Consider the following 57,671-nt stretch of genomic DNA (forward strand, 5'->3'; position numbering starts at 1 on the left):
GCCTTTTTAGATTCCTCTGTAATTTCAATTGATGTATTAAAGTGAGTATTCAACCAAACTGGGTGGTACTTTTTTAAGATATTACACAAATTTTCTGTGATTCGCTGTGGAAATACAACTGGTGCTCTAGTACCTATTCTTATGATTTCAACATGATCTATCTCTCTTAAGTTCTTTAAGATATATTCAAGTACATTATCATTGATCAAAAGTCCATCTCCACCAGAAATGAGAACATCTCTTATTTGTGGCGTATTTCTAATATAACTGATTGCCCCGTCCAATTGCTTTTTCGGAACTCCCATTCCGATTTGACCGGAAAAGCGGCGTCTCGTACAGTAGCGACAATACATCGAGCATTGGTTTGTCACGAGGAATAACACTCGATCTGGATAACGATGTGTCAAACCAGGTGTTGGGGAATCTTCATCTTCGTGGAGAGGATCCTCCAGATCGTATCTTGTTTTAACAATCTCTTTCGAAATAGGAACAGACTGCATTCTAATCGGACATCTTGGATCATCTGGATTCATTAACGATGCATAATATGGAGTTATATTAAGCGGAATGGTTTTTGTTGAGATTTTAACTCCTTCTTCTTCGTCAGGGGTTAGGTTAATAACTTTTCGTAAATCATCCAATGTTCGAATCGTATTGGTCAGTTGCCAAATCCAATCATTCCACTGCTCCTCCGTAACATCCTTCCAAAGCTCTATCGAAGACCAATGACGATCTGGTTTATATAATGAATGTTTCATTTTTCATTCCTCCCTAACATGCTTTACATAAACCATGCAAGTTTTGTGCCAAAACTTAATAACCGGGGGCGCTGTTTTGAAGGAGCCTCAGTTACCGTAAAGCTCAATTTTTCTCTCCTACGGGCATTGAAACTCCTGTTCAGTTACCGTAAAGCTCCATTTCTCTCTTCTACAGGCACTGAAACTCCTGTTCAGTTACCGCAAAGCTTTATTTTTCTCTTCTATGGGCACTGAAACTCCTATTCAGTTACCATTCAACCTCTTTTTTCTCTCTCCATGGGGATCTACATCTTAATTTCCATACAAAAAGGTGCCGATTATTCGGCACCTTGCAATTCGTACTTTTGAATTTTGTATTGAAGGGTTTGTCTTGGGATTTTCAGTACTTTTGCGGCTTGCTTTATATTTCCACTTGTTTGCTCAAGGGCAGCGCAAATCATATTCTTTTCAAACTCCTCTATTTGTTCCTTTAGAGAGTAACTTTGGATGACTTTCCTAGAAACAGAGGCATTTCCTTTCAGCATCGCAGGTAGATGTTCCATACCCAAACTTGTATCTTCACAAACATTCATCATATACTCGATCGTATGCTTGAGCTCCCGTACATTCCCTGGCCAATCGTAGGAGTGAAATATGGTCATAACTTCAGTAGACACACCTTGTATATTTTTTTGAAGAACTCCATTATAGTGATCGAGAAATTTATTCGATAAAAATTTAATGTCTTCTGGTCTTTTCCGGAGCGGCATTAGCTCAAATGTTAATACATTTAACCGGTAAAAGATATCCGTTCTTATCAGCTTTTCTTCCAGTGCTTTTCTCGGATGGACATTCATTGCAGCGATCACCCGAACGTCTACCTGTACACTTTTCGAGGAACCAATACGCCGAATCATTCCGTCTTCAAGAACACGTAATAGCTTTGCTTGCAAATCAATTGGCATGGCATGAAGCTCATCCAAAAACAGCGTCCCTCCATCCGCAAGCTCAAACAATCCAGGTCGGTCAACTGCTCCCGTATAACTCCCTTTTGCTGTACCAAAAAGAATACTCTCGAGTAATGTTTCTGGAATGGCAGCGCAATTTTGAACAATAAAAGGGGCATTTCTTCGAACAGAGGCATCGTGTATCCCTTGAACAAATAATTCTTTCCCTGTACCACTTTCTCCATAAACTAATATCGATGATTGCGATTTTGCTAGCTTATAAGCTTCTTTTTTTAATTGAAGAAACTCATTGTTTTCTGTTAGTAAATCATCAAAGGTATACTTAACGGTGCTTTTGCTTTTTTTCTTTGGATTCATCACTTGTTTTTCTTTTTGTAAATCCAATAATTGTTCAGACAGTCTTTTTATGCTGGAATAATCCTTTGCTATTTCCATCGCACCAAAAAAATCGCCGTGTACACAAATAGGAATTGTTGAGTTGATCGTTTCAATCTTTTTTCCATGAATATTGGAATAAGATTGAGCCACATTCACAATTTCTTTTCTAGACTTCAGTACTCTTAATAACGTGCTCGTCTTTTCAGTTAACGATGGAAACACTTCCAATAACGGCTTCCCTATTACTTCACCCACCGTTAATCCATCGTGTTGGGCGGCCACCTCGTTATAAAAAATCGTCTTGCCGTTTAGATCCACAACGTGAATTCCCTCATCAACGCCCTTTAAGATTTCCGTCACTACTTCGATGGAAATACTGCTTGTTTCAAACATCGTCATCACCCACCTAAAGCATATATATGCCTATGTGCCGAAAAACTGTCACTTTATATTAATTTTCGGCAGCTTGGTAGGTGGATAAATTTTTCACCCAAACATTCATGTCTTCCAGCTTATCAAAAATGTAACAATTGTTCACTAACCGTCCTCGGTATTGATAGCCTAATTGGTGGAGAACGGCATTCATGCCAAAGGAAAGCGACCTTGCTATAGAGTAGGAACAATAGATTTGTTGTTCAAATAAGTCTTCTTCAAGCTTTTTCAAAAGGATCTTCATTAATCCAAATTTTCGGTGTTCCTTCTTAGTCGCGCAATCCGTTAATTCTGCGTTACGAAACAAGGAATTCACTTCAGCAGATGCGGCACTAATCATTTCATGATGATACATAAATGCATAGTAGATGGTACCTTCTTTCATTGTCTTTTTCACATATTCCGGATCATGCAGGGGAGTGGGATAAATTTGAAATACCTCTCGATACAAATCCGAAAGCATTTCCGCTTCCTTCTCACCCACTTTCATAATCTTGTAATCTGCTGGTGGCATAATCACTTGTGACGACCTCTTTAGATGCTGGACAGAAGCAATGATATCTTCTTCCACTTGAAGATGAGCGGTAAAAGCTCTGTCCGGCTCAAGGTATTTACAAAAAAAATATCCATCCGATCCTAAAAAATACCCATCTATGATCGCTTCATTCCTATATCCCTTTTCTAAAAATATTTTGTAGTCCTCAAATTTTCCTTTCATAATTATTTTTTCACTATTCGCCTGTTTTGCAAGCTCTTCAGTAGTTTGGATGACGAGGTAGGGGTCCCCCACATAATGATCCACTCGTACACGTTTATTAAAAACATCCATGTAAACTTCGAATCGAATCCCACTTTCCTCAACTGTACGATAAGCTGGCAACTGATTCATCGTATCTCCTCCTAAAGGGAAAGCCCGACCAAATACTTGGTCAGACTTTCTTCATTATTTCTATACAATCTATGAATCACTTCCACTTACTTCACACCAATTCAGGATGGTAGTAGCAATGATATCAGCACTGGTAAATAAATCTTCTAAAACAATATATTCGTTCGCATCATGAGCGACCTCTGTTACGCCTGGACCGAAAATTACCACTGGAATATCTCCAATTTTTGATAGTACTCCTCCATCTGTACCCCATGGGGAAGCTTCAATAACAGGGGAAGATCCCATAACTTCTCTATAGGATGACTCAAGAGTAGTAAGTAACGGATGTTCTATTTCTAAATCGCCGGGGATCCACCTTCCACCAAACCACTCAACCTTGGTTGGATAGTCTTTAAACCAAATGTCCTTCTTTTCGAGCTCCTGCAATGAATGTTCTAGTTCAGCCTGGACGGCAGACATTTTTTCGTCTGGTGCTACACCAATTCTTCCCTCTATTATACAAATATCTGGAACGGAGGATGGCCAATCCCCGCTATGAATCTTCCCGATATTTATCGGGATGGGAATGGGTATATTTTTATATAATGGATCTACAATTCTACTATTCCGAACCTTTTCTAGCTCATTCAACTGATTGATCACCAATATTCCCTTTTCAATTGCATTTACCCCTTCATACCTAGTACCCCCATGTGCTGAGCGTCCTTTAACAGTCACACGAAACCACATAGAGCCTTGCTGCTTTGGAAAGATTTTCAGATTTGTAGGCTCAGGAATAATCGCTCCATCCGCCAGATATCCCCTTAGCACGGCGGCCAAGGTTCCCGCACCCCCACTTTCTTCTTCTATCACACTCTGGAAAATGATATCACCTTTCAGCTGTATCTCTGCAGCAATAATCGCTTCCATCGCAAGAAGAAGGGCCACCGTTCCTCCCTTCATGTCTGTGGACCCACGACCATATAATCTTCCCTCTTCGATTAAGCCACTAAAAGGGTCATCCTTCCACTCAGCCAAGTTATTTTCTGGCACCACATCAATATGACCGTTTAGAATTAATGATTTACCGTTTCCAGTACCCTTCAAAACACCAACAACATTCGGATTCCCAGTATAATCCTTTCGATCCGAGCAGTAAGCAGGATGGTTCATAAGGGTCTTATCACCAATCTCCCAAATATCGAGCTGAAGACCTAGTTCTCTGCACTTTTCAATAATTATTGCTTGAGCAGCAGCTTCCTTCCCCCTTACACTTCCCTCTTGTACAAGCTTTTGAAGAAGTCTAGTTGCATGTACGCGATTCCTTTTAATCCACTTTCTAACTTTGCGAAGCTCCTCTTCCATCCCTCTTCGCCCCTTTATCTATTGTGTTACTTACAAAAAAATGAACAATTGGTACACTCTCGAACTTGATCCAATGTATATGGTTGAAAAACCTCACTTAAAACTAAACCTTTATCAGTCACATGAAAGACGGCCATATCCGTGATAATCATATCCACACATGCCCGAGAGGTTAATGGAAAAGAGCATTCTTTTACAATTTTGCTATTTCCCGCTTTATCCGTATGGTTCATTAATACGATCACCTTCTGCGCTTTCTGTGCAAGTTCCATCGCACCGCCCATACCAGGTATTTTTTTACCCGGAACAATCCAGTTCGCTAAATCTCCTTTTTCACTTACCTGCAATGCTCCTAAAATGGTGATATCCACGATTCCCCTACGTATCATTCCAAATGCAATGACACTATCACAATAAGAACCACCACTAACTAAACTAACCGGGTATCCTCCAGCATTACAAAGGTTTTCATCCTCTTCCCCATGTTCTGGTGAAGGCCCCATCCCAACGATTCCATTCTCCGCATGAAACATGACATTTATTTCTGATGGAAGATGATTCGGAACAAGCGAGGGAATGCCTATCCCTAAATTGACCACCATGCCTTCTTTGATTTCTGCCGCAGCTCTTTTGGCCATTTGATCACGGATACCTATTCCCATACCCATTTCCAGTTCACCCCTTCCGTCGGTACAATATAATTGACAAACACTCCAGGTGTGACGATTTCATCCGGATGAAGTTCACCCACTTCAACGATTTCCTCCACCTCTGCGATCGTAATATCTCCAGCCATTGCTACCAATGGATTGGTATTTCTTGCACTTTTATCATAAATAAGGTTGCCATATTCATCTGCCTTCTTCGCATAGACAATCGATATAGGCGCACTTAATGCTGTCTCTAGTAAATAACTTTTTCCCTCTAACACCACTTTCTCTTTATTGGTTGACACAAAGTCACTGTCCATTCCAATATCAGTTAGAAAAGCTGGAATTCCTACGCCACCCGCTCTAATTCTCTCTACTAACGTTCCTTGAGGTGAAAATTCGACTTCAAGAGTTCCCTCTGTCATTAGTTGCCCTGCAACAGGATTGGAACCAATATGAGAAGCAATGACTTTTTTTACTCGCCCGTTTGCTACAAGCCTCCCAATCCCTATATGTGGAAATCCGGTATCATTTCCAATAAGTGTTAAATCCTTAATCCCTTTATTGAGCATTCCTTCAATAATAGATGGCGGAGAACCAACCCCACCAAAACCACCAAACATAATTGTTCCACCGTCATGAAATAAATCTAATACTTTTTCTACAGTGGTAATCTTATTGAAGCGATTTTTCATGATTTACCTCCCCCCTCTAAATATTCATTGGAAAAGTCTAGGAAGGTTTTACGCAGAAGAATTAGTAATTCATCGATCTCGTCCTTAGAAATCGTCAGGGGCGGAGCAAGGATAATAGCATCTCCATGAATTCCGTCAAGCCCAGCAGCTGAAGGGTAAAGCAGTAAGCCATTGTTAGCCCCGAGCTGAATCATTTTATTTGTTACTTGATCTCCTCTTGGAAAAGGCTCTTTATTTTCTACCGATTGAACAAATTCAATCCCGATTAACAATCCTTTACCCCGAATATCTCCAATAAATGAAAATTCTTCTTTTATTTCTTGTAAATGATGAAATAAATAAAAGCCCTTCAATTCAACTTGCTCTATAATTCTATTATTTTGTAAATATTCCATGACTGCTAGTGAAACCGCGCATGATTGTGGGTTCGCACTTAGGGTGTGACCACTCATTACACTTTTTGTTCCAGCCAAGATTGGTTCCATCACTTTGTCACTCACTAAAGCAGCAGCAATAGGTGCATAACCTGCTCCCATTCCTTTGCCAAGCGCGACTATATCTGGCTCCACTCCCCAGTGCTCACAAGCTAGCATTTTGCCTGTCCGGCCAAATCCAGTCATTACTTCATCTGCGATAAAAAGAATATGATGTCGATCACATATTTCTTTTATTACTTTATAATAACCAACTGGCGGTGATATTGCCCCACCCGCGGCCCCAATCACCGGCTCTGCGATAAAAGCAGCAATTTGGTCTGCTCCTATTTTTTCAATCACATTTTCTAGTTCAGTTGCACAGGCAAACTTACAGGAGGTGGGCTCTAAGTTATATGGACAACGGTAACAATAAGGAGGTTGTATGGCGGGAAAATCCTCAAGTAGAGGGACAAATCTTGCTCTCCTCAACGTATGACCTGACATCGATAATGCACCAAGCGTGATACCATGATAACTAACCCATCGAGAAAGGACTTTATTTTTCGTTTTAACCCCTTTTTCCTGCCAATGCTGAATTGCTATTTTCATAGCCGTCTCTGTTGCTTCTGAGCCACTATTTACAAAAAAACTCCAGTTCAAAGCCCCAACACATTGTTCAGCAATTTTTCTAGCAAGTGCTTCCGCTACTTCACTAGTAAATTGCGATCGGTAGACAAAGGACACCCGTGTAGCTTGTTGAACCATCGCATCGATAATTTCCGGTACACCATGACCAATATTGGCTGTTACCGCACCAGATGAAGCATCGACATACCTCTTCCCTTCCTTGTCATATAAATAAATGCCCTTCCCATAATCTATTGTTGGATATACCGCATCAAGCAGCGGTTTAATTAAATATGAATGCTCCATTTGACTCCCCCGTTCATACAAGCGTAAGCGATGCCTTATAAGATTGTATGAGTAAGAAGTGGAAATCTTTCTTTGCAAACTGGTTTTTAGTGCCTAATTCATGTTTTCTAGAAACAAAAAGGAACCAAACAAATTAATATGGCTCCTTCTAACTCCTATTATTGATCTATTTGTATGAAGCAGCTGCCTTCCTTCGCTTCAATGGTTGCTTTACCACCAATTGGAATGGTGGCTATGGGACTGACATGTCCAAAGTTTACATTTGCGATAACCGGTATGTGAGAAATCTCCCTCTTTGAGGAAATTATTTTACGTAATGCTTCCTCTGTCACCTGTGAATCCTTTTGAAATCTTCCAATTAGTATGGCTTGGATGTCTTCGGCACCAGATAAATGTAAAACCGATTGTAAATCTCGGTCAAAGGTAAGAGCATGCGACTCGTAGTCATCTTCAATAAACAAGATACTTCCTTTGAGGGAAGGCATAAATTCGGTGCCCTGAAGCAGATTCAAGGTACACAGATTACCTCCAATAAGTGTACCTTCTGCGTTTCCTTCTTGTAGAACTAGGTACTCCTTTTGCTCATGAAAATGGCGATCCTCTTGGTCTAAATACCAAGGATCATCACTCCAAAACTCTGATGGAAATACCTCATAAGGCGCATCATTTGTAACCGCTTGGATAAAGGAATCCATTGTATATTCAAAACCATGCTTCATTCCAAAGGAAGAAAAATGTGGACCGGAGTAGGTAACCAACCCCGTCTTTTGATAGATAGATAAATTTAAAGCGGTAATATCACTATAACCGATAAGCACCTTAGGATTATTTTTTATGATGTTAAAATCTATATATTTAAGCAGTTGATTCGCGTTATAACCGCCTATTGCTGTAAAAATCCCTTTTACGTTCTGATCAAGAAATGCGTTATGCAAATCTTCTATCCGCTCCTCGATGCTGGTACTAAAAAACTCATCGTGTGTATGTACATGTTTTCCAAACGTTACATGAAAGCCTAATGCTTCTAATCGACTTTTTGATATATCCACCTGTTTTTCCTTTAATATGGCCATACTTCTTGAAGGTGATATGACTCTAACCTCATCACCTGGTTGTAACCGCCGTGGAATCATCCCCACCACAATCCATCCCCCTTTATAAATAATCGATAAAAAGGACCTGCCATCTTTTGACAGGTCCATCTTATTATACCAAAACTGGTTCCGTGTTTGTTCTTTTAGTTGATTTCTCAATGATATCCCTAGCAATCCAAACGCCACACGCACTAGCTTGAGCCAACCCACGAGTGATCCCTGCTCCATCTCCACCAACATAAAGTCCACTAATTTCCGTTTCAAAACGATCATTTAACTTTGGTCGTGCGGAGTAAAACTTCGCTTCCACACCGTAGAATAATGTGTGCTCAGAAGCAAGACCTGGCGATACATGATTTAGCGCTTCTGTCATTTCAATTAAACTCTTCAGTGTATTATATGGAAGCACTAACCCTAGATCTCCCGGTACTGCTTCTTTAAGTGTCGGCTCTAAAAAGCCCTCTTTAATACGCTTTTCAGTGGAACGGCGTCCATTTAAAATATCTCCGTACTTTTGAACAATTAGTCCACCGTTAGATAAACTATTGGCTAGCCTAGAAATTTCATGTGCGTACTCATTTGGCTTATCAAAAGGATCTGAGAAGGTGTGAGATACAAGTAAAGCAAAGTTCGTATTTGGGCTACCTAATTTAGGGTCCTTGTAAGCATGACCGTTCGCTAACATGATTCCAGAGTGATTCTCAACAACGACATGGCCTGAAGGATTGCTACAGAAGGTTCTTACGCGGGTACCAACCGAAGTATTAAACGTAAATTTCCCTTCATACAAGTGCTCATTAATTTCTTCCATGACAATATTTGATGTTTCTACACGAACACCAATATCGACTTGATTATTAATCATTTTTAGACGTCTTGATTTTAATAGCTTAGCCAGCCATACCGAACCGTCGCGTCCTGGTGCAACCACCACTTTTTCAGCAGATAAGCTTTCCCCAGCTTTTAATTTAATTCCAGTTACCTTATGACCATCTGGCGTTTTTTCTGTGATTAAGTCCTCAACTTCTGCCTTGTAAACCATATCAATCTTTATTTTTAAGTATTCGTAAATACTTTGAAGGATTTGTAGGTTTTGTTCTGTTCCTAAGTGTCTTACTTGAGCACGAAGAAGCTTTAAGCCAGCAGCATATCCACGTCTCTCGATATCTCTAACTTTATCAGTTAAAGGATCAGTGATGCTTTCTGTCGCTCCGTGGTCAAGGTTGATCCGGTCCACGTAATTTATTAAATCAACAACCTGTGAATCTGGTAAATAATCCGTCATCCAGCCACCAAACTCACTTGTTATATTAAACTTTCCATCTGAGTATGCACCAGCTCCCCCAAATCCATTGGTAATAGAACACGCAGGTAGACACCCAGCAAATTCCTTCCTACCAGCTGCTGGTGGGCATTTATCGATTTTTTTTTGTAAAATGGGACAATTTCTTTTATATATGTCGTGACCTTTATCAATTAATAATATGGATGCTTCTGGCATTTTTAATGTAAGTTCATAACATGTAAAAATCCCAGCTGGACCTGCTCCAACAACGATAACATCATAATTTGTTTTCAAGGTATTCCCTCCGAGGCTACTATCTATATTCGCATTTCCATTAACCATGTGTAAATATACCAAATATAGATTATTCAGTCAACAATAAATACGAACAATTTTTAAAAACATAAAAATAATGTTCGTATTTTTACTATATAAACAAAAGCTCGAGCAACTATCACTCGAGCTTTTGTTTATATTAGCATCCTTTTCCGTAGAAACTAGCCCCGATGATGATGAGTAGAATGAAAAGGACAACGATTAATGCAAAACCGCCACCATATCCACATCCAACTGGCGAAACTGCTGTAGGGTACCCGTAACCAGGGTAACAAGGGTCACATCCATGTCCGTAATGCATATGTTTATACCTCCTAATTAAGCTTTCCTTTTACAATATTTACAATATGTAGTAGGTTCTTGTCCCGCATGTGTATATGCCCATTTTTCTCGAAAAAGTTTAGGCGGACAGTGTATCTCTTGTCAAAAGCGAATAAACATTGTAATGTTTTTATATTAAGAGGTTAGGAGTTATATAAAATGAAAAGTATATTAAAGAGCTTTGTGAATGGTATTTTAACGATTGTACCAATCATACTCGTGGTTTACGTAACATATAAAACCTTCATGTTTTTAGATGGACTATTAGGTGGGTTCCTGAAGCAGTACTTTAAAGAGTCGTACGTTCCAGGTATCGGAATTTTGGCAACGTTAGTGTTAATTACCATTTTAGGTTTTTTATCTACGAAGTTTGTAACGGGTACCATCTTCCGAATCATTGACAGGTTATTAGAGAAAATTCCTTTCGTGAAAACCGTATATTCGGTTATAAAAGATACTGTCCATTCCTTCTTAGGTGAGAAAAAATCCTTCTCAAAGGTGGCACTTGTAACCGTTCCTGGCACAAATATGAAAAGCCTTGGGTTTGTTACAGCAGAGGATCTTGATGTTTTTTACGAACCGTTAAGTGATTATATCGCTGTGTACGTCCCTCAAACCTTTCAAGTGGCTGGATTCACCTTTTTAATCAAAAAAGAGGATGTTGAATTTATCGATGTTAAGCCAGAAGATGCGATGAAATTTATCCTTTCTGGGGGCATGACCTCGAAGAAAACAACATTGATGGAAGCTCAAAAAGAAAGGTAAAAGCCGCATATGGCTTTTACCTTTTGTATTATGAAAATAAAACTTTATACTTACCGTATCCTTTTTCATCCAGTTCCTTAACGGGAATAAATTGAAGTGCTGCAGAGTTGATACAGTACCTTAGCTTCGTCGGACCTGGTCCATCATCAAACACATGACCAAGATGAGAATCTGCAGATTTACTTCGGACTTCTGTACGAACCATAAAATGACTGCGATCCATTTGTTCTATAATTTCTTCCTCGTCAATAGGCTTTGTAAAACTTGGCCATCCACATCCCGCATCATATTTATCCTTCGAGCTAAAAAGCGGCTTTCCTGAAACAATATCTACATAAATACCATCACCAAACTGATCCCAATATTCATTTCGAAACGGCGGCTCCGTCCCATTTCTTTGGGTCACCTCATATTGCATAGGAGTTAATCTCTCTTTTAAATCTCCTTCTTTTGTCATTGGTCATCCCCCCAAGCTTTCTTAATAAAGGCAGCACGCCCAGACCCCTCAGAATATCTTCCATATCGTACTGGGTTCTTTTTATAAAATTGTTGATGATAATCTTCAGCGGTATAAAATTCTTTTGCCGGTAAAATTTTTGTCGCGATAGGCTTTGAAAAACGACCACTTTGCGCTAATTCTAGCTTAGATTGTTCAGCTAACACCCTTTGTTCTTCGTCATGATAAAAGATTGCCGTTTCATACGATTGCCCTCGATCATAAAACTGGCCACCCGGATCGGTTGGATCAATTTGTTGCCAGTATACGCTTAAAAGCTTTTCATAAGAAAATATTTCAGGATCATACGTAATTTGTACAGCCTCGTAATGCCCAGTTGTTTCTCGGCATACCTCTTCATACGTAGGGTTTTCCTTATGTCCCCCTGTATAGCCACTGATGACAGAAATAATTCCAGGCTGTTCATCAAACGGCTTTACCATACACCAAAAGCATCCACCAGCAAATGTCGCAAGTTTCTCCATAAGGCACCTCTTTTCAAATGACTCACACATATATAGAGTATTTCATTAAGACTTTCAATGCAAACAAGGAGCTTACATACAGTAAAAAAACCCCTTTTAAAAAGAGGTTTTTGTAAGAATCACCGTTTTTGTTTCATTTGTTTATTAATCTTTTTCCACTTTTTCTTTTCATCTGATTGAGCTCTTTTATCAAGCTTACGATCCAGATAGGCCAGTTCTTTTTCCAACTTCTTGAAGCTTTGTAAGCGGCCTAGATCCATTACCCCTTCTTCAATTGCAGCGGTAACTGCACAACCAGGCTCATCCTCATGCTTACAGTCTCTATATCTACAATGACTACTAAGCTCTTGAATATCAGAGAAGCTCTCAGCCATACCAGTTCCGCCTTCCCAAAGCTGGATTTCTCTCATACCTGGCGTATCAATTAATAAAGATCCGTTCGGTAAAACAACAAGTTCTCTGTGGGTTGTTGTATGACGTCCCTTATCATCAGCATCTCTTATACTTTGAATTTTTTGCTTTTCGGCCCCAAGTAAATAATTGGTGAGTGTGGACTTACCGACTCCTGACGAACCTAAGAGAGCCACCGTTTTACCGGGCAGCAAATGGATCTCCAGGTCTTCAAAACCGGTACCTGCCACCGCACTTATCACAACAATTGGTACACCTAGCGCAACACTTTCCACTAGTTGTACATTCTTCTGAACATCCGAGCATAAATCTGCTTTTGTTAGAACAATTACCGGATTAGCACCACTTTCCCAAGCTAATAGCAAGTATCTTTCCATACGGCGTAAGTTCAAATCGTCGTTTAGAGAGTTAACCAAGAAAACGGTATCCACATTCGTAGCGACAATTTGTTCTTCCGTTGCATTTCCTGCTGTCTTTCGAGAAAATTTGCTTTGTCTAGGAAGAATGGCTTGGATAATCCCCTTTCCTTCATCTACACTAGGCTTAATTACCACCCAGTCACCGACTGCAGGATAATCCTCTCTTTTTTCAGCTTGAAAGACAAATTTACCTGAAATCTCACAAAGCAATTCTCCATGCTCTGTTAACACACGATACATATGCTTATGTTCTAATGCAATTCTTCCTACAATCACTTGATTATTATCAAAAGTAGAAAATTCCTGTTCAAAAAAAAGATTATATCCGATTGTTTGTAAATTCAACTTTTATCCTCCTAAAGTACATACTAAAAAACCATAGGCATACACAGCCCATGGTTTTTACCGTACGAAAAGGAATGGATAAACGACCATTATCTAGTAACTGATTGGGCTGTGTGAAATTGACAAGAAACACTATATACAATGCTTGATTTCATCATCACACAACACCACCTTTTATATAATATTTGTATTATAACCCATATTCAGGAATCTGTAAACAAAAAAACAAACATAGGCACCTCTCCCACCTTCAAAGCATATGTTACACTGAATATCCTTTAAGGAGTGAGGGGTTTGTCTGATTATAGAAACCAGGATGACTATTTGCATAAAGCTGCTATGTATGATTTATTAGCACAATATTATAAATACTTAGATCCATCCATGCATATTCACTATTACCAAAAACACATTAGGTATATGACCAAAGCAATGAGTTCCCTTAGAGCCCAATCAGTCGCAAACTACTATCAAAGCAATTCACCCGCTAGAATTCGTGTACTACATGCTTCACCTGATGCACCAAAAGTTGATGTATATATTAATGGAAATCGAATTTTACGCGATTTTTCATTTAAAGAAACTAGCAATTACTTATCATTACCTGCTGGAAAATATCAAGTAGACATATATCCTGCAGGAGACATGGTATCAACCGTTCTAAGTAGAAAGGTAACGGTTGAGGCTGGGAAGCAATATACACTTGCCGCTTCTGATATGGTTGAAAAGTTAAAGCTTGTAGTGCTTGACGATAATCCGAGTATTCCGTCCGGTGAAACGAAAGTTCGATTTGTACATCTCTCACCTGATACTCAACCAGTTGATATAGCCGTAAAGAATGGTGATGTTATTTTCCGTAATATTGAGTTCAGACGCTCAAGCGATTATTTAGCCCTGTCTCCATTAACTGTCGATCTTGAGGTAAGAGCTACTGGAACAAAGGATGTCCTACTTCCGTTGCCAGCTCTTTCATTCCAAAGAAATCAAGTATACACACTTGTAGCCGTAGGGCTAAGTAATGGTGAACCATCCATTGAACCTATCATTTTAACGGAGAGAGAATAAAATAGGTGGCCGTTAAGCCACCTATTTTATTGGAACAAGAAGAGTAAACAGTATATTATCTCGTTTTAAATCAAAAGTATTTACTCTTACCTTTGTATCGCTCTTCAGTTTTAGATCATGAAGGTTTACGTACACCTCTTCATCATTCGGTCGAATCGTAATCCAAGAAGGTATATCATAACTATCCCGAATGAATTTCAATACGACTGGAACGGGCAATTGTAGATGCCCGATCGAGATGGTCTTGTGTCTGAGTATCAAATCACCATTATCTAAAGACTCTGGTTCAAAGGTAAGTTTTAATTCCACGTCTTGAGTAAATACCTTCATCGTTCCGTACAATTCCACCTGGTCAGTCAGTGTGACGTTGTATTTGATTCTCTCATTGAGCCCTTGCTCTTCGATATAATGATTGATCAATCTGTTTAAATCGGCTTTGTTTGATTGAACATGAAATTGTACATAATCATCCTGATTGATATCCTTTAAAGCAATTTCTTCATCCTTTGTAGGTAGGAAAATCAAAAAAATCACCCCAACTACAACGATGATATTAAGCATGACTAAAGCTATAAAAAGTTTTTTCCAACTATTCATCAGTGTTTGCCTCATTTCTGGCAGTCGATCTCAACTCATACCGTTCCGTCAATATTCCTAATGCAAGATTTTCGTAAATTCTCACAGCAATTTTTTCGTAACCTAGATCATTAGGATGAAAGTAATCTGTATATAAAAGATTCTCTTCACTTTCCCGAAAAATATCAGCTATATCGACAAAATAAGCCCGTTCATAGTCGGTTAATATCGTCCGACTCGTTATATTCCAATCCTGCATTATCATATCCATCTCTTCTACATCGGGAAACCACTCGTAGAAAGGATTGTACAATCCGATCAAGACAACCGTACCTGAAGGATTTACTTCACGAATCGATTCAATAATGGTTCGAAGATTTTTTTCGAATTGCTTTTTTTCCGTTTCAAATAACTCCAGATCTAAGGTAGAAAAATTTTCTCTTACTACTTTCATCACATCATTTCCGCCAATGGTGATAAGGACCATATCAGCGGTTTTTAATGAATCTTTCACTTCATCTGTCTTTAGTTTACTAATAAGCTGGGATGTTCGATTGCCTCTTACACCGTAGTTAACGATTTCTGCTGTGGTTATCCCTTTCTCTTTTTCTAAATATTCCTTAAGATAAGGCACATAGCCTCCACGGTTTGTACTGTCACCCACACCCTGAGTTAAAGAATCTCCTACGGAAACAATTTGAAAAGGTTGGGAAATAAAATCGATAGGAATAGGTGCTTTGTTTTCTACCGTAGTTTCTCTAAGCTGTATTTGATCTGACTTTTGATTTTGTATATGACTGCAAGAAGAAAGTACAAAGGTAATAACAAGAATAAAGGCCCACCTCACGAAAAACACCCGCCTTTATAGGTTTTTGTATAGTCTATGGTGAAACTGCTTGTCAAATAAACTAAAATAGACCTTATAAAAGGTCTATTGAAGGGCTTTCATATCATTAATAATTTCCTCATAAGGAATTTCATTAAGACCAGTATAATATTTCATAATTTTCCCATCTTGATTAACCAGATAAAAGTCAGTTCCGTGAATAACTTGGTCCTGATTTGTCGGTTTTTTAACTATTGTCTTAAATGAATCCATCGCAAACTCTTCTATATGCGTTTGCTCATATCCAGTAAGGAAATTCCAGTTAGAAAAATCGACCTTGAAATACTCGCCAAATTCTTTTAACACATCTGGTGTATCTACATTAGGATCTACGGAAAAGGAAACAAATTCTACATTTTCAATCCCTTCATCTTTGACCATCTGCTGAAGCTTTTCCATATTATACGTCATTGGAAGACACACGTCCTCACAGTTAGTAAAAATAAAATCCGCCACCCAAATTTTCCCTTCTAGATCCTTTAAACTAAAGGGCTTGCCTTCCTGATTTGTATACGTAAAATCAGCAACCGGCCAATTTTTCGCATCAGGTATCCCATTATTCCCACATGCTGCAAGAATAAATACCATCAGCATACTTACCCATCTAAACATCTTGACCTTCATTTATCCACCTGCATTCATCATTCTTTTCAAGTTTATTCTAGCAAACGAGATAATAAGATGAAAGGGAAAAGAACTAAAATTCCTCTATTCCCTAAATAACGGAAGAATAATTCGAAAAGTGGTTCCCACACCTTTTTGACTTTCAACTTCAATAGTACCCCTCATTCTTTCAATGATTTGATAACAAACCATTAGTCCCATGCCAGTGCCCTTTTCCTTCAAGGAATAAAAAGCCGTTCCTAATCTTTGAAGTTCATCCTCACTCATCCCAATTCCTGTGTCAAAGATTTCAAATATACCAAAGTGACCTTCTTCCCGTACAGACAAACTGAGAGTGCCCCCGTCCTTCATCGCTTCTATCCCATTTTTTAATATATTTATAAGTACCTGCTTTAACTCACTAACATTCCCTTTAATAAAAACATCGCCTGACACGTTCGTTTTCATCCCAATGCTTTTTGACATGAGTGCATACGAATTCATTAAATCCATCACTTTGTGTGCAAGTTCACCGGCATGAACTTTTTCTGAAAATTCCAGGTCTGGCTTCGCTAAAGATAAATATTCATTAATAATTTTCTCGGCACGATTCATTTCTTCAAGCATTAATTTTACGTACATATGCTCTTCTTCACTCAATCCATCTTTTGCTAAAAAGATTTGTAAAAACCCTTTTACTACCGTCATTGGATTACGAATTTCGTGAGCAACGGAAGCAGCTAATTGACCTATGGCATTCATTTTCTCGGCTCGTTGAAGCTCTTTAAGTAATTTTGTTTCTTTAATGATTGTATCCATTTTTCCAATTGCCACTTCAAATGTATGTAATTGTTCTTCCGATACGGCTTGCTTGCTATTTAATGGACTTGAAATGGATAATCTATCAAACAATATGGCTAACTGTTGGGTCATAAAGTTAAACCGTTCATATAATGGGTCAAGATTTGAATTTTTTTTACCACTTAGATGTATATTGAAGTTTCCGACACTTACCTCGTGTAATCCATACAAGATCTCATCAACGGGTTCCATCACATTGTTTAACACATACTTCAGGGTAAAGAATACGATGACTATCGTTATAACAAAGACAACCGTTAAATATAACATCGTTTCTAACTGCGAATTCTTGATAAAAGATGCTTCTGCATCAATGACTAATACCCCGACTACTTTACCTTCTTCATTCTGTATCGGAGCAAACGCAGATAACCACGTGCCAAGATCATCTGTATACACCTTTGTACTAACTACTTTTTTTTCTTCAATAGCTTCCTTCAGAGCGTTGATATGAATGTCCACCGACTTATAAAAAGAAAAAGGTTTTAGTCCCTCGTAACTATTCGATACAACCGTGGCATATATTCCTTTATCTTCATTTATTGAAGTAGCTACAATTCCACTATGAAAATAGGAAGAGTTCCTCTCGTTAATTAAGTTAACCTGTTGTTGCAGTCTCTTTACCGCAGGATCATTCGGGTCCTTTAACATAATGGTTTTCTCTACATCATCAGGAGACACAACCGCTGTCCACAACGTTGATAGTCCCTCAACACGCTCCGTCAATTGCTCTATTTCCTTTTTTGTCTGTAGAGCATAACTAAAACTTGAGATCATAAAAATCACAACAAACGTAATAAAAAATGAAAAAAATAAAACTTGCTTGTATAAAGAAAGATGCCTGATCCATTTTTTCATACATACACCGTTCCCTTTTTATTGGGTCTCACTCCCTTTTTATTCGACATCACTATCCAAAATCCTTGTCTTTCCTCCATATTTTTATAAATTCTTTACATAGCGTTTAAAATTTGTCGAACAAATAAAAAAACCTGAACAGATAATGTTCAGGCAATTTACTCAAAATAGTACATAAAACCAATGGCACCTGGCCCAGTATGGGTACTAACGATTGGAGTGGTATATTCAATATCTATTAAATCAAAATCAGCTATTGTTTTTAAGGCTGAGATCAGCTTTTGATTTAACTCTGGAGCCTCTGCATGGACGAGTCCAACACCTTTGATATTATGACCAGCTGTGTCTTCAGCAAATTGCTTTGCAAGGTAGTTAGCTACTTGACTGTAGCTTCGAGCTTTCGAAACAGGTGTATATACTCCACCTTCTAGAGAGGCAATTGGTTTGATATTAAGAAGTGAACCAATCATTGCCTTTCCCTTTCCGATTCTCCCACCCTTCACGAGATTCTCAAGAGTATCGACAACTACAAACAATCTTGTATTTGAACGAATATGCTCGAGTCTAGTCAATATTTCATCCATACTTTTTCCTTCTTTAGCCATCTGAGAAGCTTCTATCACTTGGAATGAAAGGGCTTTCGATATAAAGCGAGAATCAACAACCTTTACATTTGCCTTTGACATAGATGCTGCCGTCTCGGCTGACTGAACCGTACCACTCATTCCTCCAGTCATATGTATTGAAAGAACATCATACCCTTCCGAACCTAATCGATCATACAGTTCAGCAAATACGCCAACAGGTGGTTGTGAACTTTTAGGTAGTTCCTCTGCTGCCTTCATCTTATTCAAAAAGTCCTTTGGGGTTAAATCAACCCGATCCAAGTAAGTCTCTCCTTCAATTTGGATAGATAATGGGACAACCTCAATATCATACTTCCTTATTAATTCATCGGACATATCCACCGTTGAATCAGTCACTATTTTAATTTTACTCAAATTCCTTCACATCCTAATGCTAAAATCTCACTACCTATTATACAGAATTCTAGGTTAATGTCGAAAAAAGAAAGAGTATCGGCATGTACCGATACTCTTCATGTAAAGACAATCATGTCAAAGAAAAACAAACACATTAATTACGCGTTATTCTTTAGCTCTGGTACTTGGAATACATTCTGGTACACTGGCCACTTCAACGCTTTTTTCAAATAGTCTCTAAAAGAATAGCATTTCTTCGGCTGTTTGTCCCGGTATAGAGACGAAATAAATGATTGCAAACGGACTTGGATTAAAAAATAATAAGGGCTATCTTCCTCCAATACTGGAATTTCAATGACTTTTACCTTCTGTCCAACAACATTTTTGAACTCTAGGCTTTTGAATAGCAAAATATCAATCCTCTTTTTCACCCGTTTGTATATATTATACAATATTTATTTGTCGAAGTGTGTCTGAATATACACTAGTTGTGAAAAAATTTAAATTTATTTCATTATGAAAAGTAGTACTGGGTCATCCAATAAATATGCGTAAAACAAACCGGTGTATAAATGATAGAGGATAGAATAATCAGAGACAATATGAGTCTTTTTTTTCGAATCTTACTCCCCCAAGTAACTCCCATCCAAATGAGAAGTACTGATAAGGATATTTTTACCGTTAAAAACAAAAGTGGATGGATGTGATAAATACCATTCATATAAGGGTTCATTTCTCTTATCTTATTGAGTGATAATCCATGTGCGGTAGCAAAAGCGTCAAATACGTTCAGAAGAGCGAGATAAATAAACAGAAAACCTAATAATTTCCGATCCATACCACCCCTCATTTTTTTCATTATCTTTCGTTCTTAATTAAGAACACATTAAGCTAATTATAATGTAAAAAAGGGCCTTTTGAAAACAAAAAACCCACTTTTATAAAAAAGTGAGTTTGATCTTTTATCCTAAATCTACTCTCTCATCCTCATCCAAGCCCCACTCTTTCTCTTTTTTCAACTTTCTTTTATAAACAATTTTCGAAAGATTGATACTGATTTCGTATAAAAAAAGAAGTGGAATAGTCACTAAAATATCACTCATAAAATCAGGAGGTGAGATGACTACAGAAATTACAACCAGAACAAAATATGCATATTTCCGTATTTTTTGAAGTACATATGGATTTACAATTCCTAAAGATGTTAAAAACATTACGACAACAGGTAGTTCAAACAAAAATCCAAATGGAAGCGACATATTCATGATAAAACGGAAGTACTTGTCCGCTGTAAAATTAGCAACAAGCATATCGCCACTCAAATCAATCAAAAAACCCATTACGGTCGGAAAAATAACAAAATATCCAAAGCATAAGCCGACAATAAATAAAATGAACAAAGCTGGGATATAACTCAAAGTAATCTTTCTTTCCATAGGCTTTAATGCTGGTCTGACAAACAACCATATCTGCAACGCAAGAACAGGAATGGTACCTGCAATCGCAATTAAACCTGCTAACATGAAATAAACCCAAACGATATCGCTCGGTCCTAAAGCAATCAACTTAACATCTAAGTCCCGAACAAACCATTGATATATTTCTTCAACATAAATAAAACCAACTACAAAGAAGCCAAAAAAAGCTACAATAGAGACAATAAGTCTTTTTCTTAATTCGTCAAGATGATCAACAAGCTGTAATTCTTTATCCTCCATGTAAGTCCCCTACCATAAACAAAATGTAATCGAGAAAAAAAGTGTAAGAAATATCTTACACCTTATTTCGTAGCATTCTTCTTTTTATCCTCATCGAGCTCTTCCATTACATCACTTGTTAGCTCACGAGTAGATTTTTTAAATTCACGAAGAGTTTGACCAAATGCACGACCAATCTCAGGGAGCTTTTTAGGTCCGAAAATAATTAAAGCAAGTACAAGGATAAGGATCAATCCAGGAACTCCGATGTTTGAAAACACTGTAGAACATCCCCTTTGGTTAATTAGAATAACTAATCTACTACGATTATAGTACTTTTAACAACGAATGAGCCAATATGAAACACATTGTCATAAGAAGTTCACAATTTCAGTAGATGTCATTTTTCTCTTATCATTATACATTAAATGAGCAAATTAAATAAGTTACTATCTTTATTAACTTCTGTAAAAGCAAAACCTTTTTTGTTTAATCTTTCAATTAAACCTTTGTAGTCTTCCTTCTTCTGTATTTCAATCCCCACTAGTGCTGGTCCATTTTCTTTATTATTTTTCTTAGTATATTCGAATTGTGTAATATCATCCGTTGGTGACAATACTTCATCTAAAAACTCACGAAGTGCACCCGCACGTTGTGGGAAGTTAACGATGAAATAATAAAGTAGACCCTCATACAACAATGAACGCTCTTTAATTTCCTGCATACGACCGATATCGTTATTTCCACCACTTATAATTACGACAATATTTTTCCCTTTAATTTCATCCTTATAAAGGTCAAGAGCTGCAATTGGTAAAGCACCGGCTGGCTCAGCAACAATGGCATGCTCATTGTATAATTCTAAAATACTTGTGCAAACCTTCCCTTCTGGAACCAGTAGGATATCATCCAATAACTCATAGCAAGTATCAAACGTTTTACTCCCCACACTTTTTACAGCAGCTCCGTCAACGAACTTATCAATGTCATCTAGAGCAGTCACGACTTCGTTATGAAAAGAGGTCTTCATGGCTGGTGCACCATAAGGTTCCACACCAATTAGCTTTGTTTGGGGAGAGACGCTTTTTACATACGTGCTCACACCCGCCATAAGGCCTCCACCACCAATACTGGCAAACACATAATCTACGGTTTCTTCACAATCCTGCAGTATTTCTACAGCGACCGTTCCTTGTCCTGCGATTACAAGCTCATCATCAAAAGGATGAATGAAGGTCCTTCCTTCTTTTTCCGCACACTCAACCGCTTTGGCATAAGAATCATCGAACGTATCCCCAACAAGAATAATTTCGATAAATCCTCTACCAAATAACTCTACTTGCCCAACTTTTTGCTTCGGTGTTGTCGTTGGCATATAAATTTTCCCTTGTACACCAAGATGACGACAAGCATATGCTACACCTTGAGCATGATTCCCTGCACTTGCACAAACAACCCCATTAGACAGATTGTCCTTACCAAGTGCTTTCATCTTATAAAAAGCACCTCTTAACTTAAAAGAGCGAACGTGCTGCAAATCTTCCCTTTTTAAATACACATTACAATCATATTTTTCTGATAAACGCTCGTTTTTTTGTAACGGTGTATGGGCAACGATGTCTTTGAGTTGGTGGTGCGCTATTAAAATATCTTCAACCTGCACCCATCTTTTTTTCATCACTTTCTGTTCCATATCCATCCTCCATTTTCCCGTTATAATCAGTACATTATACCACTCTCACCCATCATTTCAAGCGTATTATCAAAAAATTTGTATTTTTCAATTTATAAAACAGGTTATTCTTGGTTCAGAATATTCTCAGAATAAGGAAAAAAGCTAGACTCGTTAAGCCTAGCTTGTCATGATGCGATTTTTTCATCCTTTAGAGAATTAATAATTACCTCTCGTACATAATCCGAAACTTCCTTCATATCCTTTTGATCAAATATCGAAGAAGGAATACAAGGTAATATCTTCACCTGGATGGAAGCTGGTTTCACTAAACGGCCATTTTTTTCGAATACGTCAGATGTACCAGAAATACTAATTGGCACAATTGGTACCTTCGCATCCTTAGCAAGTCGGAATCCACCAGATTTAAACTCACCGATTGGTCCACCTTTACTTCTAGTTCCTTCAGGAAAAATAGCAATGGAGTGACCCTCTTTTAATAACTTAACAGCCTCCCGTATCGATTGAACAGATTTCCTACGATCGCTTCGATCAAGAAACACACAATTCATGATTTCCATCCATGTTGAAAGGATCGGAACTTTTTTCACTTCTACTTTTGATATAAACCCAAACGGCTTTTCAATACTAGCCAGTAATGTAGGAATATCAAAATCTCCTTCGTGATTGCTAATCATTACAACCGCACCTTCAGGAAGATTCTCAATCCCCTCCACCTTAACCTTAGAACCTGTCAACTTCATAATTGTTTTCGACCATTTGTTTGGAATCGTATGAATTAACTGATCTCTCTCTGACACTGATAAACGTTTATCTAATTTTTTCATTCTTTGCAATTTAGGTATGCTATAAACCAAATAACCACTCATGTACAAAAAAACAGCCATTAGCCTGATCATCTTGTTCACCCTCCATTATGTAACCACACTAATTATACTTGATTGTATTCGTTTTAAACATAAAAAATAAGCAGTGATTACTCACTGCTTACGTTGGTACACAAGAAATTCATAGTTGTATGGATTTTTTTCGTCTTTCATACCTGGAGTGGATTCGATAAGCTCCCAGTCGGATAAATTGTATTCCGGGAAAAACGTATCTGCCTCGAACTCTTCACGAATTTCCGTAACATAAAGGCGATCTGCGAAAGGAATAATCTCTTTGAAAATTTCAGCGCCACCAATCACGAATAGCTCCTCATCATCACGCTTTAATAAATCTTTTACATCATGAATAACTGTACAGCCTTCAATAGTTATTCCTTGGCTACGTGTAATAACAATATTTTCTCGACCAGGTAGTGGCCTTCCTATGGAATCATATGTTTTCCGGCCCATCGCAATTGGCTTCCCCATCGTAACTCTCTTAAAATATTTTAAATCCTCAGGAAGATGCCAAGGTAGTTGATTGTTACGACCTATCGCCCGATTCTCGTCCATAGCCCAAAGAAGGGAAATCATACACTAACAACCCCTTTAATATGAGGATGTGCCTCATAGTTAACCAACTCAAAATCGTCATACGTAAAACCAAACAAGTCTTTTTTCTCTGGGTTTATTTTCAAAGTAGGTAATGGATGTGGCTGTCTTGAAAGCTGTAGTTCCACTTGCTCTACATGATTTAAGTAAATATGCGCATCCCCAAATGTATGAATAAATTCACCAAGTTCAAGATCGCATACCTGTGCGACCATCATCGTTAAAAGCGCATAGGACGCTATATTAAAAGGAACACCTAAAAACACATCAGCCGAACGTTGATATAATTGACAGCTTAGCTTTCCATCTGCCACATGAAATTGAAACAGACAGTGACAAGGAGGAAGTGCCATTTTATCAATATCTCCAACATTCCATGCATTTACAATTAAACGCCTTGACTCAGGGTTTGTTTTAATTTGATTAACTAGGTCTGAAATTTGATCCACTGTTTCCCCTGTCGAAGTCGTCCACGATCTCCACTGGTGTCCGTACACTGGACCTAAATTCCCTTCTTCATCTGCCCATTCATTCCAAATACGAACGCCGTTATCTTGAAGATACTTTATATTCGTGTCACCTTGAAGGAACCAAAGTAATTCATGAATGATTGATTTCAAATGTAATTTTTTTGTTGTCACAAGAGGAAAACCTTCTTGTAAATCAAAACGCATTTGATAACCAAATGTACTTATTGTGCCCGTTCCTGTACGATCTTGTTTTTTTACGCCATTTTCTAACACATGCTTACATAGCTCTAAATATTGTTTCATTCTTCCACCTACTGTCACAAATTTTACGAAATACTAGTCTTTTACAAGGGTATAATTATTTTGATGTTAGGTCAATGCACGAAGGTGAAAATTTTTGTTGTTGTTAAGATTTGGTTCCAAGTGATTGTAGGTGCAAATTTAGGCACTTTTTCAAAACAATACCCCCTCTGACATTAGTCAGAAGGGGTTCGTATTAGCTCATCCACTTAGGTGGTGTGTTCGTGTCCCAATAGATTGATCCTAGTTCGTGGTGGGCTTCGAAGTTGTCATCGCTTGTGTGGTAGTGAAAGTTAAACCAATAGCCACTTTGGGGTGGATGGTCCTTTCTTACGTGGAAGCGGATGATGTCTTTGTTGTTTTCTTTGCTATACAGGTGAAATATTTTTTCAGCGTTGCCTCCAGTTGCGACTTCGCTTAATTCTAGGTATGCTAGTTTTTCTTCTGGGTACTGTACGGCTACTTCTTCAATCGCTTTATGAATATTCGGGAGGATGATCTGTTTGAATTCGTCTTCTATAACAGGTTTGATTCTACTTCCAAATTTTAGGTATGATAACTCTTCTGCTTCATTTAACCAGCTTTGTATGATCTGTTCGCTACTATCTAACTCTTCTTCAGTTATCTCTTCAATTTGAGTGTATGTAGTTTCCGCTTTAACTGAATCTTCACGTGTTGGTTTATCCGCTGAAGCCTGATTATATAGAAAGGTTTGGGATGGTGTTACCAAACCAAATGTTAAAATTGTAACCAACACGACGAAGGATTTTTGCAACCATTTTGGCATGATCTCCAATCCTTTCTACTAGCCTTTAAGAGTATTTAGAAAATACTGGCTCTTTTCTCATATTATACTCTTTTTACAGTAGAAAGTGGGAGATTAAATAACAAATATCATCATTTTGTAATAATCCCGAAATGGAATTTAGCAGACGGTCTTTTCATAACAGAGAATCCAAATTGATCGAAGCGCTTGCTACGAAAATGATCCTTTAGCACGAGGCGTTTCCTCGCCACTCTTGTTGCTTCCGAAATGAACTCTTCCCTTACTTCTGTGTACGCCGCTAACTCAGCTAATGCACGAATTCCGTCCGATTCTAAGATTGTTTCTTCAAACATTGGGTCAATATACACACAATCAAACTCATTGCTAGGAATATTCTTTAAATAAGTTAGTGCACTTGAATGTTGTACTGAAATTGCTCGCATAGCCTCATCCATTTTTGCCAAACCAGACTGCCAGTTGTTTAATCCTCGACCGACAAGATATGCTAGGTATTTATTTTCTTCTGTCCCGACCACTTTTCCCGATGGTCCAACGACAAAGCTTGCAACAATACTGTCAGAGGCAAGTCCTAATGTACAATCAAGAAGACTCATTCCTTTCTCCAGACCTGTTGCATCAATAAAAGGATCATGTTCGTTTTTTAGCAGTCTTTTAATTCTGAACATAGAGGAATTTGGATGGAAGAAAAACGGCTCTTCACCGGCCATTAAAAATAACTCCAGTCTCTCCTTTCCAACGACAATACAGTCTTCCTTATACAAAGATTGAAGTGTCTGAACCGATTTTTTCCTTCTTTCCTGATAGGGACATTCAAGGTCCAACGCTATCTGTTTTGCTTCTTCAATCATGTCTGGATTGGTTCGTCCTGCTGTTGTGACAAACATATCAATTCTTTCCTTTCAGAAAAAAAGGAATGTCAGCTGACATTCCTTTTTCTTTAACAATTTTGTTCAAATGCTGATTGGAGATTCTCCATGATTTCTTCCATTGTGTGGTCTTCGATATCGTGGCGATGGATAAAGTGAACCACTTGCTTCCCTTTTACAAGTACCATGGAAGGAGATGACGGTGGGAATCCTTCGAAATACTCACGCATTTTAGCCGTTGCATCTTTATCTTGACCAGCAAAAACAGTAACAAGCTTGGCAGGTTTTTTGTCAGTTCTAACAACTGCTTGAGTTGCCGCTGGACGTGCTAAACCTGCCGCACAACCACATACAGAGTTAACAAAGATTAACGCAGTGTCTTCATTTTGATTCATAAAGTTTTCTACTTCTTCTTCTGTTTGTAACTCTTCAAAGCCCGCATGAACCAGTTCTTCACGCATTGGCTTTACCATTTGTCTCATATATTCCTCATATGCCATTGACATAAAAAATCCCTCCTACTAACTATATCCATTGTTAGCATACTATATTTATTTCAAATGATGCAATTTTCTTAGTTTTGTTTTCTTGCTTCCGTCATTTGTTTCCAAACTGATCCTTTTGCATCCTCACCCAATTCAATTCTTTCAATAGCAAGTTTAATTTGTAAGCTTACTTCAAATTCCGGATCTTCTTCTGCTGCCTTCAGGGCAGGAAGTGCACGGTCATCTCCCAATTCATATAAAAACATTGCCGCTCTCCAGCGCACTAATTTACTCTCATCACTTAATGCCTTCATCATTTCTTCCATTGCTTCTTCAAACCCTAAATCTGATAAGCAGTCTCCAGCTGTACGTCTGACAGTCACTGTTTTATCCTTTAATGCTTTATAGAGGAGCGGTAATATTTTCTTGTCTTCAATCATCCCTAAATAGACAGTAGCTAATCTCCGAATTGAGGCCTTTTCGTCGTTTAGTGCTTTTTCTAACACTGGCAGATCTTCCACTTCTGGATCGTCCATTTGTTCAAGAAGCTGATATCTTTTTCGCCAATCCGGATCATTTAATGAATGAACATCAATCTTCTGCTTCTGGCGTTTAACAGGCTTGGCTGTTCCCTTATTCGTCGCCTCTTGAATAAGTTCGTCTAGACGGTCTGTTGTATAAGCAGCCATTAGTTCTTCTAATACTTCCTGGCCGATTTGATCGAAATCTCCGTATCGAACACCAAACTCTTTCCACCTTCGAACCATTACAACGTTATCCTCTGGATCCTGCGCCTTGGAAACAGCCTCTTTATACTGTTCGGGTAATCCATATCGTCTTTCTTCTGTTCCATCTGTTAGCTTAATTTGCATCGGAATTCCTTTATACATCTGAACAAGCACCTGTATTTCTCCGTAGTGCTCATTAATCTTTTCTTCTTGTTCCACTATTTCCGCTTCTTCGCCAAATGCTAGCCTTACTTTCGGTAAAATTTCTTTCCAATCGTATTTCGCATTTCTTTCCACCGCTAGAAAATCAGCTACATGGTACACACCTTTTACACCTTCAATGGTTAAAATATCCTGAATAACCTTTGGAGCACCGGCACTAGTCTCTTTCTTATAGTTATTACTTTTTCCCATTGGAAGCTCTTCATTTAAAATAACCTTCATCGTATTCGGACTAGGAGTTGGTTCAATGGATCGTATGTTCAAACCTCTTCATCCTTCCCTTGTTCTTTTATTTAACTATTCTCTGCAATTTCTGATAAATAGCTCCAACGCTCAATCAAATACTCAAGTTTTTCGTTTAAAGCATTTTCCTCTTCCATTAAAGCTTGAGCCTTTTCAAAATCACTGCCTGTTTTTCCCATCTCTACAGCAATTTCTTCAATTCTTTTTTCCGCATTTTCAATATCAGAATCAATGGATTCCCATTCAAGCTTTTCCTTATAACTCATACGCTTCTTCTTTGCTTTTTCTTCTTCCACAGGTTTCTCTGCTGCACTTGCTCGAACCACTGGCTTTTCTACTTGCTTTTCAAGGAATTCACTGTAGTTTCCATAATAAGATTCAATCACTCCATTACCTTCAAGCACAAGCAATTGTTCCGCCACTTTATCTAAGAAATAGCGATCATGGGATACCGTAATGACAACTCCAGGAAACTCTTCTAAATAGTCCTCAAGTACAGTCAGTGTTTGAGTATCTAGATCATTCGTTGGTTCGTCTAATAACAAAACATTCGGTTCAGTCATTAACAGCTTTAATAAATACAAGCGACGTCTTTCTCCCCCTGATAACTTTCTGATTAGGGTGCCGTGAGTGAATGATGGAAAAAGAAATCTTTCTAGCATTTGAGTCGCTGAAATCGTTTTTCCATCAGAAGTATTAATCACCTGTGCCGTTTCTTTGATGTATTCAATCATCCGTTTTGAAATGTCCATGTCTTCATTTTCTTGAGTATAAAAAGCAACCTTCACTGTTTGGCCGATGATTCGTTCACCTGAATCTAGAGGGATTTTACCAGCTAGAATATTTAATAAGGTTGATTTTCCTGTACCATTTTTCCCAATAATTCCGATTCTGTCATGAGGTTTCACTAGTAAATCGTAAGACTTAAGGATAACTTTGGAATCATACGTTTTTGTTGCATCTTTTAATTCGAATACTTGCTTACCTAAGCGGCTGCCTGATAAAGATAAATCTAGCTTTTCCGAAGTTTTTACGGAGCTTAAATTCTCATCCAGCTTTTCAAAACGTTGAATTCTTGCCTTCTGCTTTGTTGTTCGTGCCTTTGCCCCTCGTCTAATCCACTCAAGCTCTCGTCTGAATAGATTTTTTTGTTTTTCAAGAGTGGCTGCTTCATTTTCTTCACGAATGGCCTTAGCTTCTAGAAAGTCCGCATAATTTCCTTTGTAGCTGTATAGTTTGCCACCTTCTAGTTCAAACACGCGGTTCGTTACACGGTCTAGGAAATATCGATCATGCGTTACAAGCAACAAGGCACCTGTATAACGGCTTAAATAATCTTCAAGCCATTTCACCGATTCGAAATCTAAGTGATTGGTAGGCTCATCTAGAATCAGTAAATCTGGAGATTGAATTAACACTTGAGCAAGAGCCACTCGCTTTTTCTGGCCACCAGATAATTCTCCAATCTTTTTTTCATACTCTTCAATTCCAAGCTTATTTAAAATCGTTTTTGCGTTCGTACTTGCATCCCATCCATCTAAAGCATCCATTTTCTTTTGTAAGTCAAAAAGTTTTTCCTGAATTTCACTATCATCCGGGACTCTATTAAGCTCTAGAAGAGTTTCTTCGTACTCTTTTAGAAGCTTTAAAACAGGTGCCTCACCAGCAAAAACCTGATCAAGGACCGTTAATTCTGGATTGAGATCCGGATTTTGCTCAGAATAAGCAATTCGATAATCTTTAGGAGCAATTACTTCTCCTGAATCTGGAAAATCAACGCCTGCTACTATTTTCAATAATGAGGACTTTCCTGTCCCGTTTACTCCAATAAGTCCAACTCTTTCTTTCGCGCTTATTGTAAAAGAAATTCCATTGAATAATTCCTTTTCTCCATATGTTTTTGTCACGTTTTCGATACTAATCATTGACGTTTTCCATTCCAATCATTGTAAAATTCATGTAAGAAATCTTCCATATATGCATGTCGTCTTTCTGCTATTTCTCTTCCTGATTTTGTATTCATTTTTTCTTTTAGCTTTAGTAACTTTTCATAAAAATGATTAATAGAGGAAGAATTTCCTTTCCGGTACTCTTCGTTTGTCATGCTTGTTCGGACAATAATGGTCGGATCATAAATAGGCTGACCTTTTTTTCCTCCATAAGCAAATGCCCTGGCTATCCCTATCGCTCCTATCGCATCTAAGCGATCAGCATCTTGGACGATGGCTGCTTCAACAGTTGTGATGTTTCGATTATTTCCACCTTTAAATGAAATGGTTTCAATGATTTCTTTAATATGGTTTTTCTTCAATTCATCTAATGGTAACTGACTCAAAAAGGAAGTAAGCTTCTTTTCTCCCTCTTCCTTCGAGCTATGTAATTTTTCGTCAGAAATATCATGAAGTAGAGCAGCTAACTCAATAATGAAAGGATCTCCCATCTTTTCCTTTTCATGAATTTGCAAAGCAATATTCCGTACTCTATCAATATGAAACCAATCATGACCAGTTGAATCTGCGTACATTTCTCGTTTGACAAACTCTTCTGTCTTGGTTATTACTTGCTTCATTACACCACCTCATTCTTTCCACTCATATTCTACCATGAACTTCTTTTTTTCGAAAAAGAAAAGGAAGTGCACAAAGGACGCACTCCCTTTACAGTCTATTAAACCAGCTAATTCCGATTGTATTTTCTCCTGCGTGGACACCGATCGTTGCACCTAAAGGATAAATACCGAATGCAACATCAGGGAAACGTTTACACAATTCATCATGCCATTTTCTCGCTTCCGTATCATGAAGCCCGTATAAAATATAGGCTTCTTTTATAGCATAAGCCTCAATGGAAGCTTGAAGATAAGAGATGATTTTCTCCATTCCTTTGCTTTCACTTCTAATTTTCTCTTTTGCCTGTAATACGCCGTCCTCAATGGAAATGATCGGTTTAATATTTAGCATGCTGCCAAGGAAAAAGGATAATCCGTTCATCCGCCCACTTCTGTGTAATTGTTCCAAACTCCCGATTAAAACAAATGTCTCGTTCGTGTTGGCAAGCTCACTTAACTTTTGTTCAACCTCTTCAACGGAATTACCAGCCTCAATCCATTCCATTCCTTTCTTAATCATCCGGGAAAGGGGATAAGAGAGTATCTTTGAATCGATTGTTGTGACCGGTGTATTCACCATACTGGCCGCCTGAACACTTGAAGAGACCGTACCGCTTAATTTAGCTGATACGAGAATGGAGAACACGTGATCATACTGTCCTTCTAGCTTTTCAAACAATGATACAAACTCACCTACAGATGGTTGAGACGTTTTTGGTGGAACTTGAAGATGCTTCAATTTCGCATAGAGTTCTTCTGCTGTTAAATCGATTCCATCCTTATATTCCTTTTCGTCTAAAACGATCGTCATTGGCACGGTGAAAACATCTGGATGATTGGTTAGTTCTTCATCTAAGCAAGCGGTACTGTCCGTAACCCAGGCAATTTTCTTCATTCTAATTCCCCCCTATTAATTTTATAGTATTAATAATTATTAACTATGTAAAGATAATTCAGAAAATTACAGCTAATTAAGAACCCTTGCGACTGCAAGGGTTTTATATTAAATCAGCTTTTCAATATCTTCTGATATTTCTATTGGGTTCGTATTAGGTGCATATCTTTCCACTACCTCACCCGAACGGTTTACTAAAAACTTAGTGAAATTCCATTTAACAGCTTTCATCCCTAGTACTCCTGGTGCCTCTTCCGTTAAATATTGAAAAAGTGGGTGCGCATTTTTTCCATTTACATCCACCTTTGAAAACAATGGAAACGTTACTCCAAAATTCATTTCGCAAAATGACTGGATATCGGACTCGGTACCTGGTTCTTGATTCATAAATTGATTACATGGAAAACCTAACACAGTGAATCCTTTTTCTTTATATTGTTCATAAAGCTCTTGAAGTTCTTTGTATTGAGAGGTAAACCCACAATTACTAGCTGTGTTTACAATTAATAGAACGTCACCCTTATATTCCGAAAGAGAAATCGTTTGACCATTAATTTTCTTCGCTTCAAACTGATACACCGTCATCCCTTAACTCCTCCTAATGTTTTACATCTAGTTCAAGTTTATCTAAGGATTGTAATATAACATCTGCAAGCACCGTTAAATCTTCCATTTGCTCTTCATAAATGAGTCTTTTAAAATTAACTTCTACCTCTACTTTATTGCCAGACTGATCTTGGAGCGGGTCAGAGATGATCTTACAATGATACTCTCTATCCTTCCCCCAAATGGATTGGAGAACCTCCAAAATTCTTATATCAAAAGAACGTTGCTCTAGGATAGAGAAAACCATTTTAAAATGGCAGCCCGCATCCTTTTCTGATTGCAACTTTGGGTGTAACTCTGCAGCTAAATTCGAAATATCTGCACGTAAAACGACTGTACAGCTACTCTTACTATCCCTATTCTTCTTTATGGTCATCTCTGATTGTCGCGAAAGCTTTGCTACATTTACAATGTCGTTTCGATCAACGATGCATATTTGACCCTCTAAATCTAGGTCATAAAGGGCACCTTCCAAAACCACCTTAATATTATCAAAAGCCGTTGGATCAAACATATTAAAATACCTCATCCATCATCATTCGATTAGAATAATCCTATTGCATTTCCTTTATCATCAACATCCATTTTTAACGCGGCTGGTTGCTTCGGTAAACCTGGCATCGTCATTACGTCCCCTGTTAAAGCAACAAGGAAACCAGCACCGATCGAAGGTTTTAATTCTCTTACCGAAACGGTAAAATCGGTTGGTCTACCAAGTTTACTCGGGTCATCTGAAAGGGAATATTGTGTTTTGGCCATACAAATCGGAAGGCCGTCCCATCCATATTGCTCAAAGTCCTTCATTTGCTTTTTCGCCTTTGATGAGAACTCGACATCCTTTCCTCCATACACCTTTTGAACAATTGAACGGATCTTCTCTTCGATCGAGTCACTTACATTATATAAAGGAGCATATTCTTCATTATGACTTTCGATGGCTTTTAACAGTTTTTCTGCTAGAGCAATACCACCTTTTCCACCCTTTTCCCATACTTCGGTTAAGGCAACTTGTACACCTTCCTTTTCACACAATTCCAATAAGGTGTCCACTTCAAGATTGGTATCTGATATAAACTTATTTATAGCAACAACGACAGGTAATCCGAAACTTCTGATCGTTTGTACATGTTTTTTCAAGTTAGCAAAGCCAGCAATTAGCGCTTCAACATTTTCATTATTTAGATCCTGCTTACCAACACCGCCATGCATCTTCAGAGCTCTAATCGTTGCTACGACAACAACCGCCTCCGGTAATACATCTCCGTTTCTTGCTTTAATATGTAAAAACTTTTCTGCTCCTAAGTCAGCACCAAATCCAGCTTCTGTAATAACGAAATCAGCAAGCTTAGATGCGGCTGTGGTAGCAATGACAGAGTTACAGCCATGGGCAATGTTAGCAAACGGTCCACCATGAACGAGCGCTGGAGTATGCTCAATCGTTTGTACAAGATTTGGTTTGACCGCATCTTTTAATATGAGCGCGAGAGCACCCTCTACACCAAGTTGTGAAACAGTTACCGGCTGTTTCTCCATATTGTAAGCTACTACCATCTCAGACAGTCTTCGCTTTAAATCCTTTAGATCTTTCGCTAAGCAGAGTACAGCCATAATTTCGGATGCGACTGTAATATCAAATCCATCCTCACGAGGTACACCCTGCATCGGTCCGCCTAACCCAATAATTACATTCCTTAAAGCACGGTCATTTAAATCGAGTGCTCTCTTCCAAACAATTCTACGTTGGTCGATCTGTAGTTCGTTTCCTTGTTGGATATGATTGTCAATTAGAGCGGCTAATGCATTGTTTGCGGTCGTAATGGCGTGTAGGTCGCCTGTAAAATGTAAATTTATTTCGTCCATCGGCAGTACTTGAGAATATCCACCACCAGCGGCTCCACCCTTAACTCCCATCGTTGGCCCTAAGGATGGTTCCCTCATAGCAATCATTACTTTTTTTCCAAGTTGAGAAAAAGCATCTCCTAATCCAACTGTTACAGTAGACTTCCCTTCTCCTGCGGGAGTCGGATTAATTGCTGTTACAAGAATGATTTTGCCGTTTGGATTTCCTTGGATTTTATTTAATGTGTCAGATGAAAGTTTAGCCTTATACTTTCCATATAACTCGAGGTCATCATCTGTTAATCCTATTTTTTCAGCAATTTGAATGATTGGTTTCATTTCTGCAGATTGTGCAATTTCAATATCACTTTTTACGCTAACCTTGATGTTCAATGATGTTACCTCCATGCCTGTATTTTTTCAATGTATATTGTACCATTTGCAAATGTTCCTGTATCCACTCTTTTTTTAAGTTCTTTGATCATTATCCTTGATACTAAAAAAATCCAGTATATAATATAAATAGCCTGAATATTGAATAAAGGGGTTGAAATTCATTGCCAATCAAAATTCCGAAGCTTTTACCGGCTCGAGAAATACTGGAATCTGAAAATATCTTTATTATGGACGACGAGAGAGCGAACCACCAGGACATTCGTCCGTTAAATATTCTCATCCTAAATTTAATGCCAGAAAAGCAAAAAACAGAGGCTCAGTTACTTAGACTTCTAGGGAACACCCCTCTACAAGTTAATATTTCGTTTTTACAAACCGTTACTCATCAAGCAAAAAATACAAGCCAATTGCATCTTGACCAATTTTACACGGCATTCTCTGAGATTAAGCACCGCAAGTATGATGGACTTATTATCACAGGAGCACCAGTAGAACTCTTATCCTTTGAAGAAGTTGATTATTGGGAAGAGTTAAAAATGATCATGGACTGGTCAAAAACGAATGTCACTTCAACCTTACATATTTGTTGGGGGGCACAAGCAGCATTGTATCACCATTTCGGTATTGGAAAGTATGAGCTATCAAGAAAATGTTCCGGCATATTTACTCACCGCGTGCATGTTCCTGTCGATTTATTATTAAGGGGATTTGATGATGAGTATCTCGCACCTCACTCCAGATACACAGATGTGGAAGTCGAGGAAATCATGAACCACCCTTCGCTCAGATTGTTATCGAGTTCAGAGGAAGCAGGCCCGTTTATCATTAGTGCCAATGAGGGCAAACAAATCATGATTACGGGACATTTAGAATATGAATCGACAACCCTATCTGAAGAGTACTTAAGAGATCAAAAAAAGGGATTAGATATCCATGTTCCGGAAAATTATTTCCCTAACAATGACCCAAATCAAATTCCAGCAAATCGTTGGCGTTCCCACGCACATTTATTATTTTCAAACTGGCTTAACTACTTTGTATACCAACAAACTCCGTATATATGGGAATAAAAAAAGAGAGCGGTATATCGCTCTCTTTTTAGTTCTCTTCATTTTTCTTTTGAATTTCTCTTAACGCTTCCATTCGACTTTCGTCCTCATCAAAAAATTGGACGAGGTCACCTATCCGATCAATCGCATCCCAGCTTAAGTGATGCTCAATTCCTTCCACGTCATCATAAATATTTTCTTCTTTTACACCAATTGTTCGAAGAAGCTGTTCAAGTAGCTCATGACGATAAACGAGTCTTTTACCAATTTTTTTACCCTTTGGAGTTAGTACAAGCCCTCTATATTTTTCGTACACTAAATACTCATCTCGATCTAGCTTTTGAACCATTTTCGTAACCGAAGAGGGATGAACAGATAAACCTTCCGCAATGTCCGAAACTCGTGCATAGCCTTTTTCTTCAATTAAATTGTATATCTGTTCAATATAATCTTCCATACTCGGTGTTGGCATCCATTGACCCTCCCGCGTGCATCATCAATATTAAAAGTTTACTATAGTTAAAAAATGGAGACAAGGGAATTCCCCTCCAATCAACCACTCTCACTTCAAAAATTCCATCTTCCAGCTATAGTACTCATTGTCAGGATTTTTTTCATAGCGCATATTTGCATCAAATTTATTTCCTTTTTTACTCGTTAGACCCTTTACGGTGGCTGTCCCATTCTTCAAGAGCATTTTCACCATAGTTTTTGATGGCTTTTTCTTTAAGGCAGCCAAAAATTTATCATTTTTCCAAATAACAAATTTACAGCCATTTTTCCAGTTGTTACAGCCAAAACCTTTTTGCCCCTCTATAATACTTCCTTGATTACAGGCGGGGCATTTTCCTAATGCGTCAATTGATTTCTTTTCATAAGTCACTTCATTAATAATAATAGCTTTTTCATTTTTAATGGTGTTTACAGCATTTGTTGTGAACTCAAATATTAAATTCAAGAAGCTTTCTTTCGTAAACTTTTGTTTTTCTATATCTGATAATGTTTTTTCTAGACGGCCGGTAAATTCTAAGTCAAATAATTCTTTCACAGGGAAAGTCTCAACCAAATTTTTACCAAGTTCGGAACAAATCAAACTCTTATTTTGGGTCTCAATGTATCCGATATCCTTTAATTTCTTAATAGTTTCTGCCCTTGTAGCTGGAGTACCAATGCTATAACCACTTAAGATAGCAGCCATCATTTCTTCACTTTCTTCATCGCCCTGTCCTTTTCCACAAGTCTCCATTACTTTAAGCAACGTCTTTTCGGTATGGTGCTTTGGTGGTTTCGTAGCATGTGAAGTAAGCTTGTGATCAACCATCTCAACCAGATCATTAACTTTTACAAGTGGTAAAATATTATCTTTCGATTCAATTTTTTCCACCTTTCTCCACCCTTCAACAAGCTGTACCCGTCCTTTTGATACAAATACACCATTGATGTCAGGGGTATTCATTTTTGTCATGATCTTGGTTTCTTCATGTTCAGCAACCGGCATAAATTGCATAATTAGACGGTTTTTTATAGCATGGTACACAATTTCTTCATCTTTTGTTAGCGATTTAGGTAGTAAATAGGTTGGAATAATCGCGCTATGGCTTTCAACCTTTGAATTATCGAACACTCTCTTTAGCTTCGAAAACTTAACTTCATTCTCAAAGGGGAGCCCTTTAGTTATATTTTCTAAAACCTTTGCTGTTTTTCCAACAAGACTTTCCTCTAATACGACACTAGCAGTTCTAGGGTACGTAATATACTTCTTCTCATACAAGGATTGGGCTACTTTTAAGACCTTATCTGATGTCCAGCCTTTAAATTTACTTGTAATAAACCCCTGTAAATTAGACAGATTGAATAAATAGGGAGGATACTCTCTCTTCCGTTCCACTTGTTTATCTGCAATTGTTGCTGACTGACCCTTCAAAGCTTGCTGAATTTTATCTAAGTCCTCTTTATTAGAAAACTTATCTTCTTCGCTTTCAACATAACTACCTTCATACTCTTCACCATCTTGCGTTTTGAAGGTAGCAGCCAATTTGAAGAATTCTTCCGGTTTAAAATTTTCTATTGCTCGATCACGATCATAAATAATTTTTAAGGTTGGCAAAAGAACTCTACCTATATTAAGTGCCTTTCCCTTCCCCTTTTGGTACTTTAATGTCGCAACGGAAGTCAAATTAATCCCGATCACCCAATCAGCCCATTGACGACCGATTCCAGCATCTTGAAGAGGCCTCATCTCTACATTAGGCTTCATTTGTTGAAGCCCTTTTAACACCTCATCGGGTGTCCATTCATTAAGTAACAATCTGTACACTTGCTTTTGTGTTTTAAGGTTATAAATGATCGTATCCCCGATAATTTGACCTTCTCGGTCATAGTCGCAAGCAGATATGACCATTTCCACATCATTTCGTTTGATTAAATTGTAGATAATTTTTAGTTGCTTTCTTGCACCCAAATCTTCTTTCTCTTTATTCCTTGGGTCACTTTTTACTTTGTACCGAAAGTTAGGAGGAATAAAAGGGAAGTTTTCCATATTCCATCTAGCCATTTTCTCATCATAATCTTTTGCATCGTAAAGCTGTAAAAGATGTCCAAACGCCCATGTAATAATATATCCATTACCTTCGTAATATCCATCTTGTCTGCCTTTAATTTTTAATGCATCTGCAATATTTTTAGCAACAGATGGCTTTTCAGCGATAATCACTCTACTCATTATTTCACCTACTTAATTAAGAAGAAATCAACCTAATACATATGTGACTTCACTTTTCTAAAACTAGAACAGTATACTATTTTACCACAATTTTAGATGGTAAGGTTTAAGATTTGTTGAACAAAAAAAGCAAAGGAACTTTTCCTTTGCTTTTTTGTAAAATAACTTTACTAACTAATATCACTTTCATGCAGCCACTTTCCGAAGCTACCAGACTCAATAAAATCCCCATTATCAAAAATTAACTTCCCTCTATTGTATGTTGCTGTTACTTGACATGGAAAGGTATGACCTAAGTAAAGACTCTGTTTATGCTTGGCGAAGAAATTATTCTCTGTTACTTTAAAATAATTCATTGATACGATCGCAAAGTCCGCATCCATTCCTACTTGGATACTACCTTTTGAATGAAGGTGAAATCGTTTAGCAGGTGCTTCTGATGTCCATTCTGCCACCCTTGTAAAAGGAATATTATGGTTGACTGCTAACTCAATCATCGATAATAACGTAAATTGCCCACCGCTAATGCCTCCCCATGCTTCAAACAAATTGTAAACAGAAGGGTCTTTCATTGAAAAAGGACAAGGAGAATGGTCAGAAGATATCATATCAAACTTTCCATCTATTAATAATTGAAGGAGTCTTTCTTGTTCTTTTTTCTCCCTTAATGGCGGAGCACATTTAGCAACGGGTCCCTTTTCCACAAGATCCTGATGAGAAAATAATAAATAATGAGGACAGGTTTCAACCGTTACATCCATCCCATCTAGCTTAGCTGCTTCAATCTTTACAATTGCAGCTTCACTACTAATATGAACAAAATGCAAGGCGCATCCAGTCAGCTTTGCAAAGGATATGGCCCTTTCAACTGCCTCTGCTTCTGCGATGGTTGGACGGGATTCCAGGTAATCGTCTGGGCTTACCAAACCTTTTTTCTGTTTTTCCTTCTGCAGCCAGTTGGTAATCGGAGCACTTTCAGCATGTAACGCCAAAATCTTACCTAGTGAAGAAATTTCCTTCATCCCATTTAATAATGTATAATCATCTGCCCTCTCAAATTCATCATTGCCCGTTTCTGATAGAAAGGCTTTAAAGCCTATTGCTCCATTTTCCGCTAGTCCTTTTATCTCTTTTTCATGATTAGGGACCAGCCCGCCCCATAACGCAAAATCAACAACAGATTTTTTTTGTCCAATTTCCGCCTTTTCAAGTAACGCTCTGTAATTAATAGTTGAAGGTATTCCATTTAAAGGCATGTCAAAAAAGGTGGTGCAACCTCCGGCAGCCATCATTTTCGAGCCTGTCTCAAACCCTTCCCACTGTTCCCTTCCAGGGTCACTAAAATGAACATGTACATCAATCACACCAGGAAAAATATACATACCAGTTGCATCCCGCTCCTCTAGTGCAGTTGCGACCATTCCGACCTCCAGTTTTACAATGACACCATCTTTTACGGCTATATCTGTTTGAGTCACTTCATCTGAAAATACGACCAAACCATTACGAATTAAAAGATCATATTTAGCCATACCATCCTCACCTCTACTATAACTTTAGCAAACTTTGATTCTCACTCATATAAACATCTAAGCTCGCCTGCAAAGCATCTCCCCGATGAACATTCACTCCATGTCGAATTAATACGGCTTCCAATGCGCCAAGTACAGCAAGAACATTTTCTTTTCGACAGCTATATCCCATCGTACCAATCCTCCAAATTTTCCCATGAAGAGGACCAAAAGAGGAAGCAATTTCAATACTAAATGCTTCAAGTAACATTTTCCTAACCGATTCCCCGTCTATTCCCTTTGGAATCTCTATACAGGTAACACATGGCAGCTTATTCCCTGAATCACCGAAGAGCTTTAATCCCATCGCTTCTATCCCCGCTATTAACGCCCTTTCATGGTACTGATGCCGAGTAAAGCGATTCTCTAGTCCTTCTAATAAAACAAGCCTTAAACCTTCATGCAAAGCATAGATCATTGAGGTTGCCTCCGTATGATGATTGAGTCTTCGCGGACCCCAATAATCCTGGAGCATACTTAAGTCAAAATAATTACTTGCAATGGAATTCTTACTTCTCTTATAATTCAAATCCTGCTCAGTAGCAATTCCTCGCTCCACCTTTTTCCGAGCGTATAAAATGTTTTCAATACGTTCGTTATACGTAATAGGAGCCATCCCAGATGGAACAGATAAACATTTTTGCGTACCACCAATAATTCCATCTATGCACCATTCATCGGTTTTTACCTCAACCCCTCCGATAGATGCAACAGCATCCACCACGAGCAGCACATCTCTTTCTCGACATGCCCTTCCAATCTCTTCAAGCGGTTGCAATCTACCGGTTGATGTTTCCCCATGAACAATAGCTACAATTTTAGGTGACACCTTTTCAATCTCTTCAATGACCACTTTAGGATCAAATACTTCACCCCATGGACACTCTACCGTGTACACATCTGCTCCGTACCGTTCACAAATTTCTACTAATAAATGTCCGAACCTCCCGTATATCGGAACTAAGACCCGATCTCCAGGTTCGATGATGCTACAAAGAATGGCCTCATTTCCCGATCTCGAGGTACCATCAATTGGAAAAGCCCATGTGTTCTTTGTTTGAAAAACTTGACGAAGCATTTCCATGACTTCATTCATAATAGCTGTAAAAGCGGGATCAAACTGTCCTAAAATAGGTGTACTCATCGCACGTAAGACACGAGGATCGACTTCAACAGGTCCTGGCGTCATAATTGTACGCATTGGTGTATGCAACGGTGAAAAAGCCAACATGATTCACTCCTTTAATAAGCTAATTTATATAAAACATCTGTTAATAACTCAATACCTGTCTCCAAATCTTCCAAATTCGTAAATTCCTGTGGTGAATGACTAATTCCAGCACGGCTAGGTACAAACAATAAGGAAGTCGGACAAGTTCCACCAAAAACTTGTGCGTCATGCCCAGCCCCGCTGATCATTTTTTGATAACGGTATCGTTTTCTTTCTGCAATCTCACTTGCCCACTCGCACATTTCTTCATCCATTTTCACAGGCTTCACGTCCATCCATTGCGCTATGTCAACTTCTATATTTAAAACATCAGAGATACGCTTAAACTCTGTAAAAATTTTTTGACAATATTGCTCAATAATTTCTTCCTGATGATGCCGAATATCTAAACTAAATTCTACCTCGCCAGCTACTACATTGGGTACATTCGGCTTTACGTTTAATCTACCAACCGTAGCAACTAACATAGGATCTGTATGCTTTGCTTTTTCTGTTAAAAAAGAAATTAGATGTGAAGCAGTGCTTACTGCATCTTTTCGAAACTGCATAGGAGTTGTTCCGGCATGATTACTTTCACCCTTAATACGAATGGTATAACGACGCTGACCTACTATATGTGTAACAATACCGATTTGGTTTTGATTTCGTTCAAGAATCATTCCTTGCTCTATATGAATTTCTACAAATCTCTCTATATCTGTTCGAACCGGTGATGCGTATGACTTTGGATCAAAGCCCGCTTGCTTCATTGCTTCTAAAAACGAAATACCCTCTCCATCCGTGACATTCTCCACTCTAGAAAGGTTATATGCACCACTGATATTCCTTGACCCCCAAAAGGTTAATGGAAAGCGACTTCCCTCTTCTTCACATAAAGAAACCACTTCTATCGTTTTTCTTGGGTATCCATATCTGTGAAACAGCCTTACCGTAGCTAATAAGCTTGCAATAATACCGTATGAACCATCGTACTTTCCACCGTCCACTACCGTATCAATATGAGAGCCTGTCAGAATCGATTTTTCATTTCCATCTTTACCTGGTAGTCTACCAAATAAATTTCCCACGCTATCAAAATACGTATATAACTTCGTTTGATCCATCATATTTTTTAATGCTACCTGTGCCTCTAGCCAGGTTGGTGAATACAGAAGTCTTGTTACACCCCCACTTTCTGTTTCTCCAATAGAAGCAAGCCATTCAATCACTGCTCCCACTTGTCCCTCTTCGATTAATTGTTTATTAACTTGAATGGCCATCCCCTTCACTCCCTACAAATAAAACCATGTAATTTTTCTTAACATCACCACGTTATATTATTAGTTTACCTATTTTCCTTATGAACTTCATTAGCGTATATGTAAAATATTCGATAGTTTTTTATGCAAAATAACCAAATCATGATAATATTAAAAAAATACTAAATTTTCCGCATACTAAACGGAAGGAATGTTTCTATTGAAAGTAAATCAACTCTTAACCGTGCCGAATTTAAAAGGAATGAATATGATTGCCGGACAATCAGGAATTGAACGCGAAGTAAAGTCTGTTAATATGATGGATGCTCCCGATATCATCCACTATTTAAACAAAAATGAATTTCTTGTCACGACCGCCTACCATTTTAAGGATCACCCTCAGATGCTTACTAAATTAGTCGAAGCCATGGCTACACAAGGCTGTGCCGGATTAGGAATAAAAACCAAACGTTTCTTAGATAAAATTCCAGATGAAGTAATTGAACTAGCAAACGAACTTTCATTACCTGTGATTGAACTTCCTTTACATTTATCTTTAGGCGAAATCGTGAACCATTCTTTACGCGCCATTCTCGATCAACGCTCATCAGAATTAACATTTGCGCTCGAAACACATAAGCAGTTCACAAAAATAATTATGGAGGGCAAAGGAATTGGTCTTTTACTACAAGATTTATCACGGATGATTCAGCGACCTGTCCGATTAATTGATCAGCATCTTAAGCCTATTTTCCAACAAGCAACAGAAGGCACATTCCCTATATTTTCAGACGAGATAACGGTTCCCAAGTCACCAACATCACAGATTTCTTTTTCAGTTTCTGACACAAGAGAGACGTATACCTTATTTCCCATACATATTAGCGAAAGAAAAAAAGGGTTTCTGATGATTAACGGAGAGATTAAAAAAACAGATCAGTTAACTTCATTAACAATCGAACAAGCAACAAATGTGATTTCATTTTCTCTTATGAAAGAAAGTGCCCTCAGACAACAAGATCGAAGCATTCGTAACGATTTTTTCCTTCACTTTATCGACGGTACCTTTTCATCTCAAGAAGAAATCATTGGACGAGCGACTGAATTCTCATTAAAAAATGATCAAAAGTATATTTGTGTAGTTGGTAAAATCGACGGAGATAAATTTCAGCCTTCTTATGCCGAGCGTCACGAAAAGGCAGACGTGATATATGATTTTATAGAAGGCGAAGTCACTTCAATGAACCCTCAAATTCATTTTTTTACAAAAGGCGAGTCTTGTATTCTCCTATTTGAATCGGAAGAAGACATATTACAACCTAGTATGTACTGCGAGTCTATTTTGGTTCAACTTCAGGAACGAGTATTCAAGTACTATAAAAACACCATCTCATTCGGAATCAGCAATTTGTGCCACATATTTATGGATGTTAAAAATGCCTACAAAGATGCTTTAGATGCCCTATCACAAGGAAAATTTTCAAAACAGGTTGGTTATATCCAAACGTTTCAAGCAAAAGACATCACTGAATTGTTACGCATGGTTCCACAAGAAGATTTAAAAAACTTTTATTCTTTCGCTTTGAGTAGATTTACAGATATTAAAATAGAAGAAGAACAAACTTTACTAGATACATTGTCTGTATACTTAGAGACACACTGCCAAATTTCTGAAACCGCGAAAAGATTATTTATCCATAGAAATACGGTGGTTTACCGTATTGAAAAATGCGAAGAAATTCTAGGAAAAAGCTTAAAAGATTCTGAAACAACCTTACAAATAAGGCTAGCTTTACGGATTAGAGCCTTGTTACAAAACTAAAATTCTACAAAAAACTCAAGCATAGGCTTGAGTTTTTTTGTCTTTATATAAAATGAATAGAGTAAAACTGAATTTTTAGTTATTTTAAACAATGACAGTTAGCAAAATATTGATTATGATGTAACTATTCATAACATATCATGTTATATTAAATGACACGAATAATAAAAAACATATTAAGAAAGGAAGAGAACCTAATGCACACTATTAGCCAAATAAACGATACAAACCTTGAGGAATTTATGAACATAACGAATGGAATTTTCGAACATTCTCCATGGATTGCTCAAATGACTTTCAGCCGAAAACCTTTTTCTTCCTTACATCATTTACACCAAAGTATGGTGGAGGTAGTCAAACACGCTTCCAGAGAGCAGCAATTAAATCTAATCAAAGCTCATCCTAATTTAGGGGAACGGATTTCAATGACCAATCATTCCATCGAAGAACAAAAAGGTGCTGGGCTACAAAATCTCACCAACGATGAGTACGAGCAATTCATTAAAACCAATCAAGAGTATATGGAGAAGTTTGGCTTTCCATTTATTTTAGCCGTACGTGGAAGGAACAAGTATGAAATATACGAAGCAATGCAAACACGACTTACTTCTAGTATAGAAATTGAGTTTGAAACAGCTTTGTCTGAAATATACAAAATTGCCCTTCTTCGCTTAGAAGAGATTATTAAATGAAAGGATGATATTTTATGAGTTTAGAAGCTTTAAATCTTCAGGTAAAAAAAGATCTCTCTTATCTCAATTTCGGTGGAACTAACTGGGTCCGCCCTCTCACTCATCCCGATGGACACGTTTACGATGTCGTCATTGTGGGTGGTGGCCAAAGCGGTTTAGGGGCCGCCTTTGCATTATTAAAAGAACGGATATCTAATATTCTTGTTTTAGACGAAAATCCCGAAGGCTTCGAAGGCCCATGGGAAACGTACGCTCGTATGGTAACATTAAGAACACCTAAGCAATTAACTTCTGTTGACCTAGGCATCCCCTCCCTCACATTTCGCTCTTGGTGGGAAGCACAATTCGGACCAAAAAGCTGGGACAATATTGATAAAATTCCCAGAGGAGATTGGATGAAATATTTACGATGGTACCGCCAAGTACTCCAACTTCCTGTCATTAACGAAGTCAAACTTACATTAATCGACCCTTTACAAGAAGGAATACACCAGCTTCATATCGAAGGAAAAGGTGCATCAACGAACAAAATATTAACTCGAAAAGTCATACTCGCAACAGGGATACAAGGCGGTGGTGAGTGGCATGTTCCAACTATGATTTCCGAAAATTTACCTAAACAACTTTACGCGCATACATCAGAACCCATCGACTTCAATTATTTAAAAGGGAAGAAAATTGCCATTTTAGGCGGCGGAGCCTCAGCCTTTGATAATGCTAATTTTGCCCTTACAGAAGGCGTAGCCGAAGCGCATGTATTCGTTCGGAGAAAGGAACTTCCAAGAATTAACCCGATTCGACAAATGGAAACATCAGGTATGATTGAACGCTTCCACTCTTTAACAGATTCAAATAAATATAAAATCATTTCCCACTTTTTTAAACACAACCAACCACCGACGAACGATACATTCGCTCGCGCATCAGCCTGTCCTGGCTTTAATCTTCACCTCGGTTCTCCATGGCTTCATGTCGAGCCAAGCAACGACGGAGCGAAAATCACTACACCAAAAGGAACATTCCATTTTGATTTTTTAATTATCAGCACTGGATTACTAACCGATCCAGCTTTTCGTCCAGAATTAAAACTTGTTGAAAAGCATATTGCCAGATGGGAAGATCGCTATCAACCTGCAAAGGAGGAAGCAAACCCGATACTCGACGCTCATCCTTATTTAAGTCCTGGTTTCGCATTCTTAAGCCGTGATGTAATTGGAAAAAAATTATTACACGGAATATTTGCTTTTAATTATTCTGCATTAATTAGTTGCGGAATTTCCGCCTCCGCACTTTCTGGAATGAAATTCGGTATCCCCAAACTCGTTTCAGCTGTAGCCGACCAACTTTTTTTAGATAATCAGGATGAAGTACTTACAAATTTCTTTAGCTATTCAGAAGTAGAATTTACAGGAGAATGGGACAAAGAAAGAGAATTAGTGGCAACAAAAAAACACATAGAAACAGAAAGGGAGAAACAATGACAGGTCTAACTACACATATTTTAGATTTATCTCACGGCTTACCAGCCAGTAACGTAACCATTGAACTATATTTCCAAGAAGAAAACTCAACAGAATGGACCCCTCTAAAAGCCGCTGTAACAAATGATGACGGGAGACTTGATTCTCCCTTCGTATCTGAGAAAGAATTAAAAACTGGTTGTTATGAGTTAGTTTTTCACATCGGTAGCTATTTTCGCAGCAAGAACATCGATTTACCTGATCCACCATTCTTAGATAAGATACCTGTTCGTTTTAATATCGTAGACACAACAGTACATTATCATGTTCCACTTCTAGTCTCTCCGTGGGGGTACCAAGTTTATAGAGGAAGTTAAACACCACTAATCACCTACTATTATAGTAGGTGATTTTCTTATTACTTTCACAAATAAATATCCCCGAGTAGGTTCACTACTCAGGGATTTGTATTTTTATTTACTTTATACCGTACCTATTGTAACTCCTAGTTCCTTCAACCATCTCCGGTATGCTACGGATAGGATGTCAACTTTGTGGTTCAGTTCTGCTTGTAGATCTAACGGTAGTAATTCTGGTTTTTGTGTTTCGATGATCCAAGCATCCTGTTGAAATACAGTGTCCTGGAATTTTATAAAGTCATCATCTGACACTTCAAAACCGTAATTTCTGGATACCACCATATATACCTTGCATTCTTTTTCACTTAACGGTAGTACCGTAAGCAAAATCCAAAGAGTTTGTCCCGTTCCAGCATCTCGTTTGGATAACCGAGCAGACATAGGTCGAAACACTTCTTTTACATACACGTAAGTTGTTCCTTCTCGAGCCTCAGATCCAGAATGCGCTACCGGCTGAAATATAGGTACTTCAGAAGTGAAAATTCGATCTTTTTCTTTTGTGATCGTAAAATCAGGTAACTCCGCATAATCAGGGTGTCCCAATAATCCACCATGAACATACATCAAATGAGCAAAATCAGTAAAGTTTTCAACCACTCGCGTCCCAGCTGCTTTTACATCATAAGGACCACAAACTAACGGCTTACGCGAAGGGTCTTCAAATTCTTCTAAGTACGGTAATTCCATTGTAGGTTCACCTAAACAAACCCAAATAATCCCATATTTCTCTTGGCAATGATACACTTCCGCTTTAGCTCTTTCCGGTATCTTCATATCCTTACTTTGCGCAGGAATACTTACGCATTTTCCTGCGTCATCATATTTCCAACCGTGATAAGGGCAAACAAGGCAATCATCGACAACATACCCCTCAGAAAGCATCGCCCCTCTATGAATACACAGATCCCTAAAGGCGTGTACACCTTTCTTGGACCGATAGATTGACACTCTTTCTCCCATGACCATGACACCAACTGGCTTATCGGTTAAATCGCTAGAAATATAGACCGGATGCCATTCATTTTCCAACACTTTATCTTGTAATCTACCTTCTACAACAAGTGTCAAATATACCCTCTCCCTTATATTTTTTTACTCAGTCAAAAACTCAGTTGTAAAAATTTCATTTGCATCAAATGGCTCTTCCAAAATCTTTAATTTATTTAATTGGCCAATCAAAGTTGCCCAACGCTCTTCTGTCATATAACCTACTCCATGTTCTGCCGCATCCCCGCCATAAACAAACTCGCTTTGAGCCTCTGCTTCAAACTTTAATGATTCCAATTCAATATCTGGATTATCTTCCTGAATGACTTTGTTAATATCCTCATATGAATCTTTATAAAGATTCCACCCCTCAACAAACGCAGTTGTAAATGCTTTTACCGTTTCTTTATTTTCCTCTAAGTAATCCTTCGTTACATATAACACAATATTGTAAGGGTCATAACCAGCATCAGAAATTAGCTTCGTTTCTACTTCTACACCATCTAATTCCATAAAATATGGTTCAGACGTCACAAATGCTTGAGTTACAGAATTCTCGTCAGCTATAAAATTACCATGTTGACCTGTATGTGCTAATTCTTCCACATTACTCAAGTCGTACTGTGTCTTTAAATACTCCCAGTAAACAATCCCAGGCTGCACAAAAACCTTTCTACCATTTAATTCATCAAAATCTTCAATTCCCTTTCCTTTGTGAAACATAAATGCTTGCGGGCTACCTTGCATAGCAGATGCTACAGCAACTAGTTCAATACCCTCATTTCTTGCATTTACTATTTGATCTGCATGAGCTAAACCAAATTCAGCTTTTCCTGAAGCGACCATATTAATAGAAGATACCTGAGGTCCTCCCGGCTCAATGGTCACATTTAGTCCATTCTCTTCAAACAAGCCATTCTCACGAGCTGCGTACACTCCACCGTGCTGAGCTTTTGCAAACCAGTTGAGCACCACCTTAACATCCTTCACTTCCTCTTCAGTAGACTCACTCCCCTCAGTTGTAGAGCCGCTTGACTCCGCGTTTCCACAAGCAGCTAATACTAACAACATGACCATCCCTACTAAAAGATACTTCACTCTCATTAACACTTCCATTCGACTTCTCCCCTTTTCTCTTTTTCTTTATTTTTCAACCTTCATCGCTGACTCGTGCCACGATTTAAGCATGAACCTCGAAGCCGAGCTTACTAGAAGGTAAAAACCAATTCCAAATATTGCACCAGTAATGGCACATGCAAATAAATAAGGTGTTTTTAATTGCACAGCAGCTACCGTGATGGCATAGCCTAAACCCCCTCTACCTCCACCAATTCCAGCGATAAACTCCCCTGTTATCGCACCAACAATCGCCAACGTACACGAAATTTTCAACCCAGACATCATATATGGCATAGCAGCCGGAATCCGAAGTTTCCACATCGTTTGCCATTTAGAAGCATTATATAGTGTAAATAAATCACCCATATTTTTATCAACTGAATTCAAACCCATCAATGTGTTCGATACAACCGGGAAAAATCCAATTAAGAACGAAATGATCACGATCGAGTTAAATCCAGATCCAAACCAAATAACAATAATTGGAGCAATCGCCACAACCGGAATCGTCTGTAAAATAACCGCATATGGATAAAGACTTACCTCTAATATTCTAGAACTCGCTAACAAAATCGAGATCCCGACTCCTACGATCGCACTAATGACAAACCCAATGATCGATTCTGTAACTGTTATCTGAATAGCCGGCCAGAGAAGATGCCAGTCATCAATTGCCGCTTGTAAAACATCTGTCGGTTTCGGAAGAATAAATGGTTTTATATCAAAGACCACCGGAATTGACTGCCATAAAGACAGAAAGATTACCAAAGCAATAATAGGCCCAATGATCGTTCCCTTCACCTTTCCCCTTGCCTTCTTTTTATCCGTTACGCTCGATTCAACTACCAATTTCCTACGATTCGTTGTTGCTGTTTGACTGGTCATTCTTACACCAACTCCTTTCGATTCAAGCTATGCTCAAGACTTTGAGAAGCTAAATCCACATACTCCGTAAACGCACTATTTACCCTGTCTCTTGGATAAGGCAGATCAACATCTATTAGGGAAGCCAACCTTCCCGGACGCGCTGACATAACTGCGATTTTAGAGGATAGATATACAGCTTCGTATACATTGTGTGTAACAAATAAAATAGTCGTATGTTCTTTTTTCCAAATGTCTAATAAATCCATTTGCAGTGATTGCCTTGTCATTTCATCTAACGCAGCAAACGGTTCATCCATTAAAAGCAACTTCGGTTTAGCAGCTAGAGCACGCGCGATTGAAACTCTCATTTTCATCCCACCTGAAAGCTGTCTTGGATAGGACTTTAAATAGTCCTTCAAACCAACCATTTCTAGAACTCTCATAGCTATTTCTTTTCTTGTATTTTTATTAGATCCTCTTAATTCTAGAGGGAGCACCACATTATCAAGGACTGTTCTCCAAGGTAATAAATTTGAATCCTGAAATACATAAGCAATATCATTTGAATTACGAATAAGATCCTTCGGGTTTTGCCCGAACACCTCTACCTTACCTTTTGTCGCTTCACCTAAACCCGCAACCATCCTTAAAGCGGTTGACTTCCCGCAACCTGAAGGGCCTAGGAAACTAATAAACTCTCCCTCATGAATAGACAAGTCCAATTGACTTAACGCAACCGTACCCGTGTTGTAGATTTTATCCACACCTTTAAAAGATACTACCTCTTTTTGCATGGCCCCCATTACAACTCCTCCTTTTACTTTCTAAAACTTAACTTATTTGATTATGTAACACTATTTAACAGTTTTGATAAGTCACTCATCTGCATCCCATTTAAAACTAACGATGTCATAAAACATAACATGTAATGTAACGTAAAACCATTATATAATTTTCAGATTAATTTGACATTAGCTAACATTTACAAACTTATCATTTCTTTTTAGTTACTTTAACCAAAGCTTTAAATCATAGTTAAAAGCTAAGGGAGATTAAATGACAATAAAAAAGCCCAGTGAATACTCACTGGGCCTAGATACTTGTTTCTATCTATTAACTTAGGAAAATCGCGCCGACCACTAACCCTCCAACTATTACAAAGGCAGGGTGCACCTTCCACCTTTCGATAAGCAAAAGACTCACAATAGCGATTACAAAAGTTGACCATAAACCATTTGAAAAATAGGAGGTTTGGAAAAAATCAAAAGTAAGACTGGCCATCAAAACAGCTACTGCTGGCAGGACAATCATTGATAATCTTTTCACTTTCGGCGAATCTTTGTACTTGAAAAGTAATTTTAGTAGGACAATCATGATGAATAACGAAGGGGTAATCGTAGCGAGCACACCAGTGACCGCACCAAGCACTCCCCCTACCTCATAGCCAATATAACCAGCCATTTTTGTAGCTATCGGTCCCGGTAACGCATTTCCCAACGCTAATACTTCACTAAATTCACTTGTCGTCATCCAACCATAACGACTAACCACTTCATGTTCAATTAAGGGAATGGATGCCGGTCCACCTCCATATCCAATAATGCCAGGAATGAAAAATGCAATAAAAATTTGTATATAGATCATAGGCTTTCACTATTTCCTTTTACTTGTATATCTATTTTTTCCTTCTTATCAGATATGGTAACTGCTATAACTAATAACCCTCCAATAACAATTCCTGGATGCACATTTAGAATTTCCATCACGATAAAGCTACCTAATAATAGAAAGACTCCCTTCTTCCAACCAAAGCCTTTTTTTGTTTTTTTGATAAAATCCCAAGTTAGTGTGGCCATCATGACTCCAACAATTGGGACGACTCCATTAGTCATTCCTTCAACCCTAGGATGATCCTTAACTTTATTAAATGAAGTTAATAAAAGTAACATTAAAAGAATGGTTGGTAGAACAGTAGCAATTACAGCATTGAGCATACCTCTGATTCCTCCCACTCGGTAACCAATATATCCAGCCATCTTCGTCGCTATCGGTCCCGGGAGAGTATTTCCTAATGCCAATACATCACTAAACTCCTGATCATTCATCCATTTAAATGTCCCTACCACCTCTTTATGTACAAGTGGGATCGTAGAGGGACCACCACCAAACCCTAACATTCCGGACCTAAAAAACGCGACAAAAATATCCAATTGTAGTCTCACCTAAAAAAACACCCACTTTCTGTAGTCAAAGCGCACATTCGTCCGCTAGTAACCAAGTGCCGCACCATCTCCACGCGGATCCGCACCACCATATTTTATCTTACTATCCGGATTGATTAATATCGCACCTGCATGACCCATAATATCACTAAACTCTGATACACTCTCAATCTCATGCCCTTTTTCTTTTAGCTCACTACTGATAACACTAGAAATTCTCCCTTCTACTTTTACGCTGTTGGATTCAGCTCCCCACGTACGACCGTATAACCATCTTGGAGCTTCAATGGCAGCTTGGACGGGATAGTGATAATCTATTATCCTTGTGACTAATGCAGCCTGCGTTTGCGGTTGTCCTTCTCCTCCCATCGTCCCATACACCAAGTATGGATCCCCTCCTTTAAACAGCATCGCAGGATTAAGAGTATGATAGGTTCTCTTTTTGGGTTGAAGGCAATTGACATTGTTCTCATTCAGAGAAAAGAAGCTTCCTCGATTTTGTAGGACAATACCTGTATTTTTAGGTATAAAACCTGAACCGTACTCATGATAAATGCTTTGTATAAGTGAAACAGAATTTCCGTAACAGTCAACTACACCAAGCCAAACTGTATCTCCCTTTGGATCCAACTTCTTTTCTAGTTGATTACATTTATTAAATGAAATTTTACGAGCTAGTTCTTCTCCTCGTTTCGAGGAAAGAATCTCCTCTAGCGGGATATAGGAGAAGTCAGGATCTGTTAGATAACGGTCACGATCCTCAAAAGCTAGTTTAGTAGCTTCAATTAGCAAGTGATAATAATCGGATGAACCCTCTGTCAAAGATGGTACGTCAAAATGGTTTAGTATATTTAATATAGACAACGAAGCAAAACCTTGTGTATTAGGTGGCAGATTATACACAGTGTGTCCGCGATAATCTACCGAAATAGGATTAACCCAATCAGAATGATGAGAAGCAAAGTCATCAGCAGTTAATATTCCCCCATTAGCGTTAAGGTCTTTCGTGATATTCTCAGCCAACATCCCCTTATAAAACAATTCGCTACCTTCTTCAGCAATCCCCTCTAATGTGGTTGCTAAATCTGGTTGCTTCATTACATCTCCTGCGCAATAGGAAAGACCACTTGACTTTGTAAATATCTTTTTAAATTCAGAGTACTTCTGTAAATGTCTTAACTGATTGTCGGTTTCATCAAGATTAACGCGGGTCCAATATTCCTGACTAGGGGTAACCGGATACCCGTCTTTAGCATAGCGAATAGCAGAATGAAGCAACTCTTTCCATTGAAAACTTCCATTCATATTTTCGACGGAATATCGAAAAGCCTTTTCCCAACCCGCAATAGCACCCGGAATCGTATTCGCAGCTAGAGCCCCCCTTGGTGGAATTCTTTCTAATCCTTGCTTCTTGTAAAAATCAATCGTAGCAAGTTCACCAGAACGGCCACTGCTATTTAACGCTTTCAGTTTCTTATTGTGGGAATTGTATATTAACCAAAAATTATCACCACCTATGCCATTCATATGCGGATATACAACTCCAATGGTGGACGCAGCTGCAATGGCGGCTTCTATAGCGTTTCCTCCCTCCTGCAGCACTTTCATACCTGCTTGTGAGGCTAAATAGTGAGGAGTGGTAATCATGCCATTCGGTGCCATAGTGGTAGGTCGATAGGAAGAATGTAAAGATCGATACATCAGAAAACCCCTCCATACAGATCTGTTAATTGTTGTACCCAACGCAATAATTTCAAATCAGAATGATGATTGGCGATAAAAGATAATCCAATCGGAATTCCATTCTCTTTTATTAAAGGAATCGTCACTTGCGGAAACCCCGAGAGTCCCGCTATACATGTTAGCTTCATTGTTTTCAAACGGTATTGTTCCATTTCTTCAACCGTTAAATTTCGCATGGGTGCTTCCCCTGGGGTAGTAGGTATTACTAATAGACCATTACTATTTAACAAGGCAGACAGTTGATCCTTTATTAGCTCCCTTTCCTCTTCATATTCACTTAAGTACTCTTTATTCAGCGTACTTGCCCATTGAAAGCGTTCAGCAATCCCTGGACCAAATGCAGGCTTCACGCGGTTTATCCAATCCCCATGTTCATTCCAAATCTCAATGCCTTGGATATTCCTAAATAATTCTGCCCACTTTGAAAGTCCTTCCTTTGCGATGTTCACATTTTGAGTACTATATTTTTCTTTTAACACCTCAATATTTTGCAAATAACTATCTTTTGTTTGGTTATCTACATATGACCATGCTTCATTTTCAAAAATCAAAGAGGAAAACTCCTCCATATCATTCATCTCTTCACTTATAAGAACCTCACCTACTGCAAGCAATAAATTTGGATCTCTTGTCATCCAGCCAACCGTATCAAAGCTTTTAGCAAGCGGGATCACTCCCTTACTATCAACTAGTCCATGTGTCGGTCTGAAACCAAATATCCCACAATAAGAAGAAGGGACACGAATGGAACCTCCCGTATCAGTCCCAAGCGCAAAATCCACTAACCCAGATGAAACCGCCACAGCTGAACCGCTTGAAGATCCACCAGGTATACGGTCAGCCGATCTTGGATTTACCGGTGTCCCATAATGAAAATTTTCGCCGTTCAAACTGTACATTAATTCATCGGTATGGGTCGTACCTCTAAGACAGGCGCCTTGCTCTAACAGTTGATTAATAACAGGTGCGTGTCGCTTGGAAGCTTGATGAGACTGAAACCAATCAGGATTTCCCGCACTACTTCGATAATCCTTAATCTCAAACACATCCTTTACACCGAAGGAAAGCTCTTTTAATTGTCCCAACTCTGTTTGTTTGATATTTAGGTGGTCGTTCATAAACGCATTCCATTTGTCATCCACTTCCTCTTTCCTCCTTCAGAATGTACCTTTCCATGTCAGCTTTCATCACATTTCCTTTTATTATAGTTTGATTATTCTATCAAGTCATTGGCAGTTTAACTAAATATTAATTCACTTTTAGTCAAAATAACCAATCAAATAAGGTAATCTAATTAAATGAAAAAAACGGCCCTATGAGGCCGTTTACCATTTCCAATGGTTAATAAGTTTTCCCTTTTGATGAAAACATTTTTCTTTAGGTATTATGTTAGATACGGTAAGGATAAGTGAAGGTACTTTCTCAACATTAAAAACAATGATACCTTCTTCTTCACTTTTAATAAGAAAGGACTGGCCATGCGCATAAGATGGGAGAAGATTTCCTAGCTGAATAATCCAATTCACTATTGTTAACTGAACGTCTTTCGGAACTTGGATATTGGGAGAGAATCGTAAAATCCAATCCTCTTTATCAATGGAAAATCGGTACATGTCCTCACCCTTATCATTTCAAATTTTCCTTATAAAAATATATGCTAGAGCTTACACCTTATTCATCGTTTACGACTTTCTCAATATTTAACTCACGATTCATTTTGAGGTCAATGATTTGATCATTTACTTGCACAAGAGTCCGGAGAGGGTCATACCGATCAACCATTATGATTTTCCCAATACTTCCGTCACTCAGCATAACCGATCGACCGATAATACTGTCCATTAATTTATACAGGAATAAAAGCGTAATATTAGCATCTAACTTTCCAAATGCATGATCTTGGAGCTGTCTTAATGCCGTATAATAAGGCAGAGGCTCTTGATAAGCACGTCTAGATAACATCGCATGAAACATATCAGCTATCGCGACAATTTTGGAATACAAATCAATTTGATTACCTACTAACCCCTTAGGATATCCCCTGCCGTCCTCCCGTTCATGATGATGAAGTGCAACGAGAGCCACACGGTCGCTTAACTGATCAATCTTACGAAGGATTTCATATCCATAACTAGAATGAAGCTGCACTTCCTCGTATTCTTCCTTTGTAAGCTTTCCTTTTTTATTTAAAATAAAAGGATTAATCCTTGTCTTCCCTATATCATGCAATGTCGCTCCGATTGCTAATTCTCTCAGTTCAACATCAGAGAGCTTTAACCATTTACCAATCATCAAGGAGATAATTCCTACACCAATGGTATGTGTGTATGTATATTCTTCCGTTTTGTTTAATTCATAAAATAAGTGATAAATATGAGGGATTTCTGAAGCTTGAGATATTACAGGAAGGATTTCCTTCTCTAACGTATTTATATTTAATTCTTCACCCAGCATTAAATTAGAAAAAATCAATTCCACTTGCTTTGATGCTTGATTAATTTTTGCGGTAATGTATTTTATTGCCTCTTTATTTGAGTAGCCATATCGTATTTGGTCCTTGGCCTCATTTCCTAATTTTTCAAGAATATCATCAATCTCTTGAACAGTTAAATGCTCTTTCTCCATTGCTATCCCTCTTCTTCTATTAAGGATATGAATCTATTTAAATCATATCAAATTCCTTTTTAGTAGAATAGGTATTTTTTCCATTTCAAAGGTGATTTTCATAGGTGGAAAGTCTTTCAAAATGAGTGAAATTCTAGCGATAATTTATTGACTATTCACATATATTTCGTGTATATTAGAAGCATCATTAATCAGAATATATTTCCTTACTTGTTACATTTAGTTAAATATGTTCGGCTTGATGGTAATATATACTTGGGGACCTTATGTGTCTTGAAAGGCTTAGGAGGAAAAGTTTATATGCAAAATGGTAAAGTAAAATGGTTTAACAATGAAAAAGGCTTTGGATTCATCGAAGTTGAAGGTGGAGACGACGTATTCGTACATTTCTCAGCAATCCAAGGTGAAGGCTTTAAGTCATTAGAAGAAGGTCAAGAAGTTTCTTTTGAAATCGTTGAAGGAAACCGTGGACCACAAGCTTCTAACGTAGTTAAGCTATAATCCAATATACTACTAGTAGGCTGGCTTTTTGCCAGCCTTTATTTATTAATCAAGTCAGTCTTTTTCCCATCTCTTTTATTTTCTCCCCAACTGTACAATCAGTAATACAAAATCGATGTGCGTATCTTCTCCCCTTTTCATCTTTGTGATGCTTATGTAGGAAACATTCCTTACAATAACGTCCCATTAATTCTTCTACTTCTCGTAATATTTGTTGCCTACTCAGCATAATCCCCACCTTTTATTAAATCACCTGCATTTTACTATGAATAGACTTACCTTCTAAAGCTTGAGTCGCCAACTTATCACTTTCTTTATTATCTTTTCTAGAGATCGCTTCATAACGAGGCAGTAAGCCTAGTTTTTTTATTTTTTCTTCTATCCGATCAAGCCAGCGATTTAAATTTTCCTCGTAACACGGCCATTCTCCTTCTAATTGTTTCAGAACCACCTGTGAATCTCCTTTAATATCACAAGGAAGCTTAGTTACCCCAAGCTCTTCTAGTAGATCAAGAGCAAAGTACAAAGCTGCATATTCCGCTTCATTGTTTGTCTCCATCTCATCAATTACTTCATTTGCACGAAGACGGAATTTCTTTTTTCCTTGTTTATAATAAATAACCGCACCAATACCTGCCCGATTGCTGTTTATGTCATGACCACCGTCAAAGTAGACAATAACATCATGGGGTTCCTCCTCAATTTCTTCCGATAACTTTTTCATTTCCTTAAGGGTCCACGTTGAGCCCATCTCATCATGAAATTCTAAATCAAGTACTTTTCCAGTTTTCTCAAGCTCTTCACCAGCGGTTATCGCATCCTCAGCTGACAAGAAATCATTAGAAGTTAAAGCTAC

General features: G+C 38.1%; 61 protein-coding genes (1 of these 61 running past the window's edge). 8 read left to right on the forward strand and 53 right to left on the reverse strand.

Features of this window, described 5'->3' with window-relative positions:
• The 10 genes from ACGLXV_RS02650 to ACGLXV_RS02695 form a co-directional block, all read right to left on the reverse strand.
• On the reverse strand, window positions 1–758 hold a 758-nt coding region (locus tag ACGLXV_RS02650), incomplete at its 3' end, for a KamA family radical SAM protein (RefSeq protein WP_391557374.1).
• 317 nt (window positions 759–1,075) lie between these two features.
• Window positions 1,076–2,476: a sigma-54 interaction domain-containing protein gene (locus ACGLXV_RS02655; protein ID WP_391557375.1), complete on the reverse strand. Its 1,401-nt coding sequence runs from the start codon at window positions 2,474–2,476 to the stop codon at window positions 1,076–1,078.
• A gap of 58 nt (window positions 2,477–2,534) precedes the next feature.
• A complete protein-coding gene (gene ablB, locus ACGLXV_RS02660) occupies window positions 2,535–3,404 on the reverse strand; it encodes a putative beta-lysine N-acetyltransferase (RefSeq protein WP_391557376.1) in 870 nt (289 codons plus the stop codon).
• 69 nt (window positions 3,405–3,473) lie between these two features.
• The gene (locus ACGLXV_RS02665; protein ID WP_119708833.1) at window positions 3,474–4,751 is read right to left on the reverse strand and encodes a peptidase; all 1,278 of its coding nucleotides are present in this window, start codon (window positions 4,749–4,751) and stop codon (window positions 3,474–3,476) included.
• Window positions 4,752–4,777: 26 nt separating this feature from the next.
• Window positions 4,778–5,419 carry a 3-oxoacid CoA-transferase subunit B gene (locus tag ACGLXV_RS02670; protein ID WP_119708834.1) on the reverse strand — a complete coding sequence of 214 codons (642 nt, stop codon included), beginning with the start codon at window positions 5,417–5,419 and terminating at the stop codon, window positions 4,778–4,780.
• Window positions 5,404–6,096 carry a CoA transferase subunit A gene (locus ACGLXV_RS02675; RefSeq protein WP_119708835.1) on the reverse strand — a complete coding sequence of 231 codons (693 nt, stop codon included), beginning with the start codon at window positions 6,094–6,096 and terminating at the stop codon, window positions 5,404–5,406. Before ACGLXV_RS02675 ends, ACGLXV_RS02670 begins: the two co-directional genes overlap by 16 nt.
• Entirely contained in the window at window positions 6,093–7,445 is a 1,353-nt protein-coding gene (locus ACGLXV_RS02680; protein WP_391557377.1) for an aspartate aminotransferase family protein, read from the reverse strand. Before ACGLXV_RS02680 ends, ACGLXV_RS02675 begins: the two co-directional genes overlap by 4 nt.
• Before the next feature lie 158 nt (window positions 7,446–7,603).
• Window positions 7,604–8,578, reverse strand: a complete 975-nt coding sequence (locus tag ACGLXV_RS02685) for a S66 family peptidase (RefSeq protein ID WP_391557437.1) — start codon at window positions 8,576–8,578, stop codon at window positions 7,604–7,606.
• Window positions 8,579–8,651: 73 nt separating this feature from the next.
• The gene (locus ACGLXV_RS02690; protein WP_391557378.1) at window positions 8,652–10,118 is read right to left on the reverse strand and encodes an NAD(P)/FAD-dependent oxidoreductase; all 1,467 of its coding nucleotides are present in this window, start codon (window positions 10,116–10,118) and stop codon (window positions 8,652–8,654) included.
• Between the two features lie 181 nt (window positions 10,119–10,299).
• Window positions 10,300–10,461 (reverse strand): YjcZ family sporulation protein, encoded by a 162-nt coding sequence (locus tag ACGLXV_RS02695; RefSeq protein WP_119708838.1) that lies wholly within the window; start codon window positions 10,459–10,461, stop codon window positions 10,300–10,302.
• Between the two features lie 179 nt (window positions 10,462–10,640).
• Here ACGLXV_RS02695 and ACGLXV_RS02700 point away from each other — a divergent pair, with 179 nt between their 5' ends.
• The gene (locus ACGLXV_RS02700) at window positions 10,641–11,246 is read left to right on the forward strand and encodes a DUF502 domain-containing protein (RefSeq protein WP_391557379.1); all 606 of its coding nucleotides are present in this window, start codon (window positions 10,641–10,643) and stop codon (window positions 11,244–11,246) included.
• A 28-nt stretch (window positions 11,247–11,274) separates the two neighbouring features.
• Here the strand turns inward: ACGLXV_RS02700 and msrB are convergent, their stop codons facing one another.
• The 3 genes from msrB to rsgA all read right to left on the reverse strand — a co-directional run bounded on the left by msrB (window position 11,275) and on the right by rsgA (window position 13,402).
• A complete protein-coding gene (gene msrB, locus ACGLXV_RS02705) occupies window positions 11,275–11,703 on the reverse strand; it encodes a peptide-methionine (R)-S-oxide reductase MsrB (RefSeq protein WP_391557380.1) in 429 nt (142 codons plus the stop codon).
• A complete protein-coding gene (gene msrA / locus ACGLXV_RS02710; protein ID WP_119708841.1) occupies window positions 11,700–12,227 on the reverse strand; it encodes a peptide-methionine (S)-S-oxide reductase MsrA in 528 nt (175 codons plus the stop codon). Before msrA ends, msrB begins: the two co-directional genes overlap by 4 nt.
• A 119-nt stretch (window positions 12,228–12,346) precedes the next feature.
• Entirely contained in the window at window positions 12,347–13,402 is a 1,056-nt protein-coding gene (gene rsgA, locus ACGLXV_RS02715; protein WP_240390589.1) for a ribosome small subunit-dependent GTPase A, read from the reverse strand.
• A 294-nt stretch (window positions 13,403–13,696) separates the two neighbouring features.
• On the opposite strand from rsgA, the gene ACGLXV_RS02720 reads away from it, so the two are divergent.
• Window positions 13,697–14,467 carry a DUF4397 domain-containing protein gene (locus tag ACGLXV_RS02720; RefSeq protein WP_119708842.1) on the forward strand — a complete coding sequence of 257 codons (771 nt, stop codon included), beginning with the start codon at window positions 13,697–13,699 and terminating at the stop codon, window positions 14,465–14,467.
• 21 nt (window positions 14,468–14,488) lie between these two features.
• Here the strand turns inward: ACGLXV_RS02720 and ACGLXV_RS02725 are convergent, their stop codons facing one another.
• From ACGLXV_RS02725 to ACGLXV_RS02835, 23 genes are all read right to left on the reverse strand, one after another.
• Window positions 14,489–15,064, reverse strand: coding sequence for a YpmS family protein (locus ACGLXV_RS02725; protein ID WP_391557381.1), 576 nt, complete (start codon window positions 15,062–15,064; stop codon window positions 14,489–14,491).
• Complete coding sequence (locus ACGLXV_RS02730; RefSeq protein WP_391557382.1) at window positions 15,057–15,890, reverse strand: SGNH/GDSL hydrolase family protein; 834 nt, start codon at window positions 15,888–15,890, stop codon at window positions 15,057–15,059. The genes ACGLXV_RS02725 and ACGLXV_RS02730 overlap by 8 nt, the downstream gene beginning before the upstream one ends.
• Window positions 15,891–15,974: 84 nt before the next feature.
• Window positions 15,975–16,553, reverse strand: a complete 579-nt coding sequence (locus ACGLXV_RS02735; protein WP_119708843.1) for an SCO family protein — start codon at window positions 16,551–16,553, stop codon at window positions 15,975–15,977.
• Between the two features lie 84 nt (window positions 16,554–16,637).
• A complete protein-coding gene (locus tag ACGLXV_RS02740; RefSeq protein WP_119708844.1) occupies window positions 16,638–18,251 on the reverse strand; it encodes an ATP-binding protein in 1,614 nt (537 codons plus the stop codon).
• Between the two features lie 158 nt (window positions 18,252–18,409).
• Window positions 18,410–19,252 carry a DegV family protein gene (locus tag ACGLXV_RS02745; RefSeq protein ID WP_391557383.1) on the reverse strand — a complete coding sequence of 281 codons (843 nt, stop codon included), beginning with the start codon at window positions 19,250–19,252 and terminating at the stop codon, window positions 18,410–18,412.
• 140 nt (window positions 19,253–19,392) lie between these two features.
• Window positions 19,393–19,644: a DUF2535 family protein gene (locus ACGLXV_RS02750; protein ID WP_391557384.1), complete on the reverse strand. Its 252-nt coding sequence runs from the start codon at window positions 19,642–19,644 to the stop codon at window positions 19,393–19,395.
• A gap of 104 nt (window positions 19,645–19,748) precedes the next feature.
• Window positions 19,749–20,072 carry a DUF5658 family protein gene (locus tag ACGLXV_RS02755; protein WP_391557385.1) on the reverse strand — a complete coding sequence of 108 codons (324 nt, stop codon included), beginning with the start codon at window positions 20,070–20,072 and terminating at the stop codon, window positions 19,749–19,751.
• Between the two features lie 124 nt (window positions 20,073–20,196).
• On the reverse strand, window positions 20,197–20,952 hold the full coding sequence (gene tatC / locus ACGLXV_RS02760) for a twin-arginine translocase subunit TatC (RefSeq protein ID WP_391557386.1): 756 nt from the start codon (window positions 20,950–20,952) through the stop codon (window positions 20,197–20,199).
• 62 nt (window positions 20,953–21,014) lie between these two features.
• The gene (locus ACGLXV_RS02765; protein ID WP_119708849.1) at window positions 21,015–21,212 is read right to left on the reverse strand and encodes a twin-arginine translocase TatA/TatE family subunit; all 198 of its coding nucleotides are present in this window, start codon (window positions 21,210–21,212) and stop codon (window positions 21,015–21,017) included.
• A gap of 143 nt (window positions 21,213–21,355) precedes the next feature.
• Window positions 21,356–22,624: a threonine ammonia-lyase IlvA gene (gene ilvA, locus ACGLXV_RS02770; RefSeq protein WP_391557387.1), complete on the reverse strand. Its 1,269-nt coding sequence runs from the start codon at window positions 22,622–22,624 to the stop codon at window positions 21,356–21,358.
• Window positions 22,625–22,791: 167 nt separating this feature from the next.
• A complete protein-coding gene (locus ACGLXV_RS02775) occupies window positions 22,792–23,523 on the reverse strand; it encodes a lysophospholipid acyltransferase family protein (protein WP_391557388.1) in 732 nt (243 codons plus the stop codon).
• A gap of 81 nt (window positions 23,524–23,604) precedes the next feature.
• Window positions 23,605–24,084: a dihydrofolate reductase gene (locus ACGLXV_RS02780; protein ID WP_391557389.1), complete on the reverse strand. Its 480-nt coding sequence runs from the start codon at window positions 24,082–24,084 to the stop codon at window positions 23,605–23,607.
• Complete coding sequence (locus tag ACGLXV_RS02785; RefSeq protein ID WP_391557390.1) at window positions 24,081–24,875, reverse strand: thymidylate synthase; 795 nt, start codon at window positions 24,873–24,875, stop codon at window positions 24,081–24,083. The genes ACGLXV_RS02780 and ACGLXV_RS02785 overlap by 4 nt, the downstream gene beginning before the upstream one ends.
• A gap of 193 nt (window positions 24,876–25,068) precedes the next feature.
• Window positions 25,069–25,659: a YpjP family protein gene (locus ACGLXV_RS02790; RefSeq protein ID WP_391557391.1), complete on the reverse strand. Its 591-nt coding sequence runs from the start codon at window positions 25,657–25,659 to the stop codon at window positions 25,069–25,071.
• Window positions 25,660–25,769: 110 nt separating this feature from the next.
• Window positions 25,770–26,543: a class I SAM-dependent methyltransferase gene (locus ACGLXV_RS02795; RefSeq protein ID WP_391557392.1), complete on the reverse strand. Its 774-nt coding sequence runs from the start codon at window positions 26,541–26,543 to the stop codon at window positions 25,770–25,772.
• Between the two features lie 53 nt (window positions 26,544–26,596).
• On the reverse strand, window positions 26,597–27,031 hold the full coding sequence (locus tag ACGLXV_RS02800) for a BrxA/BrxB family bacilliredoxin (RefSeq protein ID WP_391557393.1): 435 nt from the start codon (window positions 27,029–27,031) through the stop codon (window positions 26,597–26,599).
• 68 nt (window positions 27,032–27,099) lie between these two features.
• Complete coding sequence (locus tag ACGLXV_RS02805; RefSeq protein WP_391557394.1) at window positions 27,100–28,224, reverse strand: conserved virulence factor C family protein; 1,125 nt, start codon at window positions 28,222–28,224, stop codon at window positions 27,100–27,102.
• Window positions 28,225–28,253: 29 nt separating this feature from the next.
• Window positions 28,254–30,128, reverse strand: coding sequence for an ABC-F family ATP-binding cassette domain-containing protein (locus ACGLXV_RS02810; protein ID WP_391557395.1), 1,875 nt, complete (start codon window positions 30,126–30,128; stop codon window positions 28,254–28,256).
• Window positions 30,125–30,772, reverse strand: coding sequence for an HD domain-containing protein (locus tag ACGLXV_RS02815; RefSeq protein ID WP_119708860.1), 648 nt, complete (start codon window positions 30,770–30,772; stop codon window positions 30,125–30,127). The genes ACGLXV_RS02810 and ACGLXV_RS02815 overlap by 4 nt, the downstream gene beginning before the upstream one ends.
• Window positions 30,773–30,860: 88 nt before the next feature.
• Window positions 30,861–31,706: a DegV family protein gene (locus tag ACGLXV_RS02820; protein ID WP_391557396.1), complete on the reverse strand. Its 846-nt coding sequence runs from the start codon at window positions 31,704–31,706 to the stop codon at window positions 30,861–30,863.
• A 108-nt stretch (window positions 31,707–31,814) separates the two neighbouring features.
• Window positions 31,815–32,291, reverse strand: coding sequence for a glutathione peroxidase (locus ACGLXV_RS02825; RefSeq protein ID WP_391557397.1), 477 nt, complete (start codon window positions 32,289–32,291; stop codon window positions 31,815–31,817).
• A 13-nt stretch (window positions 32,292–32,304) separates the two neighbouring features.
• The gene (locus ACGLXV_RS02830) at window positions 32,305–32,826 is read right to left on the reverse strand and encodes a hypothetical protein (protein ID WP_391557398.1); all 522 of its coding nucleotides are present in this window, start codon (window positions 32,824–32,826) and stop codon (window positions 32,305–32,307) included.
• Window positions 32,827–32,855: 29 nt separating this feature from the next.
• Window positions 32,856–34,544 carry a formate--tetrahydrofolate ligase gene (locus tag ACGLXV_RS02835; RefSeq protein WP_119708863.1) on the reverse strand — a complete coding sequence of 563 codons (1,689 nt, stop codon included), beginning with the start codon at window positions 34,542–34,544 and terminating at the stop codon, window positions 32,856–32,858.
• A 164-nt stretch (window positions 34,545–34,708) separates the two neighbouring features.
• Here ACGLXV_RS02835 and metA point away from each other — a divergent pair, with 164 nt between their 5' ends.
• Window positions 34,709–35,617 carry a homoserine O-acetyltransferase MetA gene (gene metA, locus ACGLXV_RS02840; protein WP_391557399.1) on the forward strand — a complete coding sequence of 303 codons (909 nt, stop codon included), beginning with the start codon at window positions 34,709–34,711 and terminating at the stop codon, window positions 35,615–35,617.
• A gap of 28 nt (window positions 35,618–35,645) precedes the next feature.
• On the opposite strand, the gene mntR is transcribed toward metA, so the two are convergent.
• From mntR to allC, 5 genes are all read right to left on the reverse strand, one after another.
• Entirely contained in the window at window positions 35,646–36,068 is a 423-nt protein-coding gene (mntR, locus tag ACGLXV_RS02845) for a transcriptional regulator MntR (protein ID WP_391557400.1), read from the reverse strand.
• Window positions 36,069–36,158: 90 nt separating this feature from the next.
• Window positions 36,159–38,318, reverse strand: coding sequence for a type IA DNA topoisomerase (locus ACGLXV_RS02850; RefSeq protein WP_391557401.1), 2,160 nt, complete (start codon window positions 38,316–38,318; stop codon window positions 36,159–36,161).
• Window positions 38,319–38,488: 170 nt separating this feature from the next.
• Window positions 38,489–39,850, reverse strand: coding sequence for an allantoinase (locus ACGLXV_RS02855; protein ID WP_391557402.1), 1,362 nt, complete (start codon window positions 39,848–39,850; stop codon window positions 38,489–38,491).
• A gap of 16 nt (window positions 39,851–39,866) precedes the next feature.
• Window positions 39,867–41,120 carry a pyridoxal-phosphate-dependent aminotransferase family protein gene (locus ACGLXV_RS02860; RefSeq protein ID WP_391557403.1) on the reverse strand — a complete coding sequence of 418 codons (1,254 nt, stop codon included), beginning with the start codon at window positions 41,118–41,120 and terminating at the stop codon, window positions 39,867–39,869.
• 11 nt (window positions 41,121–41,131) lie between these two features.
• A complete protein-coding gene (gene allC / locus ACGLXV_RS02865; RefSeq protein ID WP_391557404.1) occupies window positions 41,132–42,379 on the reverse strand; it encodes an allantoate deiminase in 1,248 nt (415 codons plus the stop codon).
• A 199-nt stretch (window positions 42,380–42,578) separates the two neighbouring features.
• Between allC and ACGLXV_RS02870 the strand changes: the two genes are divergently transcribed.
• The 4 genes from ACGLXV_RS02870 to uraH all read left to right on the forward strand — a co-directional run bounded on the left by ACGLXV_RS02870 (window position 42,579) and on the right by uraH (window position 46,709).
• On the forward strand, window positions 42,579–44,180 hold the full coding sequence (locus ACGLXV_RS02870) for a PucR family transcriptional regulator (RefSeq protein ID WP_391557405.1): 1,602 nt from the start codon (window positions 42,579–42,581) through the stop codon (window positions 44,178–44,180).
• A gap of 197 nt (window positions 44,181–44,377) precedes the next feature.
• The gene (gene uraD, locus ACGLXV_RS02875; RefSeq protein WP_391557406.1) at window positions 44,378–44,872 is read left to right on the forward strand and encodes a 2-oxo-4-hydroxy-4-carboxy-5-ureidoimidazoline decarboxylase; all 495 of its coding nucleotides are present in this window, start codon (window positions 44,378–44,380) and stop codon (window positions 44,870–44,872) included.
• A gap of 14 nt (window positions 44,873–44,886) precedes the next feature.
• Window positions 44,887–46,353, forward strand: coding sequence for an NAD(P)-binding domain-containing protein (locus ACGLXV_RS02880; RefSeq protein WP_391557407.1), 1,467 nt, complete (start codon window positions 44,887–44,889; stop codon window positions 46,351–46,353).
• Window positions 46,350–46,709, forward strand: a complete 360-nt coding sequence (gene uraH, locus ACGLXV_RS02885) for a hydroxyisourate hydrolase (protein ID WP_391557408.1) — start codon at window positions 46,350–46,352, stop codon at window positions 46,707–46,709. The genes ACGLXV_RS02880 and uraH overlap by 4 nt, the downstream gene beginning before the upstream one ends.
• Window positions 46,710–46,814: 105 nt before the next feature.
• On the opposite strand, the gene ACGLXV_RS02890 is transcribed toward uraH, so the two are convergent.
• The 10 genes from ACGLXV_RS02890 to ACGLXV_RS02935 form a co-directional block, all read right to left on the reverse strand.
• Window positions 46,815–47,819: an aromatic ring-hydroxylating dioxygenase subunit alpha gene (locus tag ACGLXV_RS02890; protein ID WP_391557409.1), complete on the reverse strand. Its 1,005-nt coding sequence runs from the start codon at window positions 47,817–47,819 to the stop codon at window positions 46,815–46,817.
• 24 nt (window positions 47,820–47,843) lie between these two features.
• The gene (locus ACGLXV_RS02895) at window positions 47,844–48,854 is read right to left on the reverse strand and encodes an ABC transporter substrate-binding protein (protein ID WP_391557410.1); all 1,011 of its coding nucleotides are present in this window, start codon (window positions 48,852–48,854) and stop codon (window positions 47,844–47,846) included.
• A gap of 27 nt (window positions 48,855–48,881) precedes the next feature.
• Window positions 48,882–49,742: an ABC transporter permease gene (locus tag ACGLXV_RS02900; RefSeq protein ID WP_391557411.1), complete on the reverse strand. Its 861-nt coding sequence runs from the start codon at window positions 49,740–49,742 to the stop codon at window positions 48,882–48,884.
• Between the two features lie 2 nt (window positions 49,743–49,744).
• A complete protein-coding gene (locus tag ACGLXV_RS02905) occupies window positions 49,745–50,527 on the reverse strand; it encodes an ABC transporter ATP-binding protein (RefSeq protein ID WP_391557412.1) in 783 nt (260 codons plus the stop codon).
• A 310-nt stretch (window positions 50,528–50,837) separates the two neighbouring features.
• Entirely contained in the window at window positions 50,838–51,368 is a 531-nt protein-coding gene (locus ACGLXV_RS02910; RefSeq protein WP_119708878.1) for a chromate transporter, read from the reverse strand.
• The gene (locus ACGLXV_RS02915; protein WP_391557413.1) at window positions 51,365–51,934 is read right to left on the reverse strand and encodes a chromate transporter; all 570 of its coding nucleotides are present in this window, start codon (window positions 51,932–51,934) and stop codon (window positions 51,365–51,367) included. The genes ACGLXV_RS02910 and ACGLXV_RS02915 overlap by 4 nt, the downstream gene beginning before the upstream one ends.
• A 57-nt stretch (window positions 51,935–51,991) precedes the next feature.
• Window positions 51,992–53,647 (reverse strand): gamma-glutamyltransferase, encoded by a 1,656-nt coding sequence (ggt, locus tag ACGLXV_RS02920; protein WP_391557414.1) that lies wholly within the window; start codon window positions 53,645–53,647, stop codon window positions 51,992–51,994.
• The gene (locus ACGLXV_RS02925; RefSeq protein WP_391557415.1) at window positions 53,647–54,831 is read right to left on the reverse strand and encodes an amidase; all 1,185 of its coding nucleotides are present in this window, start codon (window positions 54,829–54,831) and stop codon (window positions 53,647–53,649) included. Before ACGLXV_RS02925 ends, ggt begins: the two co-directional genes overlap by 1 nt.
• Window positions 54,832–55,014: 183 nt before the next feature.
• Window positions 55,015–55,302, reverse strand: a complete 288-nt coding sequence (locus ACGLXV_RS02930; protein ID WP_119708881.1) for a hypothetical protein — start codon at window positions 55,300–55,302, stop codon at window positions 55,015–55,017.
• Between the two features lie 58 nt (window positions 55,303–55,360).
• Entirely contained in the window at window positions 55,361–56,314 is a 954-nt protein-coding gene (locus ACGLXV_RS02935) for an HD-GYP domain-containing protein (protein ID WP_391557416.1), read from the reverse strand.
• 300 nt (window positions 56,315–56,614) lie between these two features.
• Here ACGLXV_RS02935 and cspD point away from each other — a divergent pair, with 300 nt between their 5' ends.
• A complete protein-coding gene (gene cspD / locus ACGLXV_RS02940) occupies window positions 56,615–56,815 on the forward strand; it encodes a cold-shock protein CspD (RefSeq protein ID WP_066047720.1) in 201 nt (66 codons plus the stop codon).
• Window positions 56,816–56,864: 49 nt separating this feature from the next.
• Here cspD and ACGLXV_RS02945 read toward each other — a convergent pair whose 3' ends face one another.
• Together ACGLXV_RS02945 and ACGLXV_RS02950 are read right to left on the reverse strand one after the other, a co-directional pair.
• The gene (locus ACGLXV_RS02945; RefSeq protein ID WP_391557417.1) at window positions 56,865–57,044 is read right to left on the reverse strand and encodes a zinc-finger domain-containing protein; all 180 of its coding nucleotides are present in this window, start codon (window positions 57,042–57,044) and stop codon (window positions 56,865–56,867) included.
• A gap of 15 nt (window positions 57,045–57,059) precedes the next feature.
• Window positions 57,060–57,671, reverse strand: the 3' portion of a protein-coding gene (locus tag ACGLXV_RS02950; protein WP_391557418.1) for a reverse transcriptase-like protein. Its footprint extends 48 nt past the window's final position; 612 of the gene's 660 nt are visible here — the last part of the coding sequence; the start codon falls outside the window, past its right edge; its stop codon occupies window positions 57,060–57,062.

Origin of the sequence: Robertmurraya sp., from assembly GCF_036676585.1 — a bacterium.
GTDB lineage: Bacteria > Bacillota > Bacilli > Bacillales > Cytobacillaceae > Robertmurraya_A.

Bases quoted from the DNA above. Each gene is read 5' to 3' on its own strand.
- ggt (WP_391557414.1), bottom strand. From the start codon at position 53,647: ATGTATCGATCTTTACATTCTTCCTATCGACCTACCACTATGGCACCG.
- ACGLXV_RS02680 (WP_391557377.1), bottom strand. From the start codon at position 7,445: ATGGAGCATTCATATTTAATTAAACCGCTGCTTGATGCGGTATATCCA.
- ACGLXV_RS02735 (WP_119708843.1), bottom strand. From the start codon at position 16,553: ATGAAGGTCAAGATGTTTAGATGGGTAAGTATGCTGATGGTATTTATT.
- ACGLXV_RS02670 (WP_119708834.1), bottom strand. From the start codon at position 5,419: ATGGGTATGGGAATAGGTATCCGTGATCAAATGGCCAAAAGAGCTGCG.
- ACGLXV_RS02655 (WP_391557375.1), bottom strand. From the start codon at position 2,476: ATGTTTGAAACAAGCAGTATTTCCATCGAAGTAGTGACGGAAATCTTA.
- tatC (WP_391557386.1), bottom strand. From the start codon at position 20,952: ATGGAGGATAAAGAATTACAGCTTGTTGATCATCTTGACGAATTAAGA.
- ACGLXV_RS02685 (WP_391557437.1), bottom strand. From the start codon at position 8,578: ATGATTCCACGGCGGTTACAACCAGGTGATGAGGTTAGAGTCATATCA.
- cspD (WP_066047720.1), top strand. From the start codon at position 56,615: ATGCAAAATGGTAAAGTAAAATGGTTTAACAATGAAAAAGGCTTTGGA.
- ACGLXV_RS02910 (WP_119708878.1), bottom strand. From the start codon at position 51,368: ATGATCTATATACAAATTTTTATTGCATTTTTCATTCCTGGCATTATT.
- ACGLXV_RS02825 (WP_391557397.1), bottom strand. From the start codon at position 32,291: ATGACGGTGTATCAGTTTGAAGCGAAGAAAATTAATGGTCAAACGATT.
- msrA (WP_119708841.1), bottom strand. From the start codon at position 12,227: ATGGAGAAACTTGCGACATTTGCTGGTGGATGCTTTTGGTGTATGGTA.
- mntR (WP_391557400.1), bottom strand. From the start codon at position 36,068: ATGCCAACACCGAGTATGGAAGATTATATTGAACAGATATACAATTTA.
- ACGLXV_RS02905 (WP_391557412.1), bottom strand. From the start codon at position 50,527: ATGGGGGCCATGCAAAAAGAGGTAGTATCTTTTAAAGGTGTGGATAAA.
- uraD (WP_391557406.1), top strand. From the start codon at position 44,378: ATGCACACTATTAGCCAAATAAACGATACAAACCTTGAGGAATTTATG.
- ACGLXV_RS02755 (WP_391557385.1), bottom strand. From the start codon at position 20,072: ATGGATCGGAAATTATTAGGTTTTCTGTTTATTTATCTCGCTCTTCTG.
- ACGLXV_RS02800 (WP_391557393.1), bottom strand. From the start codon at position 27,031: ATGTCAATGGCATATGAGGAATATATGAGACAAATGGTAAAGCCAATG.
- ACGLXV_RS02795 (WP_391557392.1), bottom strand. From the start codon at position 26,543: ATGTTTGTCACAACAGCAGGACGAACCAATCCAGACATGATTGAAGAA.
- ACGLXV_RS02895 (WP_391557410.1), bottom strand. From the start codon at position 48,854: ATGGAAGTGTTAATGAGAGTGAAGTATCTTTTAGTAGGGATGGTCATG.
- ACGLXV_RS02700 (WP_391557379.1), top strand. From the start codon at position 10,641: ATGAAAAGTATATTAAAGAGCTTTGTGAATGGTATTTTAACGATTGTA.
- ACGLXV_RS02725 (WP_391557381.1), bottom strand. From the start codon at position 15,064: ATGAATAGTTGGAAAAAACTTTTTATAGCTTTAGTCATGCTTAATATC.
- ACGLXV_RS02740 (WP_119708844.1), bottom strand. From the start codon at position 18,251: ATGAAAAAATGGATCAGGCATCTTTCTTTATACAAGCAAGTTTTATTT.
- ACGLXV_RS02665 (WP_119708833.1), bottom strand. From the start codon at position 4,751: ATGGAAGAGGAGCTTCGCAAAGTTAGAAAGTGGATTAAAAGGAATCGC.
- uraH (WP_391557408.1), top strand. From the start codon at position 46,350: ATGACAGGTCTAACTACACATATTTTAGATTTATCTCACGGCTTACCA.
- ACGLXV_RS02860 (WP_391557403.1), bottom strand. From the start codon at position 41,120: ATGTTGGCTTTTTCACCGTTGCATACACCAATGCGTACAATTATGACG.
- ACGLXV_RS02945 (WP_391557417.1), bottom strand. From the start codon at position 57,044: ATGCTGAGTAGGCAACAAATATTACGAGAAGTAGAAGAATTAATGGGA.
- ablB (WP_391557376.1), bottom strand. From the start codon at position 3,404: ATGAATCAGTTGCCAGCTTATCGTACAGTTGAGGAAAGTGGGATTCGA.
- ACGLXV_RS02900 (WP_391557411.1), bottom strand. From the start codon at position 49,742: ATGACCAGTCAAACAGCAACAACGAATCGTAGGAAATTGGTAGTTGAA.
- ACGLXV_RS02880 (WP_391557407.1), top strand. From the start codon at position 44,887: ATGAGTTTAGAAGCTTTAAATCTTCAGGTAAAAAAAGATCTCTCTTAT.
- ACGLXV_RS02790 (WP_391557391.1), bottom strand. From the start codon at position 25,659: ATGCCAAAATGGTTGCAAAAATCCTTCGTCGTGTTGGTTACAATTTTA.
- ACGLXV_RS02675 (WP_119708835.1), bottom strand. From the start codon at position 6,096: ATGAAAAATCGCTTCAATAAGATTACCACTGTAGAAAAAGTATTAGAT.
- ACGLXV_RS02780 (WP_391557389.1), bottom strand. From the start codon at position 24,084: ATGATTTCCCTTCTTTGGGCTATGGACGAGAATCGGGCGATAGGTCGT.
- ACGLXV_RS02855 (WP_391557402.1), bottom strand. From the start codon at position 39,850: ATGGCTAAATATGATCTTTTAATTCGTAATGGTTTGGTCGTATTTTCA.
- ilvA (WP_391557387.1), bottom strand. From the start codon at position 22,624: ATGGAACAGAAAGTGATGAAAAAAAGATGGGTGCAGGTTGAAGATATT.
- ACGLXV_RS02930 (WP_119708881.1), bottom strand. From the start codon at position 55,302: ATGTACCGATTTTCCATTGATAAAGAGGATTGGATTTTACGATTCTCT.
- ACGLXV_RS02785 (WP_391557390.1), bottom strand. From the start codon at position 24,875: ATGAAACAATATTTAGAGCTATGTAAGCATGTGTTAGAAAATGGCGTA.
- ACGLXV_RS02850 (WP_391557401.1), bottom strand. From the start codon at position 38,318: ATGAGTAGAGTGATTATCGCTGAAAAGCCATCTGTTGCTAAAAATATT.
- msrB (WP_391557380.1), bottom strand. From the start codon at position 11,703: ATGACAAAAGAAGGAGATTTAAAAGAGAGATTAACTCCTATGCAATAT.
- ACGLXV_RS02810 (WP_391557395.1), bottom strand. From the start codon at position 30,128: ATGATTAGTATCGAAAACGTGACAAAAACATATGGAGAAAAGGAATTA.
- ACGLXV_RS02775 (WP_391557388.1), bottom strand. From the start codon at position 23,523: ATGATCAGGCTAATGGCTGTTTTTTTGTACATGAGTGGTTATTTGGTT.
- ACGLXV_RS02830 (WP_391557398.1), bottom strand. From the start codon at position 32,826: ATGTTTGATCCAACGGCTTTTGATAATATTAAGGTGGTTTTGGAAGGT.
- ACGLXV_RS02820 (WP_391557396.1), bottom strand. From the start codon at position 31,706: ATGAAGAAAATTGCCTGGGTTACGGACAGTACCGCTTGCTTAGATGAA.
- ACGLXV_RS02815 (WP_119708860.1), bottom strand. From the start codon at position 30,772: ATGAAGCAAGTAATAACCAAGACAGAAGAGTTTGTCAAACGAGAAATG.
- allC (WP_391557404.1), bottom strand. From the start codon at position 42,379: ATGGCCATTCAAGTTAATAAACAATTAATCGAAGAGGGACAAGTGGGA.
- ACGLXV_RS02695 (WP_119708838.1), bottom strand. From the start codon at position 10,461: ATGCATTACGGACATGGATGTGACCCTTGTTACCCTGGTTACGGGTAC.
- ACGLXV_RS02935 (WP_391557416.1), bottom strand. From the start codon at position 56,314: ATGGAGAAAGAGCATTTAACTGTTCAAGAGATTGATGATATTCTTGAA.